Origin of the sequence: Streptomyces atratus (assembly GCF_040655115.1) — a bacterium.
Taxonomy (GTDB): Bacteria; Actinomycetota; Actinomycetes; order Streptomycetales; family Streptomycetaceae; genus Streptomyces; species Streptomyces atratus_D.
Map to the genome: position 1 here is coordinate 116658 of NZ_JBFAJH010000012.1, position 51053 is coordinate 167710.

The 51053-nt window shown below is 71.0% G+C and carries 49 protein-coding genes, 1 tRNA gene and 5 pseudogenes (1 of these 55 only partly in view); 34 read left to right on the top strand and 21 right to left on the bottom strand.

All coding sequences use genetic code 11. The features are described from left to right. Window positions 1–581, bottom strand: partial view of a homogentisate 1,2-dioxygenase gene (gene hmgA, locus AB0I23_RS16745; RefSeq protein WP_359109912.1) — the 5' portion only. 757 nt of this gene lie to the left of the window's left edge; 581 of the gene's 1338 nt are visible here — the first part of the coding sequence; it begins with the start codon at window positions 579–581; the stop codon falls past the left edge of the window. Between the two features lie 127 nt (window positions 582–708). Between hmgA and AB0I23_RS16750 the strand changes: the two are divergent. The 9 genes and pseudogenes from AB0I23_RS16750 to AB0I23_RS16790 form a co-directional block, all read left to right on the top strand. Then, window positions 709–900, top strand: a pseudogene (locus AB0I23_RS16750) (hypothetical protein); the annotation flags it as partial. 49 nt (window positions 901–949) lie between these two features. After that, window positions 950–1570, top strand: coding sequence for a TetR/AcrR family transcriptional regulator (locus AB0I23_RS16755; protein ID WP_359109913.1), 621 nt, complete (start codon window positions 950–952; stop codon window positions 1568–1570). Window positions 1571–1610: 40 nt separating this feature from the next. Next, window positions 1611–2897, top strand: a pseudogene (locus AB0I23_RS16760) (molybdopterin dinucleotide binding domain-containing protein); the annotation flags it as partial. Between the two features lie 121 nt (window positions 2898–3018). Next, a complete protein-coding gene (locus AB0I23_RS16765) occupies window positions 3019–4455 on the top strand; it encodes a CitMHS family transporter (RefSeq protein WP_359109914.1) in 1437 nt (478 codons plus the stop codon). A gap of 3 nt (window positions 4456–4458) precedes the next feature. Beyond that, window positions 4459–5700, top strand: coding sequence for an MFS transporter (locus tag AB0I23_RS16770; RefSeq protein WP_359109915.1), 1242 nt, complete (start codon window positions 4459–4461; stop codon window positions 5698–5700). A 152-nt stretch (window positions 5701–5852) separates the two neighbouring features. Continuing rightward, the gene (locus AB0I23_RS16775; protein WP_359109916.1) at window positions 5853–7223 is read left to right on the top strand and encodes an ABC transporter ATP-binding protein; all 1371 of its coding nucleotides are present in this window, start codon (window positions 5853–5855) and stop codon (window positions 7221–7223) included. 86 nt (window positions 7224–7309) lie between these two features. Continuing rightward, window positions 7310–9196: an ABC transporter ATP-binding protein gene (locus AB0I23_RS16780; protein ID WP_359109917.1), complete on the top strand. Its 1887-nt coding sequence runs from the start codon at window positions 7310–7312 to the stop codon at window positions 9194–9196. A 200-nt stretch (window positions 9197–9396) separates the two neighbouring features. Beyond that, window positions 9397–10791, top strand: a complete 1395-nt coding sequence (locus AB0I23_RS16785; RefSeq protein ID WP_359109918.1) for an aldehyde dehydrogenase family protein — start codon at window positions 9397–9399, stop codon at window positions 10789–10791. Between the two features lie 39 nt (window positions 10792–10830). Further along, window positions 10831–11910, top strand: a complete 1080-nt coding sequence (locus tag AB0I23_RS16790) for a Zn-dependent alcohol dehydrogenase (RefSeq protein WP_359109919.1) — start codon at window positions 10831–10833, stop codon at window positions 11908–11910. Between the two features lie 259 nt (window positions 11911–12169). On the opposite strand, the gene AB0I23_RS16795 is transcribed toward AB0I23_RS16790, so the two are convergent. The 3 genes from AB0I23_RS16795 to AB0I23_RS16805 are packed head-to-tail and all read right to left on the bottom strand — an operon-like array spanning window position 12170 to window position 14640. Next, window positions 12170–13198 (bottom strand): DMT family transporter, encoded by a 1029-nt coding sequence (locus AB0I23_RS16795; protein ID WP_359109920.1) that lies wholly within the window; start codon window positions 13196–13198, stop codon window positions 12170–12172. Window positions 13199–13231: 33 nt separating this feature from the next. Then, on the bottom strand, window positions 13232–13951 hold the full coding sequence (locus tag AB0I23_RS16800) for an ArsR/SmtB family transcription factor (protein ID WP_359109921.1): 720 nt from the start codon (window positions 13949–13951) through the stop codon (window positions 13232–13234). A gap of 14 nt (window positions 13952–13965) precedes the next feature. Continuing rightward, on the bottom strand, window positions 13966–14640 hold the full coding sequence (locus AB0I23_RS16805) for a TetR/AcrR family transcriptional regulator (protein WP_359109922.1): 675 nt from the start codon (window positions 14638–14640) through the stop codon (window positions 13966–13968). Between the two features lie 234 nt (window positions 14641–14874). Here AB0I23_RS16805 and AB0I23_RS16810 point away from each other — a divergent pair, with 234 nt between their 5' ends. Continuing rightward, on the top strand, window positions 14875–15165 hold the full coding sequence (locus tag AB0I23_RS16810; RefSeq protein WP_359109923.1) for a YiaA/YiaB family inner membrane protein: 291 nt from the start codon (window positions 14875–14877) through the stop codon (window positions 15163–15165). Window positions 15166–15248: 83 nt separating this feature from the next. Next, entirely contained in the window at window positions 15249–15902 is a 654-nt protein-coding gene (locus tag AB0I23_RS16815) for a TetR/AcrR family transcriptional regulator (RefSeq protein ID WP_359109968.1), read from the top strand. Here the strand turns inward: AB0I23_RS16815 and AB0I23_RS16820 are convergent. Next, window positions 15893–16354, bottom strand: coding sequence for a MaoC family dehydratase (locus tag AB0I23_RS16820; protein WP_266987489.1), 462 nt, complete (start codon window positions 16352–16354; stop codon window positions 15893–15895). The two genes, AB0I23_RS16815 and AB0I23_RS16820, sit on opposite strands and share 10 nt — an antisense overlap. A gap of 139 nt (window positions 16355–16493) precedes the next feature. Here AB0I23_RS16820 and soxR point away from each other — a divergent pair, with 139 nt between their 5' ends. Then, window positions 16494–16967, top strand: coding sequence for a redox-sensitive transcriptional activator SoxR (gene soxR, locus AB0I23_RS16825; protein ID WP_359109924.1), 474 nt, complete (start codon window positions 16494–16496; stop codon window positions 16965–16967). 50 nt (window positions 16968–17017) lie between these two features. On the opposite strand, the gene AB0I23_RS16830 is transcribed toward soxR, so the two are convergent. Next, window positions 17018–17629 carry a hypothetical protein gene (locus AB0I23_RS16830; RefSeq protein WP_359109925.1) on the bottom strand — a complete coding sequence of 204 codons (612 nt, stop codon included), beginning with the start codon at window positions 17627–17629 and terminating at the stop codon, window positions 17018–17020. Window positions 17630–17755: 126 nt separating this feature from the next. On the opposite strand from AB0I23_RS16830, the pseudogene AB0I23_RS16835 reads away from it, so the two are divergent. Beyond that, window positions 17756–18398, top strand: a pseudogene (locus AB0I23_RS16835) (penicillin acylase family protein); the annotation flags it as partial. Between the two features lie 89 nt (window positions 18399–18487). On the opposite strand, the gene AB0I23_RS16840 reads toward AB0I23_RS16835, so the two are convergent. Further along, window positions 18488–19765 carry an exo-beta-N-acetylmuramidase NamZ family protein gene (locus AB0I23_RS16840; RefSeq protein ID WP_359109926.1) on the bottom strand — a complete coding sequence of 426 codons (1278 nt, stop codon included), beginning with the start codon at window positions 19763–19765 and terminating at the stop codon, window positions 18488–18490. Between the two features lie 186 nt (window positions 19766–19951). On the opposite strand from AB0I23_RS16840, the gene AB0I23_RS16845 reads away from it, so the two are divergent. The 5 genes and pseudogenes from AB0I23_RS16845 (at window position 19952) to AB0I23_RS16865 (ending at window position 22391) form a co-directional block, all read left to right on the top strand. After that, window positions 19952–20716, top strand: coding sequence for an SDR family oxidoreductase (locus AB0I23_RS16845; protein ID WP_359109927.1), 765 nt, complete (start codon window positions 19952–19954; stop codon window positions 20714–20716). Next, window positions 20713–21148: pseudogene (locus AB0I23_RS16850) on the top strand (AMP-binding protein); the annotation flags it as partial. The gene AB0I23_RS16845 and the pseudogene AB0I23_RS16850, both read left to right, overlap by 4 nt. Before the next feature lie 22 nt (window positions 21149–21170). Then, the gene (locus AB0I23_RS16855; protein WP_359109969.1) at window positions 21171–21290 is read left to right on the top strand and encodes a hypothetical protein; all 120 of its coding nucleotides are present in this window, start codon (window positions 21171–21173) and stop codon (window positions 21288–21290) included. Between the two features lie 41 nt (window positions 21291–21331). Then, window positions 21332–21925: a TetR/AcrR family transcriptional regulator gene (locus tag AB0I23_RS16860; RefSeq protein WP_037701539.1), complete on the top strand. Its 594-nt coding sequence runs from the start codon at window positions 21332–21334 to the stop codon at window positions 21923–21925. A gap of 319 nt (window positions 21926–22244) precedes the next feature. Continuing rightward, the gene (locus AB0I23_RS16865; protein WP_345513537.1) at window positions 22245–22391 is read left to right on the top strand and encodes a hypothetical protein; all 147 of its coding nucleotides are present in this window, start codon (window positions 22245–22247) and stop codon (window positions 22389–22391) included. Between the two features lie 85 nt (window positions 22392–22476). On the opposite strand, the gene AB0I23_RS16870 is transcribed toward AB0I23_RS16865, so the two are convergent. Both AB0I23_RS16870 and AB0I23_RS16875 read right to left on the bottom strand, forming a co-directional pair. Then, entirely contained in the window at window positions 22477–23739 is a 1263-nt protein-coding gene (locus tag AB0I23_RS16870; protein WP_359109928.1) for an acyl-CoA dehydrogenase family protein, read from the bottom strand. A gap of 8 nt (window positions 23740–23747) precedes the next feature. Next, entirely contained in the window at window positions 23748–24770 is a 1023-nt protein-coding gene (locus AB0I23_RS16875; protein WP_359109929.1) for a phosphotransferase family protein, read from the bottom strand. Window positions 24771–25059: 289 nt separating this feature from the next. Here AB0I23_RS16875 and AB0I23_RS16880 point away from each other — a divergent pair, with 289 nt between their 5' ends. After that, window positions 25060–25995: an NADP-dependent oxidoreductase gene (locus AB0I23_RS16880; protein ID WP_359109971.1), complete on the top strand. Its 936-nt coding sequence runs from the start codon at window positions 25060–25062 to the stop codon at window positions 25993–25995. 14 nt (window positions 25996–26009) lie between these two features. Here the strand turns inward: AB0I23_RS16880 and AB0I23_RS16885 are convergent, their stop codons facing one another. The 4 genes from AB0I23_RS16885 to AB0I23_RS16900 all read right to left on the bottom strand — a co-directional run bounded on the left by AB0I23_RS16885 (window position 26010) and on the right by AB0I23_RS16900 (window position 28483). Then, window positions 26010–26321: a DUF202 domain-containing protein gene (locus tag AB0I23_RS16885; RefSeq protein WP_359109930.1), complete on the bottom strand. Its 312-nt coding sequence runs from the start codon at window positions 26319–26321 to the stop codon at window positions 26010–26012. Continuing rightward, complete coding sequence (locus tag AB0I23_RS16890; RefSeq protein WP_359109931.1) at window positions 26318–26713, bottom strand: YidH family protein; 396 nt, start codon at window positions 26711–26713, stop codon at window positions 26318–26320. The genes AB0I23_RS16885 and AB0I23_RS16890 overlap by 4 nt, the downstream gene beginning before the upstream one ends. A 9-nt stretch (window positions 26714–26722) precedes the next feature. Beyond that, window positions 26723–27268 (bottom strand): NUDIX hydrolase, encoded by a 546-nt coding sequence (locus AB0I23_RS16895; protein ID WP_359109932.1) that lies wholly within the window; start codon window positions 27266–27268, stop codon window positions 26723–26725. 321 nt (window positions 27269–27589) lie between these two features. Beyond that, the gene (locus AB0I23_RS16900; protein WP_359109973.1) at window positions 27590–28483 is read right to left on the bottom strand and encodes a DMT family transporter; all 894 of its coding nucleotides are present in this window, start codon (window positions 28481–28483) and stop codon (window positions 27590–27592) included. A gap of 182 nt (window positions 28484–28665) precedes the next feature. Between AB0I23_RS16900 and AB0I23_RS16905 the strand changes: the two genes are divergently transcribed. Beyond that, a complete protein-coding gene (locus AB0I23_RS16905) occupies window positions 28666–30324 on the top strand; it encodes an FAD-binding dehydrogenase (protein WP_359109933.1) in 1659 nt (552 codons plus the stop codon). Between the two features lie 11 nt (window positions 30325–30335). On the opposite strand, the gene AB0I23_RS16910 is transcribed toward AB0I23_RS16905, so the two are convergent. After that, on the bottom strand, window positions 30336–30776 hold the full coding sequence (locus tag AB0I23_RS16910; protein ID WP_359109934.1) for an ASCH domain-containing protein: 441 nt from the start codon (window positions 30774–30776) through the stop codon (window positions 30336–30338). A 223-nt stretch (window positions 30777–30999) separates the two neighbouring features. Between AB0I23_RS16910 and AB0I23_RS16915 the strand changes: the two genes are divergently transcribed. The 4 genes from AB0I23_RS16915 (at window position 31000) to AB0I23_RS16930 (ending at window position 35178) form a co-directional block, all read left to right on the top strand. Then, window positions 31000–31959: a hypothetical protein gene (locus AB0I23_RS16915; protein WP_359109935.1), complete on the top strand. Its 960-nt coding sequence runs from the start codon at window positions 31000–31002 to the stop codon at window positions 31957–31959. Between the two features lie 72 nt (window positions 31960–32031). Further along, window positions 32032–33603 (top strand): APC family permease, encoded by a 1572-nt coding sequence (locus AB0I23_RS16920; RefSeq protein WP_359109936.1) that lies wholly within the window; start codon window positions 32032–32034, stop codon window positions 33601–33603. Between the two features lie 287 nt (window positions 33604–33890). Continuing rightward, window positions 33891–34556, top strand: a complete 666-nt coding sequence (locus tag AB0I23_RS16925) for a molybdopterin-dependent oxidoreductase (protein ID WP_359109974.1) — start codon at window positions 33891–33893, stop codon at window positions 34554–34556. Continuing rightward, window positions 34540–35178, top strand: a complete 639-nt coding sequence (locus tag AB0I23_RS16930; protein WP_359109937.1) for a cytochrome b/b6 domain-containing protein — start codon at window positions 34540–34542, stop codon at window positions 35176–35178. Before AB0I23_RS16925 ends, AB0I23_RS16930 begins: the two co-directional genes overlap by 17 nt. On the opposite strand, the gene AB0I23_RS16935 is transcribed toward AB0I23_RS16930, so the two are convergent. Continuing rightward, window positions 35175–36572 carry a GntT/GntP/DsdX family permease gene (locus AB0I23_RS16935; RefSeq protein WP_359109938.1) on the bottom strand — a complete coding sequence of 466 codons (1398 nt, stop codon included), beginning with the start codon at window positions 36570–36572 and terminating at the stop codon, window positions 35175–35177. The two genes, AB0I23_RS16930 and AB0I23_RS16935, sit on opposite strands and share 4 nt — an antisense overlap. Window positions 36573–36583: 11 nt before the next feature. After that, the gene (locus tag AB0I23_RS16940) at window positions 36584–37093 is read right to left on the bottom strand and encodes a gluconokinase (protein WP_359109939.1); all 510 of its coding nucleotides are present in this window, start codon (window positions 37091–37093) and stop codon (window positions 36584–36586) included. Window positions 37094–37237: 144 nt separating this feature from the next. Between AB0I23_RS16940 and AB0I23_RS16945 the strand changes: the two genes are divergently transcribed. Next, on the top strand, window positions 37238–37939 hold the full coding sequence (locus AB0I23_RS16945; RefSeq protein ID WP_359109940.1) for a FadR/GntR family transcriptional regulator: 702 nt from the start codon (window positions 37238–37240) through the stop codon (window positions 37937–37939). A gap of 79 nt (window positions 37940–38018) precedes the next feature. Here AB0I23_RS16945 and AB0I23_RS16950 read toward each other — a convergent pair whose 3' ends face one another. Further along, on the bottom strand, window positions 38019–38738 hold the full coding sequence (locus AB0I23_RS16950; RefSeq protein WP_359109942.1) for a TetR/AcrR family transcriptional regulator: 720 nt from the start codon (window positions 38736–38738) through the stop codon (window positions 38019–38021). A gap of 99 nt (window positions 38739–38837) precedes the next feature. Here AB0I23_RS16950 and AB0I23_RS16955 point away from each other — a divergent pair, with 99 nt between their 5' ends. From AB0I23_RS16955 to AB0I23_RS16965, 3 genes are all read left to right on the top strand, one after another. Next, window positions 38838–40340, top strand: a complete 1503-nt coding sequence (locus AB0I23_RS16955; protein WP_359109943.1) for an APC family permease — start codon at window positions 38838–38840, stop codon at window positions 40338–40340. 333 nt (window positions 40341–40673) lie between these two features. After that, window positions 40674–41759, top strand: a complete 1086-nt coding sequence (locus AB0I23_RS16960) for an S-(hydroxymethyl)mycothiol dehydrogenase (RefSeq protein WP_359109944.1) — start codon at window positions 40674–40676, stop codon at window positions 41757–41759. Continuing rightward, a complete protein-coding gene (locus AB0I23_RS16965; RefSeq protein ID WP_359109945.1) occupies window positions 41759–42388 on the top strand; it encodes an MBL fold metallo-hydrolase in 630 nt (209 codons plus the stop codon). Before AB0I23_RS16960 ends, AB0I23_RS16965 begins: the two co-directional genes overlap by 1 nt. A 10-nt stretch (window positions 42389–42398) precedes the next feature. Here AB0I23_RS16965 and AB0I23_RS16970 read toward each other — a convergent pair whose 3' ends face one another. Both AB0I23_RS16970 and AB0I23_RS16975 read right to left on the bottom strand, forming a co-directional pair. Beyond that, window positions 42399–43334, bottom strand: coding sequence for a pseudouridine synthase (locus AB0I23_RS16970; RefSeq protein WP_359109947.1), 936 nt, complete (start codon window positions 43332–43334; stop codon window positions 42399–42401). 128 nt (window positions 43335–43462) lie between these two features. Further along, window positions 43463–43746: pseudogene (locus AB0I23_RS16975) on the bottom strand (IS5/IS1182 family transposase); the annotation flags it as partial. A 254-nt stretch (window positions 43747–44000) separates the two neighbouring features. Here AB0I23_RS16975 and AB0I23_RS16980 point away from each other — a divergent pair. Continuing rightward, window positions 44001–45113 (top strand): hypothetical protein, encoded by a 1113-nt coding sequence (locus tag AB0I23_RS16980; protein ID WP_359109948.1) that lies wholly within the window; start codon window positions 44001–44003, stop codon window positions 45111–45113. 617 nt (window positions 45114–45730) lie between these two features. After that, complete coding sequence (locus tag AB0I23_RS16985) at window positions 45731–46375, top strand: GAP family protein (protein ID WP_359109949.1); 645 nt, start codon at window positions 45731–45733, stop codon at window positions 46373–46375. Window positions 46376–47111: 736 nt separating this feature from the next. Here AB0I23_RS16985 and AB0I23_RS16990 read toward each other — a convergent pair. Further along, window positions 47112–47199 (bottom strand) — tRNA-Leu (locus tag AB0I23_RS16990). Between the two features lie 181 nt (window positions 47200–47380). Between AB0I23_RS16990 and AB0I23_RS16995 the strand changes: the two genes are divergently transcribed. From AB0I23_RS16995 to AB0I23_RS17005, 3 genes are all read left to right on the top strand, one after another. Next, window positions 47381–48706, top strand: coding sequence for a M20/M25/M40 family metallo-hydrolase (locus AB0I23_RS16995; protein ID WP_359109950.1), 1326 nt, complete (start codon window positions 47381–47383; stop codon window positions 48704–48706). A gap of 153 nt (window positions 48707–48859) precedes the next feature. Further along, window positions 48860–49093 (top strand): chaplin, encoded by a 234-nt coding sequence (locus tag AB0I23_RS17000; protein WP_359109951.1) that lies wholly within the window; start codon window positions 48860–48862, stop codon window positions 49091–49093. A 137-nt stretch (window positions 49094–49230) separates the two neighbouring features. Continuing rightward, window positions 49231–50013: a chaplin gene (locus AB0I23_RS17005; RefSeq protein ID WP_359109952.1), complete on the top strand. Its 783-nt coding sequence runs from the start codon at window positions 49231–49233 to the stop codon at window positions 50011–50013. A 71-nt stretch (window positions 50014–50084) separates the two neighbouring features. On the opposite strand, the gene AB0I23_RS17010 is transcribed toward AB0I23_RS17005, so the two are convergent. Continuing rightward, window positions 50085–50273, bottom strand: coding sequence for a DUF5703 family protein (locus AB0I23_RS17010; RefSeq protein WP_030918345.1), 189 nt, complete (start codon window positions 50271–50273; stop codon window positions 50085–50087). A 47-nt stretch (window positions 50274–50320) separates the two neighbouring features. Here AB0I23_RS17010 and AB0I23_RS17015 point away from each other — a divergent pair, with 47 nt between their 5' ends. Next, the gene (locus tag AB0I23_RS17015) at window positions 50321–50980 is read left to right on the top strand and encodes a hypothetical protein (protein WP_359109953.1); all 660 of its coding nucleotides are present in this window, start codon (window positions 50321–50323) and stop codon (window positions 50978–50980) included. Window positions 50981–51053: the final 73 nt, after the last annotated feature.

The window sequence follows — 51053 nt, forward strand, 5'->3', positions numbered from 1 at the left end:
CCGCGGGGGATCAGTGCGATGTGGCCGGGTTCGGCGCGCAGCAGGCCCAGTTCGGTACGGAGCAGCAGACCGCCGCGCTCCGGGACGATCAGCAGTTCGCCGTCGGAGTCGCTGAACACCCGGTCGGTCATGGCCGTGTTGGCGTGGTAGAGGTGCACGGCCATGCCGGTGCGCTGGGTGGCGTCGCCGTTGCCGCCGAGGGTCCACAGGCCTGCCAGGAAGTCCGTACCGGGGGCGGGGTCGGGGAGCGGGTCCCAGCGCAGCCGGTTCGGATCGGGGACGGACTCGGTGAACGGGGCGGTGCGCACCGCGCCGTTGTCGATCCGTACGAACGGCGGGTGGGCGGCCGAGGGTCGGATCCGGTAGAGCCAGGAACGGCGGTTGTGGGCGCGCGGTTCGGTGAAGGCCGAGCCGCTCAGCTGCTCGGCGTAGAGCCCGAGGGGTGCTCGCTGCGGCGAGTTGCGGCCGTGCGGCAGCGCCCCCGGGACCGCCTCGGAGCTGTGCTCGTTGCCGAAACCGGCGGAGTGCGCAAGCGCTTCCGCCGTCTTCCTCGCCTGCTCGATGCCGCTGGTGCCGCCCATGCCGCGCTCCCGGTGCCGAAGAAATCCTATGGGACACCGTAGGAATCAGATCGGGGCACGTCAACGGGGCGGGGCGGTGGCGCGTCGCGGATCCGGTGCGGGGTCGTGACAATCCGGTCCCCCGGCCGAACCGCCCCTGGCCCCCGGCGGCATCGCCATCCTCCAGGTCACCGCGATCGCCGTCGGGCACGTCCTCGTCGTCGCCGCCCCCGACCGGTCCGTGCGTCTCTTCCCGCCCGCCCGCGCCGTCGCGGGGCAACTCCCCCTGCTGGCCCTGATGATCGCGTACACCATCGGGGGGCTGACCCTGCTCCTCGCCTGGCCGCAGGTCCGCACCCGTCCGTCCCGCAGAGGAGAGTCACGGCATCATGGAGCCCGTGCCCCATGCGAATACGAACCTCCGCCGCGCCCCCGTGCAGCAGCGCAGCGCCGAACGCCTCGCCCGGATACTCGACGCCTGCGCCGAACTCCTCGACGAGACCGGTTACGAGCAGCTGTCCACCCGGGCCGTCGCCGCCCGCGCGGAAGTCCCGATCGGCTCCGTCTACCGGTTCTTCTCCAACAAGCGCGCCCTCGCCGACGCCCTGGCCCGGCGCAACCTGGACAGTTACGCGGAGCGCATCACCGGCCGCCTGGCCGCCATCCCGGCCACCGACTGGCGCAGCGCCATCGATGCCGTGCTCGACGAATACCTGGCGATGAAGCGCTCCGTCGCCGGCTTCGCCCTCGTCGACTTCGGCGCCCCGGCCCCCGTGGACGACCCGGCCTCCGACGCCAATCACCGCGTCGCGGACCGGCTCACCCCACTGCTCTCCGGCCATCTGGGGCGCGCCCCCGACGGGGATCTGCTCCGGACGATCCTGGTTTGCGTCGAAGCCGCCGACGCGCTCCTCCAACTCGCCTTCCGTGCCGATCCGTCGGGCGATCCGGCGATCGTCGCGGAGACCCGCGTGCTGATCCAGGCGTACCTGGCCCGGGTCCTGGACTGAATCCGGCACCGCACCTCACCGCGCGGGACGATCCGGGTCCGACCGCCCCGGCGGCGCCCTCTTCCCTTTTTCCGCCACCGCCACCGCCACCGCCACCGCCACCGCCCGCGCCCCGCGCCCCGCCGCCCCCGGCAAGGGCTTCACACTCGGACGCTGGGCGAGCCGGGTCTCCGGACACCCCGAGGCCAAGGGCGAACTGCCCATCGCCGCCCTGGCCGAGGAGATCGAGACCCCGGGGGAGGACCGGATCCGCGCCCTGATCGTCCTCGCCGCCAACCCCGTGCTCTCCGCCCCCGACGGCGACCGTCTGGACCGCGCCCTGGGCGGGCTCGACTTCATGATCAGCGTCGACCCGTACCTCAACGAGACCTCACGCCACGCACATGTGGTGCTGCCCCCGCCGCCGCCCTCGCAGAGCGCCCACTTCGACTTCGCGTTTTTCGCCCTCGCCGTACGCAACCAGGTCCGCTACACCCGCCCCGCCGTCCCGCTCGCCGACGGCCTGCTCGGCGAGAGCGAGATCCTCGCCCGGCTCGTCCTCGCCGTCTCCGGGATGCACGGAGCCGACCCGTCCGCCGTGGACGCCATGATCATCGACCGGGTGCTGGCCAGGACCGTCGCCGACCCGCACTCGCCCGTCCACGGGCGCACTCCCGCCGAACTCGCCGCCGCGCTCACCGGACGCACCGGACCGGAGCGCCGTCTCGATCTGATGCTCCGCCTCGGCCCGTACGGCGAAGGCTTCGGCGCCGACCCCGAGGGTCTCACCCTGGACCGGCTGCTCGCCCACCCGCACGGCATCGATCTCGGACCGCTCCGACCCCGCATCCCGGAGGTCCTGACCACTCGCAGCGGACGCATCGAACTTCTCCCCGCGCCGATCGCCGCCGATCTGCCCAGGCTCCGCAGCGCCCTGGCCACTGAGCGGGGAGCCGACTCGCTCGTTCTCGTCGGCCGCCGCCACCTGCGCTCCAACAACAGCTGGATGCACAACGTCGCCGCGCTGCGTGGCGGCTCGAACGTCTGCACCCTGCAGATGCACCCCGACGACGCGGCCCGGCTCGGACTGGCGGACGGCGCCTTGGCCACGATCACGGCGGACGGCGGTGCACTGACCGCACCCGTGGAGATCACGGAGAGCGTGCGGACCGGAGTGGTGAGTCTCCCGCACGGCTGGGGGCACGACCGCCCCGGCACCCGGATGTCCGTCGCGGCCGCCACCCCAGGAGTCAACGTCAACCAGCTCCTCGATGGCACCCTGCTCGACCGGCTGTCCGGCACCGCCGTGCTCAACGGCATCCCCGTCGCGGTGGCACCAAGCCGTTGACCTGGGGTTTTGCTCGTATTGCTCGCATGTCAACGTCTTGTTAAGACTGTGAGTCGCGCCCTAACGTCATCCGCACCACCGACTCCGGTGGGAGTTCAAGGGTGAACGATAGGTATCCCACATGCTGACAATCCTCGGCTTTGCCATGATTGCGACCTTCCTGGTCCTGATCATGATGAAGAAGATGTCGCCGATCGCGGCGCTGGTCCTGATCCCCGCACTCTTCTGTGTCGCCGTCGGGCAGGGCGCCAAGCTCGGTGACTACGTGATCGACGGCGTGGGCAACCTCGCCCCGACCGCCGCGATGCTGATGTTCGCCATCGTCTACTTCGGTGTGATGATCGACGTCGGCCTCTTCGATCCGATCGTCCGCGGCATTCTGCGCTTCTGCAAGGCCGACCCGATGCGGATCGTCGTCGGTACGGCGGTGCTCGCCGCGATCGTCTCGCTGGACGGCGACGGTTCCACCACCTTCATGATCACCGTCTCGGCGATGTATCCGCTCTACAAGCGCCTCAAGATGAGCCTGGTCGTGATGACCGGTGTCGCCGCCACGGCCAACGGCGTCATGAACACCCTGCCCTGGGGCGGTCCCACCGCCCGAGCCGCCACCGCCCTGAAGCTGGACGCGGGCGACATCTTCGTCCCGATGATTCCGGCCCTCGGCGTCGGACTGCTCGCGGTCATCCTCCTGGCCGTCGTCCTCGGCCGGCGCGAGCGCAAGCGGCTGGGCATCCTCACCCTCGACGAGGCCATCGTCCAGGAGCCCGAGACGGTTCTCGTCGGTGCAGGCGCCGGAGCCGGTGCAGGCGGCGGCAGCGACCGTACCCGCAAGAACCCCGGCGGAGCCGGTACGGGCACGGACGCCGAGCACGCGGCGGCAGCGGCGTACGACGGCGACGCGGACGACGAGGGCTTCAAGGGCCTCGACCCGAACCGCGCCACGCTGCGGCCCAAGCTCTACTGGTTCAACGCCGGTCTCACCGTCGCACTCCTCACCGCGATGATCATGGAGCTGATGCCGATCCCGGTGCTCTTCCTGCTCGGCGCGGCCCTCGCCCTCACCGTCAACTTCCCCCACATGCCCGACCAGCGGGCCCGCGTCGCGGCCCACGCCGACAACGTTCTCAACGTCTCCGGCATGGTCTTCGCCGCCGCCGTCTTCACCGGCGTGCTCTCCGGCACCGGCATGGTCAAGCACATGGCGGACTGGCTCGTCGGCGCGATCCCGGACGGCATGGGCCCGCACATGGCGATCGTCACCGGCGTCCTGAGCATCCCGCTCACCTACTTCATGTCCAACGACGGCTTCTACTTCGGCGTCCTCCCCGTGCTCGCCGAAGCCGGCGCCGCCCATGGTGTCTCCCCGCTGGAGATCGCCCGCGCCTCCCTGATCGGCCAGCCGCTCCACATGTCGTCCCCGCTGGTCCCCGCCGTCTACGTCCTCGTCGGCATGGCGAAGGTCGAGTTCGGCGACCACACCAGGTTCACCGTCAAGTGGGCCGCGCTCACTTCACTGGTGGTGCTCTGCGCCGGACTCCTCTTCGGGATCATGTGACCCATGGACCACACGGAAGGGCCCGGCAGGAGCTGGCTGCTGCGCCTCGTCATCGCCTTCGCCTTCGCGCAGGGGGCGGTCTCGATGGCGCGGCCCGCCGTCTCCTACCGGGCTCTTTCGCTCGGCGCGGACGAACGCGCCATCGGCGTGATCACCGGGGTGTACGCGCTCCTCCCGCTCTTCGCCGCCGTCCCGCTGGGGCGACGGACGGACCACGGCCGGTGCGCACCCCTGCTGCCCCTCGGCGTCGTCCTGATCGCCGGCGGCTGCGCCCTCAGCGGTACAGCGGGCTCCCTCCCGGCGATGGCGGCCTGGAGCGGCGTCATGGGACTCGGCCATCTCTGCTTCGTGATCGGCGCCCAGTCGATCGTCGCGCGTCAGTCCGCGCCCGCCGAACAGGACCGCAATTTCGGCCACTTCACCATCGGCGCCTCCCTCGGCCAGCTCATCGGGCCGGTTGCCGCCGGGTACGTGATCTCCGAACGTGACGGCCTCCTGGGCCGTACGAGCGCACTCGCGCTGGTCGTCTCGGCGGCCGTCGCCACCGCGTCGTTCGTCTCGCTCTGGCGCATCGAACACCGCACCGCCCCGGGTGACCGCGCCCCGGCGCCCGCGGCGAAGGTGCCGGTCGGCCGCATCCTGCGCACCCGGGGCGTCCCGGCGGGCATCGTCATCAGTCTCGCCGTGCTCTCCGCCACGGACATCCTCACCGCGTATCTGCCGGTCATCGGCGAGCACCGCGCCATCGCCCCGGCCACCATCGGTCTGCTGCTCAGCCTGCGCGCCGCCGCCACCATCGCCTGCCGCCTGGTCATGACACCGATGCTCCGTGTCCTCGGCCGCACGGCGCTGCTCACCACGACCTGCCTGCTGGCCGGACTGCTCTGCGCGGGCATCGCCCTGCCGGTCCCCGTCTGGGCGCTGGCCGCGATGCTCGCCGTGCTCGGCTTCTGTCTCGGGGTCGGCCAGCCGCTGTCGATGACCACAGTGGTCCAGGCGGCCCCGGCGGAGGCCCGTTCCACCGCCCTCGCCCTCCGGCTGACCGGAAACCGTCTCGGTCAGGTCGCCGCCCCCGCGTCCGCCGGTCTGATCGCCGGAGTGGCGGGCACCGCCGCGCCGTTCGTGATGCTGGGCGCGCTCCTGCTGGCGGCGGCGGGACTGGGGGTACGGGGAGGGCGCGCCCCCGGCCCCGCCGACGATGTGGTCCCTGCCCTGCCCGTGCCAGGCCCGAACAGACCTCGGTGAACCGGAACCTCACCTGACACTTCCGGCGCACAGGCACTCTTGCGCCGCAACCTGTGCGCGAGTCATTCCCACCACCCGGGGTGGTGGGCTAATTTCAGCCCACTGCAGCGCTCCCCCACCGCTCCACCTCATTTTCTCCCGGGCGGAACCACATGACTCGCGCGATCTCCCTGCACAACGTGAGCAAGACGTACGGACGGTCCCAGCGTGCTGTCGACCGCTTCTCACTCTCCATCGACCCGGGCGAGTTCGTCGTCCTGCTCGGCCCCTCGGGGTGCGGCAAATCGACCGTGCTCCGCATGATTGCCGGGCTGGAGGAGATCTCCGAGGGGGAGTTGCTGCTCGACGGCGAGCCGGCCAACGACGTGGCGTCCCGCGAACGCGGCATGGCCATGGTGTTCCAGAATTTCGCGCTCTACCCGAACATGACCAACCGGGCCAACATCGGCTTCCCGCTGAAGCTGCAGAACCCGCGCCAGGACAACACGGAGCACGTCGAGAACACGGCCAGGATGCTCGGCATCGAGAGCGTCCTGGACCGCTACCCCGGTCAGCTCTCCGGCGGCGAGCGCCAGCGGGTCGCCATGGGCAGGGCCATCTCGCGCCGGCCCTCCGCCTTCCTGATGGACGAGCCGCTCTCCAACCTCGACGCGAAGCTCCGTAACCATCTTCGGGCCGAAATATCACAGCTCACCAGGGAACTGGGCGTGACCACCGTCTATGTGACGCACGATCAGGCCGAAGCGATGTCGCTGGGCGACCGGGTCGCTGTGATGCGCGGCGGACGGCTCCAGCAGGTCAGCCCGCCCCGCGAGGTCTACGCCCTGCCGGAGAACGTCTTCGTCGCCGCGTTCATCGGCACCCCCCGCATCAACCTCCTCCAGGCCGTCGTCCACGCACCCCTCGAAGGGCGCATGTCGATCGACCTCGGCCGCCAGCGGCTGCCGCTGCCCGAACCGCTCAGCCCCGACCACCAGTTGCTCCGCATTCAGCAGGGCCGCCAGATCATCGTCGGACTCCGCTCCGAAGCGGCCAGGATCGCCCCGCCCAGCCAGGCCCGCCCCGGTGAGGTCGCGCTGAGCGGCATCGTCGAACACGTCGAGTACCAGGGCCACGAGGCGCTCGTCCATTTCAACACCGGGTCACGGCCCGCCGTGGTGCCCGATCTCGAATCGGCCCGCCCCGACAGAGCCGTCCCGCGCCGTCGCCGCCGCCGCGCCGCCGTCGGTGGTGGTGGGGTCGGCGTACTGGAACGGCTGAAGGAGCGCGCGACCGGCCACATCAGCGGCCCCGTCGTCGCCCTCGACGAACCCGGCCCCGACACCGATTTCCCCGCCCCCCGCGGTCCCGACCGCCCCGCGATCACCGCCGGCGACCTCGTCGTCCGCACCGGTCCCGACATGCGACTGCGCATCGGCGGGCAGGTCCCGCTCCTCATCGACCTCGCGCACCTGTACGTCTTCGACCACCACGGCCGCCGGATCTGCCCCCTGCCGAAGGAGATCCCGGGGCTCGACGTCTGAGCCGCACCGCTCCAGGGCCTTGCCTTCGGGAAGGCTCTGGAGCGGTACGTTGACCTCAAGCCGGGTCGAGGTCGTACGTTCATTCCATGAGCATGGAAGCCACCGCGTGGACGCAGCTCCACAACGTCATGAACGCGCAGCAGGACCGACGCCCCTTCGACCGAGCCACTCTGCGGCGCATCGCCGCGTTCGCCCGACCGCACCGGCGACGGGTCGCCCTGTTCCTGCTGCTGAGCGTCGCCACGGCGCTGCTCGCGGTCGCCACCCCGGTCCTCGCCGGCCGCGTGGTGAACGCGATCGTGAACGGCAAGGAGGGGGGCACCGTCACGCGGCTGGCCGTGCTCATCGCCGTGATCGCCGTCGCGGAGGCGGGGCTCGGGCTGGTCGGTCGCTGGCTCTCGGCCACCCTCGGCGAAGGGCTGATCCTCGACCTGCGCACCGCGGTCTTCGATCACGTCCAGCGCATGCCGATCGCTTTCTTCACCCGCACCCGCACCGGCGCGCTCGTCAGCCGCCTCAACAACGACGTCATCGGTGCCCAGCGCGCCTTCAGCAACACGCTGTCCGGCGTCGTCAGCAATGTCGTCACGCTGCTGCTCACCCTCGGCGTCATGCTCAGCATCTCCTGGCAGATCACCGTACTCGCGCTGGTGCTGCTGCCCGTGTTCGTGCTGCCCGCACGTCGGATGGGTACACGGATGGCGAGGCTCCAGCGCGAAGCCGCCGCCCACAACGCGGCGATGGGGACCCGGATGACCGAGCGCTTCTCCGCGCCCGGCGCCACGCTCATCAAGCTCTTCGGGCGGCCCGCCGACGAGTCCGCCGAATTCGCCGCCAGGGCGGGCAGGGTGCGCGACATCGGTGTCCGTACGGCCATGGCCCAGTCCGCGTTCATCACGGCACTCACCCTCGTATCGGCGCTGGCACTCGCCCTGGTCTACGGGCTCGGCGGGTTCTACGCGCTGCGCGGGCAGCTGGACGCGGGCGCCGTCGTCGCCCTGGCCCTGCTGCTGACCCGGCTGTACGCGCCGCTCACCGCACTCGCCGGGGCGCGCGTCGAGGTGATGAGCGCGCTCGTCAGCTTCGAGCGGGTCTTCGAGGTCCTCGACCTCAAGCCGCTGATCGAGGAGAAGCCCGATGCACGGACGGTCCCGGACGGTCCGGTCTCCGTGGAGTTCGACGACGTACGCTTCGGCTACCCGTCAGCCGACAAGGTCTCCCTCGCCTCGCTGGAGGACGTCGCCACTCTGGACACCCGCGGCGGCGCCGAGGTGCTGCGCGGGGTCTCGTTCCGCGCCGAACCGGGACGGACGGTGGCCCTCGTCGGATCGTCCGGCGCGGGCAAGTCGACCATCGCGCAGCTGCTGCCCCGGCTGTACGACACGGACGAGGGCGCCGTACGCATCGGCGGCATCGACGTACGCGACCTGTCGGCCGACACGCTCCGTGACACACTCGGCATGGTCACCCAGGACGGCCACCTCTTCCACGAGTCGGTCCGCGCCAACCTTCTCCTCGCCCGCCCCGAAGCCACCGAGGAGGACCTCTGGGACGCCCTGCGCCGCTCACGGCTGGACGGACTGGTCGCCTCGCTGCCCGACGGACTCGACACCGTCGTCGGTGAACGTGGCTACCGGCTCTCCGGCGGCGAACGCCAACGGCTGACCATCGCCCGGCTGCTGCTGGCCCGCCAGCGCGTCGTCATCCTCGACGAGGCCACCGCCCACCTGGACAACACCTCCGAAGCGGCCGTCCAGGAAGCTCTCGTGGAGGCGCTCGAAGGACGCACAGCGGTGGTGATCGCCCACCGGCTCTCCACCGTACGGGCGGCGGATCTCATCCTCGTCGTGGAGAACGGCCGGATCGTGGAACGCGGCACCCACCAGGAGCTGCTGGCGGCCGGCGGCCGGTACGAGGAGCTGTACCGCACCCAGTTCGAGCGCCCCGGCACCGAGCCCGCGGGTCTGGGCTGACCGGTTGGTGCGGGCAGGTCAGCCGGTTCCCAGTCCGTCCCACGGGCCTGCCTTCACCGCGAACAACCCCGCCGGACACCCCCTGACCCCGGGTGACTTGCCGGGCCGCACCTGACGGGCGTCTCTGGCGCCAAAAAACTAACGCCGCTAGTTTGAGGTGCGGACGACATCGCCCGTACGCCTGCCCGGGAGGAAATGCCATGAAGGCCCACGACGGTATGTACATCGGCGGGGAGTGGCGCCCCGCAGCGGGCGCGGACACGATCGCGGTCGTGAACCCGGCGGACGAGCAGGTCATCGCCCATGTCCCGGCGGGCACGGCCGAGGACGTCGACGCCGCGGTACGGGCCGCCCGCGCCGCGTTCCCCGGCTGGGCCGCCACCTTGCCGGCCGAGCGTGCCGCACGGATCGCCGCCCTGCGCGACGTCCTGGTGGCCCGTCAGGACGAGATCGCGGCCACGGTCACCGCGGAGCTGGGCGCACCACTCCAGCTGTCGCAGATGGTGCACGCGGGCGTGCCGATCCTGGTCGCCGGGTCCTACGCCGAGCTGGCCGCGTCGTACGCCTTCGAGGAGCAGCACGGCAACTCCACCGTGCTGCTGGAGCCCGTCGGCGTCGTCGGGGCGATCACCCCGTGGAACTACCCGCTGCACCAGATCGTCGCCAAGGTGGCTCCCGCACTCGCCGCGGGCTGCACGATCGTCCTCAAGCCCGCCGAGGACACCCCGCTGACCGCACAGCTCTTCGCCGAGGCGACCGAGGAGGCCGGCCTGCCCGCCGGTGTCTTCAACCTGGTCACCGGCCTCGGCCCGGTCGCCGGACAGGCCCTCGCCGCGCACGAGGACGTCGACCTGGTCTCGTTCACCGGTTCCACCGCCGTCGGGAAGCAGATCGGCGCCACCGCCGGCGGCGCGGTCAAGCGCGTCGCGCTGGAGCTCGGCGGCAAGTCCGCCAATGTCATCCTGCCCTCCGCCGATCTCGCCAAGGCGGTCAATGCCGGCGTCGCCAACGTGATGTCCAACTCCGGCCAGACGTGCAGCGCCTGGACCAGGATCCTCGTCGACGGCGAGCGGTACGAGGAGGCTGTCGCCCTCGCCGCCGCGGCCGTCGCGAAGTACGTGCCGGGGGAGCGGGTCGGTCCCGTCGTCAACGCGAAGCAGCAGGCCCGGGTGCGCGGATACATCGAGAAGGGCATCGAGGAGGGCGCCCGCGTCGTCGCCGGCGGCCCCGAGGCGCCGCTCGCGACGGGGTACTACGTGAGCCCCACCGTGTTCGCCGATGTCACCCCGGAGATGACCATTGCCCAGGAGGAGATCTTCGGTCCGGTCGTCTCGATCCTGAAGTACGAGGACGAGGACGACGCTCTCCGGATCGCCAACGGCACGGTGTACGGGCTCGCGGGCGCCGTCTGGGCCGCCGACGACGCGGAGGCCGTCGCCTTCGCCCGCCGGATGGACACCGGGCAGGTCGACATCAACGGCGGCCGGTTCAACCCGCTCGCGCCGTTCGGCGGCTACAAGCAGTCGGGCGTCGGCCGTGAGCTCGGTTCGCACGGCCTCGGCGAGTACCTCCAGACCAAGTCCCTCCAGTTCTGAACACCCCCCGATGCACCCCGATCAGCAAGGAGCCGGTCCGTGGTCCGCGCCGCCGTACTGCCCGCCGTCGGAGCTCCCCTGGAGGTCACCGACATCGAACTCCCGGAGCCCGGCCCCGGCCAGGTGCGGGTCCGTCTCGCCGCCGCCGGGGTCTGCCACTCCGATCTGTCCCTGTCCAACGGCACCATGCGGGTGCCCGTCCCCGCCGTCCTGGGTCATGAGGGAGCGGGCACCGTCCTCTCCGTCGGCGAGGGCGTCACGCATGTCGCGCCCGGCGACGGTGTCGTGCTCAACTGGGCGCCGTCCTGCGGCAGCTGCCACCATTGCGGGATCGGCGAGGTCTGGCTCTGCGCCAACGCCCTCACGGGTGCGGGCAACATCCACGCCCGTACCGCCGACGACACCGAACTCCATCCCGGCCTGAACGTCGCGGCGTTCGCCCAGGAGACGGTCGTCGCCGCGAATTGTGTGCTTCCCGCCCCGGACGGCGTCCCGCTGACCGACGCCGCCCTGCTCGGCTGCGCGGTCCTCACCGGATACGGCGCCGTCCACCACTGCGCCCGGGTCCGGGCGGGCGAGACGGTCGTCGTGTTCGGTATCGGTGGCGTCGGTCTCGCCGTGCTCCAGTCCGCCCGGATCGCCGGAGCCTCGAAGATCATCGCCGTCGATGTCTCCCCGGAGAAGGAGGAGCTGGCCCGCGCGGCGGGCGCCTCCGACTACGTCATCGCCTCCGGGACCACACCGCGCGCGATTCGCGAGCTCACCGGCGGACGGGGCGCGGACGTCGCCGTCGAGTGCGTCGGCCGGCCCGTCACCATCCGCGGCGCCTGGGACTCCACCCGCCGCGGCGGCCGCACCACGGTCGTCGGTATCGGAGGCAAGGACCAGCAGGTGACCTTCAACGCCCTGGAGATCTTCCACTGGGGCCGGTCGCTGACGGGCTGCGTGTACGGGAACAGCGACCCGGCCCGCGACCTGCCGGTCCTCGCCGAGCACATCCGGGCGGGCAGGTTCGACCTCTCCATGATGGTCACCGAACGGATCGCGCTGGACGGCATCCCGGCGGCCTTCGACAACATGGTCGCGGGCAAGGGGGGTCGCGCGCTCGTGGTGTTCTGAGGGGTGTGCCGTCAGGGACCACGGCCTCCTCACTCCCTGTCGCGGGGGAGGCCGTTACGGACAGCCCTCAGGCCGGCTCCTCCGGCGTGGTCTTCTCGTACGCCTTGCGGCCGAGCTTGCTGTCGTACGGGTGGTCCTCGCGCGCCCGGCCCTCCGAGGGGTCACCAGGACCGGGTCGCCGTCGCCGCGGTCGATCACCTCGAAGTCGTCGAGCTCGGCGCCGCCGTGGCGGGCCGCCCGGGCGAGGGCCTGCTCGTCGTCAGTCCTGCCGGACTGCTTCTTCCGCTTCTTCCCGGGACCGGTCGGTTTCCTGGCGCTCCGCGTCATCTCGGCGTCCCTCCACCGGCTGTGCCGGACTGTTCCGCGTCCGTCCGGTCCGCGGACGCGTGCGGGAGACCGCCACCCCGGCAAGACAGAGCAGGCCGCCGCCGACGGTGAGCAGCGCGGGCACCTCGTCCAGCAGCAGCCATGACATCAGCACCACCAGTGCGGGGACCGCATAGGTGGTGGCGCCCATCCGTCCGGCGGTGGTGCGGGCGAGGGCGTAGGCCCAGGTGGTGAAGGCGAGGGCGGTCGGGAAGACGCCCAGGTAGACCATGTTCAGGGTCGCGGAGAGCGGTGCGTCGGCCGCCTCGGAGACCAGCACACCGGAGAACGGCAGGCAGGCGACCGTACCGATCAGACAGCTGTACGTGGTGATCTGCAGGGCCGAGCCGTGCCGCAGCGCGGGCTTCTGGGTGACCACCCCGGCGGCGTACGCCACCGCCGCGAGCAGGCAGAGCGCCACCCCGAGCACCGACGAACCCCCGTGCCCCGACATGGAGAGACCGACCACGACGGCACCCGCGAACGACACGGCCATACCCATCACCAGCATGCGCGGCAGCCCCTCGCCGAGCAGCCGGGCGCCGAGCAGCGCGATCAGGATCGGGCCGATGTTCACGACCATGGCGGCCGTGCCCGCGTCGACCTGCTGCTCGCCCCAGTTGAGCACCACCATGTAGAGCCCGAACCAGAGCAGCCCGGACGCGAGGATGCCCGGCCAGGCACCCCTCGACGGCAACCCCTCGCGGCGTACGAGAAGGATCGAGCCGAGCATCAGCGAACCCGCGAGCAGCCGGCCGAGGGCGAGCGCACCGGGGGAGTACGAGTCGCCCGCGCTGCGGATGGAGACAAAGGCGGAGGCCCACAGGACCACGCTCGTGCACGCCGCGGCAATCGCCCGCCAGTCACGGTTTGCGGGCATGGTGGCCGTCGCCGCGGAGGCCGGTATGGGTGTCGTCGTCATGGACCCGACTCTAAGCGGGGAACGCTTCGGTCCTCACCGAATTGTTTCCGGCTCGATCCCGAGGTGCTCGTGCAGCGCCCGCTCCCCGTCCGCGGTCGCCTTCACGGCCCGCCCGGAGCCGATCCGTACGCACCAGCCGGTGTCCAGGGCGTGCCTGCACAGCGCGGCGCCCGCGATCCCCGCCAGGTGCGGTCGGCGCTCCGTCCAGTCCAGACAGCCGCGTACGAGCGGACGCCGCGTCCCGGTGTCCAGCCCGATGCCCAGCTCGCCGAACCAGTTCAGGCCCGCTTCGGTGAGCGCGAAGCCGGTGTCCTGCCGCAGCAGTCCCCGTGCGGTCATGGCGTCCGCGATCGCGATGCCGATCCGGCCCGCGAGATGGTCGTAGCAGGTGCGTCCGCGGGCCAGTGCGCTGCTGGTGCTCGCCGCCCGCAGGGTGCGCGGCCGTTCCCCGTCGCCGGGCGCGGCCTGGGCGGCGAGGTCCTCGACGAGGTGGGCGGCCCGTTCGTCGGTGAGCCGCAGATAGCGGTGGCGGCCCTGCCGCTCCTCGGTCAGCAGCCCGCCCGCGACGAGCTTTCCCAGGTGTTCGCTGGCGGTCGACGGCGCGACCGACGCGTACCGCGCCAGCTCACCCGCGGTCCAGGCGCGCCCGTCGAGCAGGGCCAGACAGAACGAGGCGCGGGTTTCGTCGGCGAGGAGCGCGGCCAGGGCGGCGAGGCGGGGCGCGGCCGGGTCGGGGGGTGCCATGAGTGCCATGTATCCAGAATGCGTCAGGAATGCTTCGGCACCGGCCGAACCGTGGCCGCGGGAGCCCGCCGCTCGTACTGCAGGGCGAGCCCGTCGAGGATCGCCCGCAGTCCGGTCTCGAACGCGCCCTCGTCGACTTTCTGGCGGCGGTCGGCCAGCAGATGGGCCTGACCGAGGTGCGGATAGTCGGCGGGGTCGTACGCCGTCTCGTCGTCCACGAAGCCGCGCGCGAACGAGCCCAGCGCCGAGCCCGTGACGAAGTACCGCATCAGGGCGCCGATGTACGTGGCCTGGGCGGGCGGCCAGCCCGCGCGGACCATGCCACCGAAGGCCGCGTCGGCGACCCGCAGCCCGGCCGGACGGCGACCGGGGCCCTGGGCCAGCACCGGGACGATGTGCGGGTGCGCGGCGAGCGCCGCACGATAGGAGACCGCCCAGTCGTGCAGGGCGGCGCGCCAGTCGCGGCCGTCGTCCTCGTCGAACATCGACAGATCGACCTGCGCGGAGACGGAGTCCGCGACCGCGTCCAGGATCTCGTCCTTGTTGCGGAAGTGGTTGTAGAGCGAGGGCCCGCTGACCCCCAGTTCGGCCGCGAGCCGCCGGGTGGAGACGGCTTCGAGTCCCTCGGCGTCCACGAGGGCGCTCGCCGCCTCGACGATGCGGTCTCTGCTGAGGAGGGGCTTGCGCGGTCGGGCCATGCGGCACATAGTAGGGCCTGCGAACAAAAAAACTAGCAGTGCTAATTAAAAACGGGAGTACCGAAGGGTGACGACGCTCTCCGAGGGCGCCGGCCGGATCCAGAAGCTGATCACCGGCCGCGCACTGACGGGGGTCTCCGCCTTCTGGGTCGTCTCACCCGAATGGGCGTCTGAGTACCGGACTGAGTACGGGAACCGATGTGGCGGGCGCCACGGCGGCCGATGCTGTCCACCATGAGTGAGACGACATCGGTCAAGCAGCAGAGCACCGCGGCCTTCTACGGACAGGCCGTCGCATCCTTCGGGGTGGCGATGGGTGCGGTGACCCTCGGCATCTACTTCCTCGACGCGAACGCCTGGGTGCGGGGCTTCCTCGCCGTCGGCGTCCTGTACCTCGTCACGTCCTGCTTCACCCTGGCCAAGGTCATCCGCGACCGTCAGGAGGCGGGGCAGATCATCAGCCGGGTCGACCAGGCCCGGCTGGAGAAGATCCTCGCGCAGCACGACCCCTTCCAGAAGCTCTGACGATCTCACCCGTCGGACCCCTAAGCGCTTGCTCAGCTTCGGGGTATGGTGTTCGTCCTGCTGAAAGGAAGGGGTCGGTGACGATGAGCACGGCGGAGGAGACCGGCGGCGAGAGCTCGCCGTGGGGCGAGGTGACGCCCGAGGCGGCCAGGAGGCTCCTCGTCGCGGCCGTCGACGCCTTCGCCGAGCGCGGGTACCACGCGACCACCACCCGTGACATCGCGGGCCGCGCCGGGATGAGTCCCGCCGCGCTCTACATCCATTACAAGACGAAGGAAGAGCTGCTCCACCGGATCAGCAGGATCGGTCACGACCGCGCCCTGCTGCTCCTGGAGGCGGCCGCCGACAGTGACGGCACGGCGTCCGAGCGGCTCGCCGGCGCCGTACGGTCCTTCGTCCGCTGGCATGCCGAGCAGCACACCACCGCCCGCGTGGTCCAGTACGAACTCGACGCCCTGGGTGAGGAACACCGCACCGAGATCGTCGCCCTGCGCAGGAAGAGCGACGCGGTGATCCGCCGGATCATCAGTGAGGGCGTGCGGGCGGGGGAGTTCGACGTTCCCGACATCCCGGGGACCACGCTCGCCGTGCTCTCGCTCTGCATCGACGTGGCGCGCTGGTTCAGTGCGCAGGGGAGCCGTACGCCGGATGAGGTCGGCGATCTCTACGCCGACCTCGTCCTGCGCATGGTCGCGGGCCGGGGGCGGGAACTGTCCGGTCTGCGGGCTCAGAAGTAGTAGCGCGACACCGACTCGGCGACGCAGACCGGCTTGTCGCCGCCCTCGCGCTCTACCGTGACGAGCGCGGTGACCTGGACGCCGCCGCCCGCCTCCTCGACGTCCTTGAGGACGGCCGTCGCGCGCAGCCGGGAGCCCACCGGCACCGTGGACGGGAAGCGGACCTTGTTGGTCCCGTAGTTGATGCCCATCTTCATGCCCTCGACCCGCATGACCTGCGGGACCAGCGCCGGAAGGAGGGAGAGTGTCAGGTAGCCGTGCGCGATCGTCGTGCCGAACGGCCCGGCCGCGGCCCGCTCCGGGTCCACATGGATCCACTGGTGGTCCCCGGTCGCCTCGGCGAACAGGTCGACCCTCTTCTGGTCGATCTCCAGCCACTCGCTGTGCCCGAGCTGCTCGCCCACCCCGTCGCGCAGCTCCTGCGCGGACGTGAAGATCCTCGGCTCTGCCATGTCCCTGGTCCTGCCTTCCCGCTCTCGACCGTCCGTCGTCATCCATCGCCTCCTGTCTAAGCGCTTGCTCAGCATGGTTGGGCGGTGCGTTCCTGTCAACGACGGCCCGGTGCGGAGGCGGCCGCGTAGGGTGGGAGGGGTGCCCCAGATCCCACAGACACTCCATGAACTCACGGTCGGCCAGCTCTCCGCGCGCAGCGGCGCCGCCGTGTCGGCCCTGCACTTCTACGAGGCCAAGGGCCTGATCAGCAGCCGCCGTACCAGCGGCAACCAGCGGCGCTACAGCAGGGACGCGCTGCGCAGGGTCGCCTTCGTCCGTGCGGCGCAGCGGGTCGGTATACCGCTGGCCACGATCCGGGACGCGCTGGCCGAACTTCCCGAGGAGCGCACCCCGAACCGCGACGACTGGGCGCGGCTGTCCGAGGCGTGGCGCTCCGAACTGGACGAACGGATCAAACAGCTGGGCCGGCTGCGTGACCATCTGACCGACTGCATCGGCTGCGGCTGCCTGTCGCTGGAGACGTGTGTGCTCTCCAACCCGAACGACATCTCCGGCGACACGATCAGCGGTTCGCGCCTGATGCCGGAGCGCCGCTTGCCGAGCTGTCCGTAGGGAGCGTCCGCACGGCCGGGGGCGCCGCCGTACCGTCGCCCCCGCTCCCCTCATGCCGCCGACGCCAGGTCCCTCGGCCCGATCCGCCGCGCTCTCGCCAGCGCTCCCGGCGTCAGAACGGGCCGCGGGACCACGATGCCGCAGCCCGTGCAGACCGGCCCCGACCACGGCTCGCAGCCGAGGTCCTGACACCAGACGATCCCGGTCTCCGCGCACACCGGGCACGCCGCGCCCGGCTGCGACTCCAGGGCGGAGATCAGCCGGCCCAGCACCTCGGCGAGCGGTGCGGACGGGTGGACCGCCGGATCCTCGCACCGCGCCACCCCGTTCCCGCCCCAGGTGCGGCGGTGCCAGTCGTCGAACGCGCCCGGCCGGCGCAGCCCCTCGCGCTTCTCCCGCCTGCGGCGCTCGGCGAACCCCGCCTCGTACCGGAGCCACGCGGCCCGCGCCTCCTCCAGTTCCTCCAACGCGCGCACCAGGCGGACGGGGTCGGGGGACCGATCCTCGGGCTCCATCGCGTGCCGGGTGCACAAGTGGTCCCAGGTCGCCCGGTGACCGTAGGGGGCGAATCGCTCCAGGCATTTGCGCAGCGAGTACCGCCGCAGCGCCAGGTCACCCCGCGGATCGCGGACCTGTCTCGCAAGACTCCGGAAACCGGCCATCGCACTGCCACCTCCGTCGCTCGTACTTCGGCGTCAAGGTATGGACGTACGACTGCCCGTTTCGGCTCCATCGAAAGGCGATGTGCGTCCATCGGCTGAGACGCCCCACGTCGGACGGTGCTCGGACGCGGCGAGCAGCTGCCCCCCGAACTGCTGAAGGTGCTCCGCTCCCAGCCGGTCACCGACCCGGAACCGAACGCGGTGGTACAGCAGTTGGAGTCCTGGCGCGCTTCGGGATCGCAGCGCAGGGAAACCGGCCCCGGCTCGCACACCTACACCCACGCCGACGCGGTACGGCGTCATGGACGCGTGGTGGCCGAAGCTGGTCGAGGCCGAGTTCAGGCCGGGCCTCGGCGACGGTCTGTACGGGGCGCTGACCACCAACCTCGCCACCGACGAGTCCCCTGCGGCCGGCCACGGGCCCAGCGGTGCGCACAGCGGTTCGGCGTTCCAGTACGGCTGGTGGGGCTTCGTCGACAAGGACCTGCGCCAGGTACTCGGCCGGCCGGTCACGGGCCCGCCGGCGAAGACGTACTGCGGCAACGGTGACCTGAGCAGCTGCCGCGACGCGCTGCTCGCCACCCTGAAGCAGGCTGCGGCCGGACCGGCGGCCGAGGTCTACCCCGGTGACGACAGCTGCAGCGCGGGCGAGCAGTGGTGTACGGACTCGATCGTCCACCGTGCGCCGGGCGGGATCAGCCAGAAGGCGATCCACTGGCAGAACCGCCCGGCCTGTCAGCAGGTGGTGGAGTTCCCCGCCCACCGGTAGGGCATTCGATCCAGCCCGTCCGGCGTTCGAGGACGGAACCGGTTCGCCGGGCGGGCCCGAATCCTCGGCCCCGTCCGGCCCGGCTCACCTCACCGGTACTGCAGGTACTTCGTCCGCACGGCCCGGAACGCGGCAAGATCCGCATCCCACGCCCCCACGACCTCGTCCGTGTCCGCCCCCGCGTCGATCATCGTGCGGACCCGGGTATTGCCGGTGAGCTTGTCGATCCAGTTGTCCGAGCGCCAGGCGAACCCGCTCCAGGTCCGCTTCGCCGTCACCAGCAGCGCGATCCCCGTGCGCACCGGATCGAACACTTCCCGGTCCTGGACATGCAGCTGCACCCCGCCGACCGTCTTCCCCTGGAACTTGGAGAACGTCGGAGCGAAGTACGCCTCGCGGAAAGCGACTCCGGGCAGGTCGAGCGCGTTCGCGGCCGCCGCCCACCGGTGGTCGATCCCCTCCGCGCCGAGGAGTTCGAACGGCCGGGTCGTCCCCCGCCCCTCGGAGAGGTTCGTACCCTCGAACAGACAGGTGCCCGAGTACACCAGCGCCGTGTCGGGCGTCGGCATGTTGGGGCTCGGCGGCACCCACGGCAGCCCGGTCCCGTCGAAGAAGTCCGCGCGCCGCCATCCCGACATCTTCACGATGTCCAGTTCGACCGGCCGCGCGGCCAGGAACTCCGCGTTGAAGAGCAGCGCCAGTTCCGTGACCGTCATGCCGTGCGCCTGCGCGATCTCCCGGCGCCCCACGAAGGTCGAGAACGCCGGGTCGAGGACCGGCCCCAGCGCGGCCCGCCCGGTCACCGGGTTCGGCCGGTCCAGGACGACGAACCGCTTGCCCGCGAGCGCCGCCGCCTCCATGCAGTCGTAGAGCGTCCAGATGTACGTGTAGAAGCGGGCGCCCGCGTCCTGGATGTCGAAGACGATCGTGTCCACACCGGACGCGGTGAAGACGTCGGCGAGCGGCTGTCCGCTCTTCAGGTACGTGTCGTAGACGGGGAGTCCGGTCGCCGGGTCGTCGTACCGCCCCTCCGAGCCGCCCGCCTGCGCGGTGCCGCGGAAGCCGTGCTCGGGGCCGAAGACCGCGACCAGGTTCACGCGCTCGTCCGGATGCATCACATCGACGATGTGGCGCACGTCGGACGTGATCCCGGTCGGGTTGGTGACGATCCCGACCTTCTGCCCCTTCAGCGGCGCATAGCCGTCCGCCGCCAGCCGGTCGAAGCCGGTACGGACCCGATTGCGCCCGGAGCCCTGCCCCGTGCCGGGAAGGGGGCCGGCGGCCGCGCTCCCGGTTCCGGCAGCCGTCGCCGCGAGGGCTCCCACTGCACCGCCGGCGGCCAGCAAACCACGCCTGGACAGGCTCATTCGGCTACCTCCATGATCGCTGCGACTGTCATGGTCACGCACGCTAGCGCGCACAAGGGCCGCGCGGAATGAGGCGGACGAGAGTGGTGGGACGGGAGGGGCGACAACCTCCCGGTCAGACCCTTCCCCGATGACATACCGACTGGTTAGTCTGCCGGGGAAGTCGGCTGAGAGAGGCGGAACCCGATGAGTACGGTGCAGAGCGCGGGCGTAGTGGTCACGGGGGCCGGGGGCGGCATCGGCGCCGCTCTGGCCCGCAGGTTCGCCGCGGAAGGCGCCAGGGTCGTCGTCAACGACCTCGACGGGAGCCGCATCGAGGCGCTCGCCGAGGAGATCGGCGGCACCGCCGTCGCCGGAGACGCCTCGCAGATCGTGGACGCCGCCCGGGACGCGCTGGACGGCACCGTCGACATCTACTGTGCCAATGCCGGTCTCGCCTCGCCCGGTGACGTCTTCGCCGACGAGGAGGTCTGGGCCGCGGCCTGGGACGTCAACGTGATGGCGCATGTCCGCGCGGCCGGGGCGCTGCTCCCGGACTGGCTGGAGCGCGGCAGTGGCCGGTTCGTCACCACCGCGTCCGCCGCCGGACTGCTGACGATGATCGGAGCCGCGCCGTACAGCGTCACCAAACACGGCGCCGTCGCCTTCGCCGAATGGCTCTCGCTGACCTACCGCCACCGGGGCGTCAAGGTCCACGCGATCTGCCCGCAGGGCGTGCGTACGGACATGCTCACCGCCGCCGGTTCGGCCGGCGAGCTGGTCCTCGCCCCCAGCGCCATCGAGCCCGAGGATGTCGCCGACGCCCTCTTCGACGCCATGGCCGAGGACCGCTTCCTCGTCCTGCCGCATCCCGAGGTCGCCGGGTACTACCAGGCCCGTACCGCCGACACCGACCGCTGGCTCACCCGGATGAACCACCTCCAGCAGAGGTGGGAGGAGACCGGCGCATGACCGAGTCCAGCTACGCGGCGAAGCCCTGGATCTCCCGCTCAGCGAGGCCCGGCGCGCCCCTTGTGAGCCCCGCCGAGACCCTGCTGCACGCCTTTCGCGCCTCCGTCGCCCGCACCCCCGAGCACCCGGCGCTCGCCTGCTTCGACGGGCGCCTCAGCTACCGGGAGACCGACGCGCTCTCCGACTCCGTGGCCGGACATCTCGCCGCGCAGGGTCTGGAGCGCGGTTGACCGGGTCGCGATCATGCTGCAGAACTCCCCGCAGTTCGTGCTCGCGCTGCTCGGCGCCTGGAAGGCCGGGGCCACCGTCGTCCCGATCGACCCGATGTACAAGTCCGGGGAGGTCGGCCACGTACTGAAGGGCGCCGACGACCCGGTGGCGGTCGCCCGCCGGGGGCTCGCCGCCCCCGAGGGGCGTGAACCGGCCGCCGCCGGTCGAACCCGACGAACTGGGTGTGTACTGCAAGGAGCGGCTCGCCGCGTACAAGTACCCGCGCGAGGTCCAGATCCTGACCGAACGACCCAAGACGGCAAGTGGGAAGATCCTCAGGCGGGAACTGCGTTCCCAGCAGTAGACCTTGTGTACGACTTCACTACGGAAAGGCAGGTGGCGGCCATGGCCAGAACGACGGACGGGAACGACGCCCCCGTCCCTCAGCGGCTGCTGGCCGCCGCCACCCGGCTCTTCGCCGAGCAGGGCTACGACCGGACGTCGGTCCAGGAGATCGTCGAGGCGGCAGGCGTCACGAAGGGCGCGCTCTACCACTACTTCGGCTCCAAGGAGGATCTCCTCCAGGAGGTCTACTCCCGGGTGCTGCGGCTCCAGCAGGAGCGCCTCGACGCGTTCGCTGACGCGGAGGCGCCGGTCGAGCAACGGCTGCGGGACGCGGCGGCGGACGTGGTCGTGACGACGATCGAGAACCTCGACGACGCGGCGATCTTCTTCCGCTCGATGCACCATCTGAGCCCGGAGAAGAACAAGCAGGTACGGGTGGAGCGGCGCCGCTACCACGAGCGGTTCCGGGCGCTGGTCGAAGAGGGGCAGCGGAGCGGGGTGTTCTCCACGGCGACGCCGGCGGATCTGGTGGTGGACTACCACTTCGGATCGGTGCACCACCTTTCGACGTGGTACCGCCCGGACGGTCCGCTGAGCCAGCAGGAGGTCGCGGACCACTTGGCGGATCTGCTGCTGCGCGCGCTGCGCCCCTGACGTCGGGTCAGAGGCGGGGGAGCGGCATCCGTCGGGCCGGCTCCGGGTTCCCGAGTGTGGTCCGAGGCCCCGAGGTCCCGAGGCCCCGAGGTCACCGAGCGCGGGCGCTCGTGATCCCTCCGCCCAGGGCCTCTCCTTCGGAACGTGCCGGACGCCGCCGTGCCCGCCCTTCCGGCGGACGACGGGAGTGTGACGACAGGGCCGAGCACCGCCCCGCACGCCCCGAACGGTCTTGGGCGCACTGGTCCTCCGCTTTCGCGTCCCGGTCGGCGACGCATATCAGAGTGTCGCGCCGAGCGGGGCCGGGACAACCTCCGGGATGCTCGGCTACATGTTCTGGGCCGCCGAGCGGCCCTCCACGCGCGGCACCGGCACCCAGCCGCCCAACACCTGCGAGGGCGGCGTGGGCGTCGGCGCCACCACGTACGGCATCGCGGTGCCTATGCCCGCGCTGCGCCAGAACTGAACGACTCCGTCCACGGCCCGGACGGGCAGACTCTCAGCCCGTCCGGCTTCGGAGACACGGCGCGGCTGCAGCCCGTGCCGCCCCGCTACACGTACCGCTTGATCTCGCGCCGCGCCAGCGACCGCTGATGCACCTCGTCCGGCCCGTCCGCCAGCCTCAGCGTCCGCGCCCCCGCCCAGAGTTCCGCCAGCGGGAAGTCCTGGCTCACGCCGCCCGCGCCGTGCAGCTGCACCGCCCGGTCGAGGATGTCGACCACCGCGCGCGGGGTGGCGATCTTGATGGCCTGGATCTCTGTGTGCGCCCCCCGGTTGCCCACCGTGTCCATCAGCCATGCCGTCTTCAGCACCAGCAGCCGCAGCTGCTCCACCGTGACCCGCGCGTCCGCGATCCAGTTCTGGACGACGCCCTGCTGCGCGAGCGGCCTTCCGAAGGCCGTACGGGACACCGCCCGCCTGCACATCAGCTCGATGGCCCGCTCGGCCATCCCGATCAGCCGCATGCAGTGGTGGATCCGGCCGGGCCCCAGGCGCGCCTGCGCGATGCCGAAGCCGCCGCCCTCCTCGCCGATCAGGTTCGTGGCGGGCACCCGCACATCGGTGAACACGACCTCCGCGTGACCGCCGTGGTAGTGGTCCTCGTACCCGTACACCTGCATGGCGCGCCGCACTTCGAGGCCGGGCGTGTCGCGCGGGACGAGGATCATCGACTGCTGGCGGCGGATGTCGGCGCCGTCGGGGCCATCGGCAGTCGCCGTCTTGCCCATCACGATGAAGATCCGGCAGTCCGGGTTCATCGCCCCGGAGATGTACCACTTGCGGCCGTTGATGACGTAGTTTCCCCCACTCCCGGCTTCGCTCGAGCGGGAGGTGCCCCCTCCATCGCGCGTGATCCTGGTCTCGATGTTGGTCGCGTCCGACGAGGCCACCTCGGGCTCCGTCATGGCGAACGCCGACCGGATCTCCCCGGCGAGCAGCGGCTCCAGCCACTGCTTCTTCTGCTCGTCCGTGGCGAACTGGAAGAGCACCTCCATGTTGCCCGTGTCCGGCGCCGCGCAGTTGAGCGCGGTCGGCGCCAACTGCGGGGAACGGCCGGTGATTTCGGCGAGCGGTGCGTACTGGAGGTTGGTCAGCCCGGCACCGTACTCCGCGTCCGGCAGGAAGAGGTTCCACAGACCCTGCCTGCGCGCCTCGGCCTTGAGGTCCTCGACGATCTGCGGGGTGTCCCACGGGGAGGCGAGCAGCGCGCGCTGCTCGTGCGCGATCGTCTCGGCCGGGTACACGTGCTCGTCCATGAAGGTGAGCAGCCTGGTGCGCAGCTCTTCCGTGCGGGCGTCGAATGCGAAGTCCATGGGGGTGATCAGCCTTCCTGGAGGGTCGTGAGGCCGTGCTCGATGAAGACGGGGACGAGATCGCCGATGCGGTCGAAGCCGTCGCCGACGGTCCGACCGAGGGTGTAGCGGTAGTGGATGCCCTCCAGGATCACGGCGAGCTTGAACCACGCGAACGCCGTGTACCAGGAGATGACGGAGGTGTCGCGGCCGGAGCGGGCCGCGTAGCGCTCGATCAGTTCGGCGGGGGTGGGGTGGCCGGCCGCCCCGCTGGTGGTGGAGACCGGGGACGTGGCCAGACCCAGGTCGGAGCTGTACATGACCAGCAGGCCGAGGTCGGTCAGCGGGTCGCCGAGCGTCGACATCTCCCAGTCCAGCACGGCCTTGATCCGGTCGTCGGAGCCGATCAGCACGTTGTCCAGGCGGTAGTCGCCGTGGATGACGGTGGACGCGGGGGAGGCGGGCAGCTCGCGCCCGAGTGCGGCGTGCAGCTCGTCGATGCCGGGCAGTTCGCGGTTGCGGGAGGCGTCCAGCTGCTTGCCCCAGCGGCGCAGCTGCCGGTCGAGGAACCCCTCGGGGCGCCCGAAGTCGCCGAGTCCCACCGACTCCGGGGCCACGGTGTGCAGTTCCACCAGGGTGTCGACCAGACCGAGGACGACTTCGCGGGTGCGCTCGGCACCGAGCGGGGCGAGCTGCTCGGCGGTGCGGTACGGGGTCCCCTCGACGTACTCCATGACGTAGAAGGGCGATCCGATGACGGAGTCGTCCTCGCAGAGCAGCAGCGGCTCGGGCACCGGCACGGCCGTCGGGTGCAGTGCGCTGATGACCCGGTGCTCACGCTTCATGTCGTGCGCGGTGGCGAGGACATGGCCGAGCGGAGGCCGGCGGACGACCCAGTGGCCCGTGCCGTCCGTGACGACGTACGTCAGGTTGGACCGGCCGCCCTCGACGAGCCGGGCTTCGAGCGGTCCGTTCACCAGACCCGGCTGCTCGCGGTCGAGATGTCCGCGGAGCCGGTCCAGGTCGAGACCTGGCGGATGGACTGAGCTCATCGTGCGCACCTCCTGGGTGAAAAGATGTCGGTGCTCATGATGCCGACCAGTCGGTATGTCGTCCAGTGAACTCCCGGAATCCGGTGTGTGGACTCCGTGCCGAGGGGGTCAGGGTCCTGGCACCAGGTTCCCCGAGCTCTCGGCTTCGCTCGAGCAGGGGAGCCCCCCCATTCGCCCGGCTCGATCCTCCGCCTTGCGATGCACGCACCCCGGCCCCGCTCCTTCACCCACCCCCAATTGCCGGTCGGTCTGAGTTGCGGGCAGCCTGAGCAGCCCGGATGGTCGGATGATGAAGGCGATCAGCTACAGCAGGTACGGCGGGGCCGACGTCCTGGAGTACGGGGAGCGGCCCGACCCCAAGGTCGGCCCGGACAGCGTTCTGGTGAAGGTGCGGGCCGCTGCCGTCAACCCGGTCGACTGGAAGGCCAGGGAGGGCTACCTCCAGGCCGGACTGGAGGCCGTCTTTCCGGTGATCCCCGGCTGGGACGTCTCCGGAGTCGTCGTGCAGCCCGGAATCGCCGTCGACGAGTTCGCCGTCGGCGACGAGGTCATCGGCTATGTGCGGGAGGACTTCCTGTCCCGCGGCACCTTCGCCGAGTACGTCGCCGCCCCCGTGCGCACCCTCGCCCGCAAGCCGCTGAGCCTGGGCTTCGAGGCCGCGGCGGGGCTGCCGCTGGCCGGCCTCACGGCGTACCAGGTGCTGCACCGAACACTGCGGATCCAGGACGGCGACACCGTGCTGGTCCACGCGGCCGCCGGCGGCGTGGGCTCACTGGCCGTCCAGCTCGCCCGGCACGCGGGCGCCCGCGTCATCGGTACCGCCAGCGAACGCAACCATGAGCACATCCGGCAGCTCGGCGGCGAACCGGTGGAGTACGGCGAAGGGCTCGCCGGCCGGATCCGGGCCCTGTCCCCGGACGGGGTCGACGCCGCCTTCGACACCGTGGGCGGCGAGGCCCTCCGCGTCTCCGCGGACGTGCTGAAGCCCGAGGGCCGGCTGGCGTCCATCGCGGACACCGAGGTCTTCTCGTACGGCGGGCGCTACGCCTTCGTACGGCCCGACGCGGCGGATCTCACCCAGCTCGCGGGACTGGCCGAGCAGGGCATCGTCTCGGTCCATGTCGACCGGGTCTTCCCGTTGGAGCAGGCCGCCGACGCCCAGCGGCTCAACGAGGAGGGGCGCACCCGCGGAAAGATCGTCGTCACTGTCCCCTGGGACGCCTGACCGGCGCGCAACCCTCAGAAGATCACCGCCGCGGCGAACACCGCGAGCGCGATCGTGCACGCCGCCGCTGTCAGGGCGCCGCGCGGTGCCAGTGGCTGAGGCCGCGCGGTTTCCATCCCGAGCACCCGCCGGTGCGCCACCCGCAGAAACGCAAGCCAGGCCAGCATGCTCAGCGACACGGCGACGATGCCGGCCGGGGTCGTACCGCCGTGCAGCGCCGCCTTGCCCGCCAGCAGTGCCACCACCGTGCAGGACAGGGTGGTGCGCCGCCACGCCAGCCGGGTCCGCTCGGGCTGCAGTCCGGGGTCCCGCTCCCCGTCGGTCACCTGCCCTCCCAGCCGAAGAGGACCACCACCACCATCGCGACGGCGACGACGGCGACAGCGACACCGAGCAGCGTCGGGAACCGGGAGACCGGCAGGTCCTCGCCGCGCCGCATCGCCCGCTCGCACCGCACCCAGTGGTTGACCGCCCGCAGGGAACAGAGCACGCCGGCGGCGAGCAGTGCGAGCGCCAGCCCCGCCCTGACCCCCCAGGCCAGTTCCGGCAGGAACTGGTCGACGGCGAAACCGCCGCCGATGAGCGCAAGGGCCGTCCGGATCCAGGCGAGGAAGGTGCGCTCGTTGGCGAGCGAGAAGCGGTAGTCGGGGGTGTCGCCCTCTTCACGGATCCGCTGCGGCGCGAACCACAGCTTCACGCTCTGTACGAACTCGTTCACACCCGAACCTTATCGATCGCTCGGTCGCCGGCTGCCCGTCGGAGCGCGGCCTGCCCGGTACTCCCGCAACCGGTGGTACGTCTCCAGGCCGTCCGGCACCCACTCCCAGTCGCCGAGCCGTTCCGCCAGTTCGCCCTCGGTGAGGAATGTGTGCCAGGCGACCTCCTCCACCTGCGGGTTCACCGGGAGCTCGCACCGCACCTGGTAGACGTACGACCACCAGGTGTGCTTTTCGCCCGTGTAGAGGAACTTGAAGAGCGGTTCTGGACGGGGGAGTCCGGAGACCCCGAGCTCCTCCTCGGCCTCCCGCAGCGCCGCCTCGTCGTACGACTCGCCCGCGCCGACCACCCCGCCGACGAACATGTCGTAGTGCGAGGGGAAGACGAGCTTGGTCGCGGTCCTGCGGTGTACGAAGAGGCGGCCCTCGGCGTCCCGGGCCTCGATGAAGACGCAGCGATGGCGCAGGCCCCGCGCGGTCGCCTCACCGCGCGGGGCCTGCCCCACGACCTCGTCGTTCTCGTCGACGATGTCCAGAATCTCGTCAGCAGCAGTCATGCCGCCCATCCAACCTCAGAGCCTGTCGGGTGACCTATGATCGGGCGGCCACGCCCTGGCACGCACGCTTCCGGCGTTGCCGAAATGGCCTGGTAGCTCCTTCCCCAAGCTCTCAGCTTCGTTCGAGCAGGGGAGACCCCACCCGAGGCCATCCCGGCGCCTTGGAATCGCACGCACCATGCCGCGTCCGCTCTCCGATCGAAGGTCACCCGACAGGCTCTCAGGCCGGGGTCCGGGACCCGGCCGGGGATCACCGGACGGAGTTCACCCGCACCTTCGCCGTGCTCAGCTCCACCGCGGAGCAGTCCGCCCAGCTGCCCGTCAGCGCGGCTGGAGACTGCGCTTGCGGTGATGGTGGCCACGCCCCTCCGGCATCGCCGGATGCAGCCCCAGCAGCATGATCCCGACGACGATCGCCGTCAGACCCGTCGCCTGCCAGGCCAGCGCGGCCGGGTCGGTGCGCAGCTGGTCGCCGAGGAATCCGACCCCGCAGGCGATCCCGGCCAGCGGCTGGGCGGCGGTCAGCGCGGGCAGCGACATCCGCAGCGGCGCCGTCTCGAAGGCGCTCTGCACCAGGATCAGACCCGTCACGCCCAGCACCACCACCGCATACGGCTGCCAGCCCGTCACCAGTGCCGTCCACCCCCCGTCCGACAGTCGCCCTCCGCTCACCCGGGTCAGCGCGTCCTGGAGGCCGTACAGCAGCCCGGCCGCCACCGCGAGCAGAGCGGGGGCCGCTCCGTGCCGCGAGCGCTTCGCGAACGTGGTCAGCACCAGTGCGATGCCCACGACCACGCCGATCACCAGCCAGTGCCGCAGCTCGTTCGTGACCACCTCGCCACCCTGCGGCCGGCCTCCCAGCAGGAAAGCGGTGACCCCACCGGCCAGCAGCCAGAGCCCCGCCCAGCCCTGCCGGCCCAGCCGCTGCCCGGTGCGATGGCGCGACAGAGCCATCGCGAAGAGCAGATTGGTCGCCAGCAGCGGCTCGACGACCGACACCTCGCCCTTGCCCAGGGCCAGCGCCCCCAGCACCATGCCGCAGACCATCAGCCCGATCCCGGCCAGCCAGCTCGGCACCTGCATCAGGTCGAGCAGCAGTCGGGGGGAGAGGAAGTCGCTCCTCGGGGCGTGCTCGGCAGCGGCCTGCTGCAGGACAAAGCCGAATCCCAGACAGCAGGCGGCGCTCACGGCGAGTACGAGCACCAGCACCGACACGCTCATCTTCCTCAAGTCCGGCCAGGAGAGGGTGATTTGTTTCGACGATAGCGCCTAGGCGGCAGGGGTGCGGCCGGAGCGCCGCCGACCGGGCGGTTGACGCCGCACCGGCCGGTGCCCAAGATCTGGACGCACGAGTAACTTCCGGCTCGCTCCGGCCCGCCCCGACAAGGATGGAACCCATGGCGTACGACGCTGATGTGATCGTGATCGGGGCGGGGCTCGCGGGTCTCGTGGCCACTGCCGAGCTCGTCGACGCGGGCCGCACGGTGATCCTGCTCGACCAGGAGCCCGAGCAGTCGATCGGCGGTCAGGCGCACTGGTCCTTCGGGGGTCTCTTTCTCGTCGGCTCGCCCGAGCAGCGCCGCATGCGGATCAAGGACAGCCAGGAGCTGGCCCTTCAGGACTGGCTCGGCACGGCGGGGTTCGACCGCAAGGAGGACCACTGGCCGCGGAAGTGGGCCGAGGCGTACGTCGATTTCGCGGCCGGGGAGAAGCGGTCCTGGCTGCATGCCCAGGGGCTGCGGATCTTCCCCGTCGTCGGCTGGGCCGAACGCGGCGGTTACGACGCGACCGGCCACGGAAACTCCGTACCGCGATTCCACATCACGTGGGGCACCGGCCCCGGCGTCGTCGCCCCCTTCGAACGCCGGGTCCGCGAGGGCGTCGCCAGAGGGCTCGTGCGGCTGAGGTTCCGCCACCGGGTCACCGGTCTCGGCCGCACCGCGGGCGCTGTCGACACCGTGACCGGCGACGTCCTCGAACCGAGCGGCGCCGAGCGCGGCACCGCGAGCAGCCGCGAGGTGTCGGGCACCTTCGAGCTGAAGGCGCAGGCGGTGATCGTCACCTCCGGCGGCATCGGCGGCAACCATGACCTCGTCCGGGCCCAGTGGCCCGAGCGGCTCGGCACCCCGCCCGCGAAGATGCTCTCCGGGGTGCCCGCCCATGTCGACGGGCTGATGCTCGGGATCACCGAGGAGGCGGGTGCCCACCACATCAACCGTGACCGGATGTGGCACTACACCGAGGGCATCGAGAACTGGAACCCGATCTGGGCCAAGCACGGCATCCGGATCCTGCCGGGACCCTCCTCACTCTGGCTGGACGCCCGCGGCAAGCGGCTGCCGGTCCCGCTCTTCCCGGGCTTCGACACGCTCGGCACCCTCGAACACATCATGAGGTCCGGCCACGACTACACCTGGTTCGTTCTCGACCAGAAGATCATCGGGAAGGAGTTCGCGCTCTCCGGCTCCGAGCAGAACCCCGACCTGACCGGGAAGTCGGTCCGTGACGTGATCGGCCGGGCGCGCGCCGACGTGCCGGGCCCGGTCAAGGCGTTCATGGACAACGGCGTGGACTTCGTCGTCGAGAAGGACCTCGACGCCCTGGTCCGCGGCATGAACGCGCTCACCGGTGAGCAGTTGATCGACGCGGACGCGCTGCGCCGCGAGATCACCGCCCGGGACCGCGAGATCGCCAACCCGTTCACCAAGGATCTCCAGATCACGGCGATCCGCGGGGCCCGCGCCTATCTGGGCGACAGGCTGATCCGTACGGCGGCACCGCACCGCATCCTCGACCCGAAGGCCGGCCCGCTGATTGCCGTGCGGCTGAACATCCTCACCCGCAAGTCGCTCGGCGGACTGGAGACGGACCTCTCGTCGCGGGTGCTGACGGAGGACGGCACGCCGCTCGCCGGTGTGTACGCGGCGGGGGAGGCGGCCGGATTCGGCGGCGGCGGGGTGCACGGCTACCGCTCGCTCGAAGGGACGTTCCTCGGCGGCTGCATCTTCTCCGGCCGGGTGGCGGGGCGCGCCGCGGCAGAGGCGGTCGGCGCGTAGCCGCAGAGGCGTTATCCCCCGACGACGGGATCGAGCAGCTCGATGACCCGGAACCGTTCGGCGACGATCAGTGTGTCGTCGTCGACCGTGAACTCCGGGTCGCCGAGTGCCTCCCGCATCTCCTCCCCGTGCCAGAACCGCTCGTGGCCCGCGCGCCACTGCGCGACCGACGTGTCGCCCTCGCCCTCGTCGAGCACATGTTGGAGACCGACGTCACCGAGCCGCATGACTCGTACCTCCGTCACCTCGACGACCGCGATCTCCCGGCCGTCCGAGTCGATCAGCGCCGACCGTTCGCCCACCGCGGGCGGCTCCTCCTGCTCCGCCGCGTACTCCGCGAGCAGTCCCGTCGTCGATACCTTCACGCCGGCGAGCACCGCCCCCACCAGCTGATCGCGCAGCGGCCCGGGGAAGGCGAGGAGGAACGGTTTGAGAGCTTCACGGTTCGACATGACACAAGTCTCACATGTCCCGGCACCTCCCGAAGGAGAGGGGACGAACACCTGAGTTCCGGCCAACCCAGCTGAAAATGAGCGCAGTTGATCGATTCAGCTCTTGACGTGGAGCCCCGCCTACCGCTTTGCTGTGGCGCGTTCGAAATGTCTGTACCTGCCTCGTACGTGTTTGCGCCAGACCCGTACTGTGCTCGTACCCGTGTCGTAAAGGAAGCCAGCGGTGTCGCCGCCCCCGCCTCCCCTGGGCCGCTCCCGAAGACGGGGCGGGCGCTCCGGGCACCCCTTCGACCCGGCACTCGACGACACCGAACTCATCGACGTACGAGGGCAGTTCGCTCAGGGCAGATGGGCCAGGGCCCGCTCCCTGCTGGTCGCCACCGGCCATGACTGGGACCGCCGCGGCCACCGCGTCGTCTCCCTCGCCGAGACCCCGTCCGCCGTCGGATGGGCCCGGGACTGGCTACTCGCCGAACCCGAGAGCGCCGATGCCGCGACCCTGCTGGCCTGCGCCACCGTGGTCCGCGCCCTGCACGGCAAGGACACCCCGGAAGCGGCCCGCGACGCCTGTCTGCGCGCCGCCGGGCTGGCCCCCGACGACCCCACGCCCTGGCTGGGGCAGCTGATGCTGGCCCGTGGCCACGGCGCCCAGGAGGAGGCGGGGAAACACTTCGACGAAGTGCGCCTCCGCCACCCCGACCACCACCACGCGCACCATCTGATGACGGCTCTGCTCGCCGAGAATCATCCCGACAGTGGCCAGGACCCGCTGCACGAGGTCTATGACTTCGCCGCCTGGGCCGCCGAACAGGCACCCGCCGACTCGCCGCTCGCCGTCCTCCCGGTCGTCGCGCACGCCGAGCGATACCGCGTCCTGGTCGCCGCCGGCAGCGAGTCCGACGACCCGGTGGGCTCCGGGCACTGGTCGGGACGGCGGGCCCGGCAGGTGATGAAGGCCGCCTTCGACTGGTGGCTGGAGTGGGAACGCGAGGACCATCCGCGCAACCGTGCCGACCTCAACTTCCTGGCCCACGCCAAGGTGTGCGAGGGCCGGTCCGCGGAGGCCGCCGCCCTCTTCCAGCGCATCGGCGGCCATGCCACGGCCGCGCCCTGGTCCTACTCCGGCCGGGACCCGTACCAGGCCTTCCTCATGGCACGCGGCGCCACACTCGGAACCCCGTGACCCCCCGCCGCCGCGCCACCCCCCGTTGTGCACCTCCCAGCAATTCTCCTCAACGAAGGGACCACCCCCGCCATGTCGACGGGCAGTTCAAGAACGAGCGAGACCGGCACCACCGGCGTGACGAGCGATACGGGCGGCATCAGCACCTACAAGGGTGAGGAGCGGGCCCTGCGTGCGGACCGGCTCGGCACCCCGGGACTGCTGCTCTCGGTCCTCGCCGCCAGCGCCCCCCTGATGGTCGTCGCCGGGGTGATGCCCACCGTCTTCGGCGTGATGGGCATCGTCGGCCAGCCGCTGCTGTACGTCATCCTCGGCATCGTCCTGATGCTGTTCAGCGTCGGTTACGCGGAGATGAGCCGACACGTCCACAACGCCGGTGCCTTCTACGCGTACATCGCCCGAGGACTCGGCCCGACCGCGGGCGCCGGCGCGTCACTCGTCGCGCTGGTCGCGTACAGCGCCATGCAGGTCGGCATCTACGGCATCCTCGGCTTCGAGGTCTCCGGCCTGTTCTCCACCTACCTGGAGATCGAACTCGCCTGGTGGATACCGGCAGTGGTCGCCGTCGCGATCGTCGGTGTGCTCGGCTGGCTGAAGATCGACCTCAACGCCAAGGTCCTCGGCGTGCTGCTGGTCGTCGAGTGTGCCCTCGTCGTGATCTTCGACATCGCCGCCGTCTCGAAGCCGGGGCCGGAGGGGCTGTCGCTGCACGCCTTCAACCCCGACACCCTCGCCGGTGCCGGACTCGGCACCGCGCTCTGCTTCTGCATCGCCGCGTTCGTCGGGTTCGAGCAGGCGCCGGTGTACGCCGAGGAGACCAGCCGCCCGCAGATCGTCGTCTCCCGGGTGATGTTCCTGGCCGTCGGCTACGCCGCCCTGTTCCTCGCGATCAGCTCCTGGGCGCTGACGGTCGCCGCGGGCCCCGGCTTCATCGCCGACACCTCACTGAAGGAGGGCCCGGGGATGCTGTTCGGTCTCACCGAGGACCGACTCGGCACCACCTTCACCGACGTGCTGCACGTCCTCTTCGTCACTGGCATGTTCGCGGCGCTGCTCAGCTTCCACAACGTCGTGGCCCGGTACGCGTTCGCGATGGGCCGCGAGAACCTGCTGCCCGCCGCGTTCGGCCGGACCAACAAGTCCAGCGGCGCCCCGGCAACGGGCTCGCTGCTCCAGTCCGTCGTCTCCCTGGTCATCGTGCTGGCCTTCGCGTTCACGGACGACAAGGCGGTGGGCGACCCGACCGCCCCGGTGCTGCACCTGTTCACCTGGATGGGCAACGTCGGCGCGCTCGGCGTCATCGTGCTGATGGCCGCCGCGTCCTTCGCCGTGATCGCCTTCTTCGTCAAGCGCGGCGCCGGCCGGGCGCAGCTGTGGCGGCTGATCGCCTCCGGTCTGGCCGGTGCGGCGCTGGTGGCCATCGCCGTCTTCACGGTCCGGGACTTCGACGTACTCGTCGGATCCGGTCCCGGCTCGGTGCTCAACTGGCTGCTGCCCGGAGTCGTCGTCGCCTCGCTCGTCATCGGCCTGGTGTACGGGGCGGTGCTGCGCTCGACGAAGCCGGCGGTGCACGCCAGGATCGGCCTGGGCAATGAGGCGTTCCAGTTGGAGAAGGCGTCGGAGGGCGGTGCGGCCCACCGCTGAGCCCCGTCGCCCTGGACCGACCGGCAATTGGGGGGCGGCGTCACGGGGCTGGGGCACGCACCTCGCGGCGTTGTCGTCAATCACCATGGCTCAATCCTCCGCCTTGCGATGCACGCACCCCAGCCCCGCTCCTTCACCCACCCCCCAATTGCCGGTCGGCCTTACCGAAGTGTGACGGACACCCGCGGCCCCTGGTGGCACGCGGCCGCGGGTGCTCGAATGGGCGGGTGAACAGTCGCCCTCCCGATGCCGAAGGCACACCCGTGGGCCGCCGTCTGGTCCTGGCCATGCTGGGGCTCGGCGCCGCCGGAGTCGTGGCGGCGCCCGCCCTGCAGCGCGTCCTGGAGTCCGGGCTCGGCGCGGTCGCCGACAAGGACCCCACCGGCCTGACCGGACTGCTGCCCAACGGGGGCGGATTCCGCTACTACTCCGTCGCCTCGTCCGTACCGAGGAAGAGCGCCACGGACTACCGGCTGAGGATCGACGGCCTGGTCGACCGGCCCGCCACCTACACCCTCGACCGGCTCCGTGTGCTGCCGCAGACCCGGCTGGTCCGCGACGTCCAGTGCGTCACCGGCTGGCGGGTCCCCGAGACCCCGTTCGAGGGCGTACGGCTCTCCACGCTGCTGGACGCGGCCGGGGTGCGGCCCGGGGCGAAGGCGGTCCGCTTCACCTGCTTCGACGGCACGTACAGCGAGAGCCTCACCCTCGACCAGGCCCGGCGCCCCGACGTGCTGGTCGCCCTGCGCATGCAGGACAAGCCGGTGGCCCACTCCCACGGCGGTCCGGTCCGCCTCTACGTGGCCCCGATGTACTTCTACAAGTCGGCGAAATGGCTCTCCGGGATCACCGTCACCGACTCCGTGAAACCCGGTTACTGGGAGGAGCTGGGCTATGACGTCGACGCCTGGGTCGGGCGGTCCAACGGCCGCGGCGATGCCCCCACCGGCTGACCCCACCGGTCGGGTGCGGCGCTTCAGCAGGGTGGAGCGCCGGGTGCACCGCACCACGGCCTGGCTGATGCTGCTGTGCGTGGCGACCGCCGCCTGCCTGTACGTGCCCCAGCTGGCCGAACTCGTCGGCCGCCGTCATCTCGTGGTCACCGTGCACCAGTGGTCCGGGCTGCTGATCCCCGTACCGCTGCTGGCCGGTCTCGTCTCCCGGGCGCTGCGCGCCGACCTGTGCCGGCTGGGCCGGTTCGGTCCGCACGACCGTCAGTGGCTGCGGGCGGTGCGCCGCCGTGACCGGAGGCCCGGGTCCCGGCCCGCCGGCAAGTTCAACGCGGGACAGAAGCTGTACGCCGCCTGGATCGCGGGCGCCGTGCTCGTCATGACCGGCACCGGACTGCTGATGTGGTTCACCGGCCTGGCCCCGCTGGTGTGGCGGACCGGCGCCACGTTCGTCCACGACTGGCTGGCGCTGGCCATCGGGATCGTGCTGGCCGGGCACATGGCAATGGCGCTCGCCGACCCGGAGGCACGCCGTGGCATGCGCACCGGGTCGGTCGAGCGCCATTGGGCCCGGACCGAACACTCGCTGTGGGGGGAGTCCCCCGAGAAGCCGGACCTGCCCTAGAGGATCAGCGACAGCAGCAGGATGAAGCCGAGCGAGACCACGGAGATGATGGTCTCCATCACCGACCAGGTCTTCACCGTCTGGCCGACACTCATCCCGAAGTACTCCTTCACCAGCCAGAAACCGGCGTCGTTGACGTGGCTGAAGAAGAGCGAGCCCGCACCGACGGCGAGGACCAGCAGCGCCGCGTGCGACGTCGACATGTCGGCGGCGAGCGGGGCGACCAGACCGGCCGCCGAGATCGTGGCCACGGTCGCCGAGCCGGTCGCGAGCCGGATCGCGACGGCGATCAGCCAGCCCAGCAGCAGCGCCGGGATCGACCAGTCCTTGGAGAAGTCCAGGATCATGTGGCCCACACCGGCATCGATGAGGGTCTGCTTGAAGCCACCGCCCGCACCGACGATCAGCAGCACGCCCGCGATCGGGGCGAGGGACTTCTCGACGGTGGTGGAGAGCCGGCCCTTGCTGAAACCGGCTGCCCGGCCCAGCGTGAACATCCCGACTATGACGGCCGCGAGGAGCGCGATCAGCGGCGAGCCGATCACATCGGTGACCCGCTGGACGTGGTTCTCCGGGTTGTCCACGACGATGTCGACGAGGGCCTTGGCCAGCATCAGCACGACGGGCAGCAGGATGGTCGCCAGCGTGGCGCCGAAGCTGGGGCGACGCTCCAGGTCCTCCGACGGACGCTGCGGGATCATCTTCTCGGGCGCCTTGATGTCCACCCAGCGGGCGGCGTAGCGGGAGAAGACGGGCCCCGCGATGATCACGGTCGGGATGGCGACCAGGACACCGAGCGCCAGCGTGACACCGAGGTTGGCGCCGAGGGCGTCGATCGCCACCAGCGGGCCGGGGTGCGGGGGGATCAGCCCGTGCATCACGGAGAGACCGGCCAGCGCCGGGATACCGATCCGCATCAGGGAGTAGTTGCCGCGCTTGGCGACGAGCAGCACGACCGGGATCAGCAGCACGATGCCGACCTCGAAGAAGAGCGGCAGCCCGATGATCGAGGCGATGAGGACCATCGCCCACGGCATGGCGCGCCCGCTCGCCTTGGCGAGAATCGTGTCGACGATCTGGTCCGCGCCGCCGGAGTCGGCGAGCAGCTTGCCCAGGATGGCGCCGAGCGCGATCAGGACACCGACGCCCGCGACGGTCGAGCCGAGACCGGTGGTGAAGCTGGCGATCGTCTTGGCGGGCGCGGCACCGGCGAAGGAGCCGAGGGCCAGCGAGCCGATGGTCAGCGCGAGGAACGCGTGCAACTTGAACTTGGTGATCAGCAGAACGATGACGGCGATGCCGGCCAGGACGGCAATGCCCAACTGCGCGTTGCCTGCCGAAGTGATCGGTTCGACGGCGTCCGCTGCCAACATCTCGACGCTGAGACTGGTCACGGTGGGGATCCTTAGTCTTCGAGCCGGCGCAGCGCGGCGACGGCTCGCTGGGTGATTTCTTCGGGGGTGCCGGACACATCGACGGAGACGCCGACCTCGTCCTCCTGCAGCGGCTGCAGGGTGGCGAACTGCGAGTCGAGCAGCGCGGTCGGCATGAAGTGGCCCTTGCGGTCCGCCATGCGCTCCTCGATGAGGGCCCGGTCGCCGGTCAGGTGGAGGAAGACGGCACCGGGGGCCTCGGCGCGCAGCCGGTCGCGGTAGACCCGCTTGAGCGCCGAGCTGCTGACAACGCCGCCGAGTCCGGCCCGGTTGTGCGCCCACTGCCCGATCGCATCGAGCCAGGGCCACCGGTCGGTGTCGTCCAGCGGGGTGCCGGCCGACATCTTGGCGATGTTCGCCGCGGGATGGAAGTCGTCGCCCTCGGCGTACGGAACGCCGAGTTCGGTGGCGAGCAGGGGACCGATCGTGGTCTTGCCGGTCCCTGCTACGCCCATCACCACGACGACGTGGGGGGTGCTCATTGGTGGTGCCTCGCTGTCTCCGTCGATGTCTTCCTCGACACCGGTCCGTCGCGCTACTGAAACCCATACGTACGACTTATTCAAGATGCTGTGACATAAAAGTCGTACTTTTTGTTCCCGGTATGTGACCCGTAGGCTTTGCCCATGACCACACAGGGCCCTGGGCTGCATACACACGTGCTGGACACCCTGGGTCTGGAGATCGCCGCGGGGGACTGCCCGCCGGGCCGGGTGCTGCGCACCGACGAGCTGGCCCAGCGCTTCGACGTCTCGCGCACGGTCGTCCGCGAAGTGGTCCGTGTCCTCGAATCCATGCACCTGGTCGAGTCCCGGCGCCGGGTCGGCGTGACCGTACAGCCGACCGAGGCGTGGAACGTCTACGATCCGCAGGTCATCCGGTGGCGACTGGCCGGCACCGACCGGTCGCGCCAGCTGCGCTCCCTGACCGTCCTGCGCTCGGCGATCGAACCGGTCGCGGCCGGACTCGCCGCCCGGCACGCCACGCCGGAACAGTGCGCCGCCCTCACCGAATGCGCCCTCGGCATGGTCGCGACCTCACGCGGCCAGCAGCTGGAGGGATACCTGGAGCACGACATCGCGTTCCACCGGATCGTGCTCAACGCCTCCGGCAACGAGATGTTCGCGCGGCTCGGGGACGTCGTCGCCGAGGTACTGGCGGGACGCACCCACCACCAGGTGATGTTCGAGGACCCGGACCCTGCGGCGGTCACGCTCCACGTGCGGCTGGCGGAAGCGGTGCGGGAGGGCGACGTGGCGGAGGCGGAGCGGCTGACGAAGGAGATCGCGGTGGGCGCCCTGCACGAACTGGACGTGCTCGCACCCTGAGTCCGCAGGGCACGCGCCGCGCGGGGCCCCGGGACGCGGGTCGGGGTCCGGATCCGGAGGGCAGGGCCGCGCGCGTCGGTCAGCGCCCGGACTTCACATGCTGGAGCCGGCCGGCGGCTGCAGCGAGCACCATCTCCAGCGCCGCCGGATACCCGCTGCGGCTCATCTCCGCCACCAGGACCGGTGCGATCGCCGCGATGTTCGGATGCTCGGCGGCCGGCAGTCGTGCGTACGTCTCCTGCCACGCCTGGACCTCCAGCGCGCGGGCCCGCTCCGACAGCACCAGCGTCGACGCGTCCACCGCGGCGAACGACAGTGTCTGGTCCACGAACACGTGGTAGATCCGCGCCGCCTCCCCGTCCGGGAATCCCGCCCCGCGCAGAATCCCGAGGATGGTCTCCACGGCCTGGATCTCGTGCGTACGACCGGTGACTCGCGTACACGTCAGCATCGCCGCCTGCGGATGCGCCAGATAGTTGGCGTGCATGCGGAGCCCCAGGTCACGCAGGTCGGCCCGCCAGTCCCCGGTGGCCCGCCAGTCGCGCAGCGTGTGGCCGATCAGCTCGTCGGCCACCGCCAGCAGCAGCTCGTCCGTGTCCCGGAAGTACCGGTAGACCGCGCTCGGGTCGCAGCCCAGCGCCGCGCCCAGCCGGCGCACGGTGAGCGCCGCCGCCCCGTGCTCGCCGATCAGCCGCAGCACCGTCTCGATGATCAGCTCCTCCGACAGCACCGTGCCCTGTTTGGTGGGGCGCCTGCGGCGCCGCCCGTCCTCCGGCACCACCCGGTCGCTCGTGCCCATGGGGGAAGCTTATGACAACAGCATTGACGTGCGGAACCCCCGAGGGATTCGATATGCCGCCATCGGGGCCGAAAAGCGCCCCTCGGCGAAGGAGCCTGCGTGACGGCCTCACCCACCCCCTACGGCAGCGACCCACCAGCGGCCACGACCCTCAGGAAGAGCCTCGGCGTCGTCGACGGAATCGCCATCGCCGCCTCCTCCACCGCAGCGACCACCAGCATCGGCATCGGCCTCGGCGTCACCGCGGGCGCCGTCGGCCTGCACCTGCCGGTCATCATGCTGCTGGGCTTCCTGCCCGTCCTCGGCATCGCGAGCGCCTACTCCCGGCTCAACCGGGTCGAGCCCAACATGGGCAGCGGCTATGTCTGGGTCGGCCGCTCCCTCAGTCCCTGGCTCGGCTTCCTCGTCGGCTGGATCGGTATCGTCTCCACGGTCGTCTTTCTCTCGTACACCACGACCGTCACCGGCTCCGCACTGCTCCAACTCGCCGACGAGGGCGGGCTGCACAGCCTCGCCGGGCTCCGCCTCGACCCGGACTCCACCGCCCAGTCGACCGTTCTCGGCATCGTCGTCCTCGTCGCCGTCACCTTCACCGCGATCATCGGCACCCGGACCGCCGCCAACCTGCAGAAGTACCTCCTCGTCTTCGAGTACGCCGTGCTGCTCGGGTTCTGCGGATACGGACTGGCCGTCGGCCCGCACCCGTTCAGCCTGGACTGGATCAACCCGTTCACCATCCCCTCCGGACAGCAGCTCGCCCAGGGCCTTCTCCTCTCGGTCTTCTGCTACTGGGGGTTCGAGTCGTCGTTCAGCGTCAACGAGGAGGTCCGCGACCCGCAGGACGCCTCCAGAGCCGGACTCATCACTCTGGTCACCATGCTCGGCCTCTTCCTCCTCGGCTCCTTCGCCTTCCAGCGCGTCCTCTCGCTGGACGAGTTGACCGGACACGGAGCCCAGGGACTCACCTACTTCGGCGACCGGCTCGCCGACCAGCCGCTCGCCGCACTCCCGTTGACCGCCCTCACCTTCTCCGCCGTCGCCTCGCTCCAGTCCGGCGTGATCCCGACCGTGCGCGGCATGTTCGCGATGAGCCGGGACCGCACCCTCGGACCGCTCTGGACCAAGGTCAGCCCGCGGTACGGCACACCGGCGGCCGGAACCGTCGTGATCGGCTGCGCCGCCGCCGCCATCGCCGTCCTGTCCCTGGTCATTCCGAAGGTCGGCGACCTCATCCTGGCCTCCGTCAACGCGATCGGTGTCGTCGTCTCGCTGTACTACGCGCTCACCGCACTGGCCGCTGCCGCCCGCTTCCGCGGGGCGCTGCGCGAGAGCCGGTCCGAGGCCCTGCGGGCCGTGGTGCTCCCGGTGCTCAGCGCCACCGCGCTGCTCGGCCTCGGCGGCTACCTCTGCTGGTCCTTCTACACCTCCGCCGACCACTTCGAGATCAGCCCGGACAACGGCTGGTTCATGCTGTTCTGCCCGGCGGTCATGCTTTTGACCGGTGTGGGTGCGGCTGCCTGGGCCAAGTGGGTAAGGAAGTCCCCGTACTTCACCACCGGCCGCTCCCTCGCCGCCGGTCCGGCGGTCGCCGAAGCGGCCTGACCCCCCGTACTCCTGCCACCCTCGCGTCCCGCACGGCAGGCCCTCGCCGACCTGGTGGTCCTGGACCGCGACCCGTACGCGGGCCCGCCCGAGGAGACAGGCGCCACCCACGTCCTCCAGACGTACGTCGGCGGACTCCGGGTCCACGACATGGAGGCCTGACCCGCCGGCAGGCGGCCCCCGCGGAACCTCCGGTGGGGGCCGCCTCCCGCGCGCCACCGTGCCGCCGATGCCGGGACACCCACGCACCGCGTACGGTTGTTCGTGTTCGATCTTCGGATGTCGGTCGAACGTCAGAGAAGCCGGGACCGTCACGAAAAGGGAGACCACGGTATGGCGCAGCAGGTGCAAGGGGTCATCGCACCGGGAAAGAACGAGCCGGTACGGGTCGAGACGATCGTGATCCCGGATCCCGGTCCCGGTGAGGCCGTGGTGAAGATCCAGACGTGCGGCGTCTGCCACACCGACCTGCACTACAAGCAGGGCGGCATCAACGACGACTTCCCGTTCCTGCTCGGCCACGAGGCCGCGGGCATCGTGGAGTCCGTCGGCGAGGGGGTCACGGACGTCGAGCCCGGCGACTTCGTCGTCCTCAACTGGCGTGCGGTCTGCGGGCAGTGCCGGGCGTGTCGGCGCGGCCGCCCCTGGTACTGCTTCAACACGCACAACGCCAAGCAGAAGATGACGCTGCTGGACGGTACCGAGCTGTCGCCCGCGCTCGGTATCGGCGCGTTCGCGGAGAAGACGCTGGTCGCCGCGGGCCAGTGCACCAAGGTCGACCCCGAGGTCTCCCCGGCCGCTGCCGGGCTGCTCGGCTGCGGCGTCATGGCGGGCATCGGGGCCGCGATCAACACCGGAGAGGTCGGCCGCGGCGACTCGGTCGCCGTCATCGGCTGCGGCGGTGTCGGCGACGCGGCCGTCATGGGCGCCCGGCTGGCCGGCGCCGCGAGGATCATCGCGGTGGACATCGACGACCGCAAGCTGGAGACGGCGAAGAAGATGGGTGCCACGCACACCGTCAACTCCCGCACCACCGACCCGGTCGAGGCGATCCGCGCCCTGACCGGCGGCAACGGCGCCGATGTCGTCATCGAGGCGGTCGGCCGCCCGGAGACGTACAAGCAGGCGTTCTACGCCCGGGACCTCGCCGGCACGGTCGTCCTGGTCGGCGTCCCCACCCCGGAGATGCGGCTCGAACTGCCGCTGATCGACGTGTTCGGCCGCGGCGGCTCCCTCAAGTCGTCCTGGTACGGGGACTGCCTGCCCTCGCGCGACTTCCCGATGCTCATCGACCTGCACCAGCAGGGCCGGATCGACCTCGGTGCGTTCGTCACGGAGACCATCGGCCTCGGCGACGTCGAGCAGGCATTCACCCGGATGCACGAAGGCGACGTGCTGCGCTCGGTGGTGGTCTTCTGATGACGGCCCGCATCGACCACCTCGTCACCTCCGGCACCTTCGCCCTCGACGGCGGCGAGTGGGACGTCGACAACAACGTCTGGATCATCGGCGACGACACCGAGGCGATCGTCATCGACGCCTCCCACGATCCGGTCGCCATCGAGGACGCGCTCGGCGGACGTACGCTGCGCGCCATCGTCTGCACACACGCCCACAACGACCACGTCGACGCGGCCCCGGCCCTCGCCGACGCCACGGGTGCACCCATCCTGCTGCACCCCGACGACCTGCCGCTGTGGAAGCAGACCCATCCGGACCGCACGCCCGACGCCGAACTGGCGGAGGGCCAGGAGCTGCAGATCGCCGGGACCACGCTCCAGGTCCTGCACACCCCCGGCCACGCCCCGGGAGCGGTCTGCCTGTACGCCCCCGAGCTGTCCACCGTCTTCACCGGGGACACACTCTTCCAGGGCGGGCCCGGCGCCACCGGGCGGTCGTTCTCGCACTTCCCGACGATCGTCGCGTCGATCAGGGACCGGCTGCTCGCGCTGCCGGCGGAGACCACCGTCCGTACCGGACACGGCGACTCCACCACGATCGGCGCCGAGGCGCCGCACCTCGACGAGTGGATCGCCCGCGGGCACTGACGTCAGGGGATCACCGGTCCGGCCACGCGGAGAGCCGCAGCCCGCTCTCGAAGCGGCGCGTCCCGCCCGTGACCGGATCGGTGAACTCCAGTACCCGGGCAAGGAGTTGCAGCGGACGCGTCCAGTCGTCCGCCGCCCCCTCCGGTTCGACCACCGGATAGACCGGATCATGGACGAGCGGCAGCCCCAGACTGTTCATATGAACCCGCAGCTGGTGGGTGCGCCCGGTGGCGGGCAGCAACCGGTAGCGGCCCAGCCCCGCCCGGTGCTCCAGCAGCTCGATCCGGCTCTCGCTGTTCGCCTCGCCCGGCTCCTCCCGGGCGGCGATCACCCCGCGCTCCTTGACGATCCGGCTGCGTACGGTGCGCGGGAAGGCCAGTTCCGGGTCGTACGGTGCCACCGCCTCGTACTCCTTGCGCACCCGCTTGTCGCGGAACAGCGTCTGGTACGCGCCCCGCTCCTCGGGCCGTACGACGAAGAGCACCAGGCCTGCCGTCAGTCGGTCCAGCCGGTGGGCGGGCTGCAACGACGGCAGAGCCAGCTCGCGGCGGAGCCGGGCCACGGCTGTCTCGGTGATGTGCCGGCCGCGCGGTGTCGTGGCGAGGAAGTGCGGCTTGTCGGCGACGACGAGATGCGCGTCGCGGTACACGACACCGACGGGGAACGGCACCGGCTCCTCGGGCGCGAAGTCCCGGTGGAACCAGAGATACCGGCCCGCCGTGTACGGCTCGTCGGGGGCCACGGGTCCCTGCACCGAGACGAACCTGCCCCCGGCGAGCAGGGCGTCCACCCGGTCCGCCCCGATCGCAGCGCCGAACCGCGCCACCAGATGGTCACGGACTGTCGCCCACTCCCCGCCCGGATCCTCGGGGAGCCGCACCCGCACCGGATCGATCCCGTCCCGCTGCGACAGGGGCGCCGACGGAGGCTTCGTACGGCCCCTCATCACGAGGTCCCGGCCGGTGCGTCTGCGCCTGGGGCACGGCAGCTGATGACGGTGCTGATGGTCATGGTGCCGGTCATCCTGTCACAGCGTCGGCGCAGCTCACCGACGGTGTCGGAGCGGTGACGGCCCCCGCGTCGCAGTTGGCGTGCGACCCGGTCGGCCGGCTGTGGGATGACGCCACGGATCCCGCGCGGACGCAGATGCCCGCGGATCGCGCGGCACGGGTACGCGCGATCCGCGAGGACAACCGCCGCCGGGTCCAGGGACTTCCGGGTCCGGTGCACGGGACCCGGATCTTGGCCATGCCGGCCTCGAAGGCCGCTGCGTCACCGGCCCGACCTGCGGTGACGTGAAGGGCCAGGGGCTGTGCCCGGTTGTCGCCGGCCAGGTGGACCTTGGCGCTCCACGGGCCCGCCCCCGGCGGCCTACGCCGACTGACGCGCCGTACCGCCACACGTCACGGCCACCTCTCACGCCCACCCGGTCACCACCGCCTGCCGTGCGTCGTCCCGCCCGCCCCGGGCCGCGGCCCATTACCTGCCAGGTAATCGATCTTCGGAGCGGACGCGGGCAGGGTTGCCGTCACAGGCCGGGGAGCGCGGGACACGCACTCCACCAGGGCCTGGGGTCACGGTTGTTCCCCCTACGACGGGTGAGAGGTCGACGATGCGTGGTACGAAGATGCTGGGGCGTGCGGGAGCCGTCACGGTCGCGATGGTGTCCGGGATGGCGTTCGGCACGGCACACCCGCACACGAATGCGAACAGGGACGCGGGAGCCGCGCTGCACGCGACGGCCGCCGAAGCCGCACCGGCCTCCCTCGCGTGCGCGGAGGTCCGTGACAGGGTCGGCACACTGGAGGGGCGCATCACCCCCAACGCCTGCGCGTTCATGAAGCGGCAGATCACCTTCGGTGAGACCCCCACCGGGACGCCACCGCAGCCGGGCGAGGTCGGACACCCGCGGGTCGCCGCCTATCTCGACATCTTCGACCCCGAGGCCACCCTCTGGGAGGCCGGGGGCGATCCGCAGCGCGGGCACGCCGTCATCGGGAACTCCATCGTCGGCTCGCTGCGTCTCGTACCGGACCTGCGCTACCGGGGCACCGAAGTCGTCGCGGACGGTGCGGTGGTGATGTTCGGCCAGTGGAACGAGGTCACCATCAAGGGCCACAAGGTCGGCTATCCGCAGATCGCCCGCAACGTCCTCTCCGACGACGGCAAGACGATCCAGGCCCGGCGCTACTACGACCGGTACACCGTGTTCCGCTCGGCCGCCCCGGAGCTGCGCAACCTGTTCGAGGGTGTCGCGGACACGGCTCCGGACGACATGGGCCAGGACGTGTCCACGGGCCCGACGGCCGATGCCGGCCGGGGCCCCGGGCCGCGCCCCTTCCGCGCCGGGGACGTCACAGCGCGGCTCGCGGCCTGGAACACCGAGGACGTCGACACTCTCGTCGACGGCACCGGACACGGCCGCCTGACCGCGCCCGGCCTCGCCGCGCCCCTCAAGACCGCCGACGGCAAGGCGGCCTATCTCCGCCGGCTCTTCGACCACGCCGACGTCCAACTGAAGCCCGGTCAGGTCGCGTTCGGCCGCACGAACACCTTCGTGGAGTGGCACGGCACCGTCACCAGCCCCAAGGGCGCGAAGGTCCCCTTCGGGATCGTGGAGCGCTTCGGTCCGGCGGGCGAGTGGGAGCTGTCCTTCGACACCCTGCCCCTGATCGCCAAGCAGGCCGAGATCGACGCCATGTTCCGGCGTCTGGCCCAGCCCTGACAGCGACACGGTCGGTCGCGGGCCCGGGGCGTGCGGGCTTGCCGGCCGCCCCGGGCCTGGGGTTCCCTCGACGTCGACACAGATACCGAAGACCCGGTCGGTCGTGCGACACGCCCCGTAGTCGAACTGATGTTGACCAGGTCCACCACTCGGCGGGGAGGGTTCTCCGCGGCGCGGAGCAGGTGCGGCAGCGACGCCGGCCGGGCTGCCCGGGGCAGCGACAGGACAGGGCCCGCGCCGCGCCCCTGCGCGGGCACCGGGGTGCAGGGACACCGGCGCGGCGTATGGGCGACGACCCGCGGTCCCGGTGGACCTGCGCCGGTAACCGCGCGGAACCACCGGAAACGCATTCGGCCCATCCGGGCCGTGGCCGGCTTGACGCGGTGACGCCCGGCCAACACAGTCGAGATGCGGTGCGATCGACGTCCCCACCACGACCCGCGCCCGTGCACACGCGGTCCGGTCTCCGGCCGACGGCAGACACGACGGGAAGGCAGCGATGGCCGAGAACCGGGGCGAGACGGCGCCGTGGCCGGCCGACGCGTCCGAGACCCCCGGCCTCGGAAAGCCGCGCGGACACGGGGCTCAGGACGGGACCGGCTACGCGGCCGGCAGCGATGGTCCTTGACCTCGTCGTCATCGGCACGGCCATCACGCTCGGGCCCATTCACAACAGCGCCTTCATCCTGCTGCTCTCCGCCGACGGAGGTGTACGCAAGGGGCTGGCGTTCATCCTGTCGTGGCTCGGCGGCCTCGTGCTGGTGATCGCTGCCGTGATCCTTCTGGCCGGCGGCACGCCCCCGGCGCGCCAGAGTGTTCCGTCGACGGCGGCGCTCGCGGCCAAGCTGGCCCTGGGCGTGGGGCTCGTCGCGTACGGCGAACACAAGCGGCGCAGTCCGCCTCGCCCCCGTCGCTCACCCAAGTGGATGGCGGGACTGGACCGCGCGTCCGGATGGACGGCGGCCGGACTGGCGGTCCTGCTGCAGCCCTGGGCCATGGTCGGTGCCGGAGCCGCCACGGCAGTGAGCGCGGATCTCTCCTCGGTGGCGTCCACGCTGGCCCTCACAGGGTTCTGTGTGCTGGCCACGTCCAGCCTGCTGGCGATGGAGCTGTACACCACCTTTTCGCCCGTTTCGGCAGGGGTGAAGCTACGAGAGTTGCTCAGCTGGCTCGACAGCCATCAGGACCAGGCGATCGTGTCGCTGTCACTTCTGCTGGGGCTGTGGCTGGTCGCCAACAGCATCTACCAGCTCGTCAAGTGAGGGCGGCGGGCCCGGACCGACCGCCGCCTCCGCCTCCACCGACGCGGGCCGGAGCGCCGGGACCGGTCGCGGCCTCCCTGGCCCGGTCGCGTGAGATTCCCTTCCCACCGCGAGCGTAGACCCAGGGCGTGGACACCCAGCACATGGACGGGGAAGCCGACGTCCTCAATCGTGCTGGGAGCACTGTCGTTGTTGCCGTCGCTGCCGAGCAGTGCGACCTTCCGGTCCGCCAGGAACTCCATGGCCGTGGAGTGGAGTGCGGCCCGGACCTCCTCCGTGTCCCACGGCCCGAGTTCGTCGCGCCGACGAGCCCGTGCTCGGGGACCGTCGGACAGCGGTCGTCCATGGTGGCTCCGGAGGTGTGGAAACCCCCCGACCCCACCCACTGTCCGGCAGAACGGATCTCCGCGCCTGGGCCGGAGGAGGGAGACAGACGGACCCCTCCGCCTGCCGGTGTCACGGCGTAACCACTCGCCCGCGCCCCGGCCCCTGCACAGGCGGGGACGGACGAGCCTTTCTGTCCACACGTGTGCCCCCGCCGGGCGAACCTGCCGCCGCATTCCCGCTCCTGGTCGGCGGTGAGCAGTGGGTGGTGGATCTCGTCCGGCCGCGCCTCCGGCCGCGCCTCCGGCTCCGGCCGGAGTGTGACGGCGCCGGGCACCGCACCAAAAAGCAGATGCGGGCCGAGGTGATCCTCGACCCGCATCTGCTCCATCTCCCATGGAGGGAGACCATCTGGTGTCCGAGGGGGGACTTGAACCCCCACGCCCGATAAAGGGCACTAGCACCTCAAGCTAGCGCGTCTGCCATTCCGCCACCCGGACAAGGTGTCTGTCTTGCGGGCCGTGCCCGCTCCGACGTGGAAAACAATAGCAAACAATCGGGGGTGCTCGATCACGCCACTGGCCGTGTGAACGGCGCGTGACGGGGCAGGCGCCCTTGGGTGTGCGGGCCGGGCGCGGGAGGATGTGGGGGAGCACCAGGGTGAGAGTGGAAGGAAGCAGCGTGAGCGAGACGAACAAGGCCGGCGGCCTCTCCGGCGAGGACGAGGTCGTGGACCTCTGTCGTGAGCTGATCCGGATCGACACCAGCAACTACGGAGACCACTCCGGCCCGGGCGAGCGCGCGGCCGCCGAGTACGTCGCGGAGAAGCTCGCCGAGGTCGGGCTCGAACCGAAGATCTTCGAATCCCACAGGGGCCGTGCCTCGACCGTGGCCCGGATCGAGGGCGAGGACCCGTCGAGGCCCGCGCTGCTCATCCACGGGCACACCGACGTCGTCCCGGCCAACGCCCACGACTGGACGCACCACCCGTTCTCGGGCGAGGTCGCGGACGGTTGTGTGTGGGGGCGCGGCGCCGTCGACATGAAGGACATGGACGCGATGACCCTCGCGGTCGTCCGTGACCGGATGCGCAGCGGTCGCAAGCCCCCGCGCGACATCGTGCTGGCCTTTCTCGCCGACGAGGAGGCCGGTGGTACGTACGGCGCGCGGTATCTCGTCGACAAGCACCCGGACCTCTTCGAGGGCGTGACCGAGGCGATCGGCGAGGTCGGCGGTTTCTCCTTCACGGTCAACGAGAAGCTGCGGCTCTATCTCGTCGAGACGGCCGAGAAGGGCATGCACTGGATGCGGCTCACCGTGGACGGCACCGCCGGGCACGGCTCGATGACCAACGGCGACAACGCGATCACCGAGCTCTGCGAGGCGGTCGGGCGGCTCGGCCGGCACAAGTGGCCGGTGAGGGTCACCAAGACCGTACGGTCCTTCCTCGACGAACTGTCCGACGCGCTCGGCACCCCCCTCGACCCGGAGGACATGGACGCCACGCTCGCCAAGCTGGGCGGCATCGCCAAGATGATCGGCGCCACCCTCCGCAACTCCGCCGCCCCCACCATGCTCGGCGCCGGCTACAAGGTGAACGTGATCCCCGGCCAGGCCGTCGCCCACGTCGACGGCCGTTTCCTGCCCGGCTTCGAGGACGAGTTCCTGGCCGACCTGGACCGGATCCTCGGCCCGCGGGTCAAGCGCGAGGACGTGCACAGTGACAAGGCGCTGGAGACCGGCTTCGACGGCTCCCTGGTCGACGCGATGCAGGTCGCGCTGAGGGCGGAGGACCCGATCGCCCGCGCCGTCCCGTACATGCTCTCCGGTGGCACGGATGCCAAGTCCTTCGCCGACCTCGGAATCCGCTGTTTCGGGTTCGCGCCGCTGAAACTGCCGCCGGAGCTCGACTTCGCGGGCATGTTCCACGGTGTTGACGAGCGGGTGCCGGTGGACGGTCTGCAGTTCGGTGCCCGGGTACTCGACCGATTCATCGACAACTGCTGAATTGCCGCGCTCTGTTCCGCAGGTAATCGTCAGTGTGTACGTACGTGACCGGAACGAGTGAAAGGGGTCATCGCCTCGTAGCCCGACTACTTATTCCTCGTTACAGGTGATGCGGTCCGCGGCTGGGACCGCATTGGCAACTAGGAGGAAATAATGATCAAGAAGATCGCCGCCGCTGCGGCAGTTACCGGTGGTCTGGTGCTCGCGGGTGCGGGTATGGCCGTCGCCGACTCGGGCGCCCAGGGTGCCGCGGTCGGCAGCGCCGGTGTGGTCTCGGGCAACACCATCCAGGTTCCCGTGCACGTGCCGGTGAACCTGTGCGGCAACACGGTCTCCGTGGTCGGGCTGCTGAACCCCGCTTCCGGCAACTACTGCGCCAACTCCTGACGTTGGGCGTCAACCCGTAAGGGTTTGAGCCCGGTCGGCCCCGGAGCGCACGCCATGCGCTCCGGGGCCGCTGGGCGCTCCACCCCCGCACGGTCACGTCCGGGGGTATTCCGGAAGGTAGAAGGCAGGGAAAACCTATGCGACAGGTCACGCGTAAAGGCCTGATGACCATGGCGGCAGCGGGCGGAGTGCTCGCGCTGAGTGGCGGATACGCACACGCCGACGCGGGAGCGGCCGACGACGTGTCGAATTCCCCGGGGGTGCTGTCGGGGAATTCGGTGGAGATCCCGATCGACGTCCCGGTCAACGTATGCGGTAACTCCGTGAGTGTTGTCGGACTGCTCAATCCGGCGGCCGGAAACGCTTGCGGGAACGGTTCGGGAAACAGTGCCTCGGGGCGGCACGGCTCGGGCGCCCAGGCGTCGGGTGCGCAGGCATCGGGCCGCCACGCAGCGGCAGGCCGCGGCATGGGCGACCTGACCCGCGAGTACCGCGCCGGAACGGGCAAGCACCGGGCCGGAGGCAACGAGAGCGTCAGCGGCGCCACGGCCGAGGGGCACGCGAAAGGGTCGCCCGGCGTCCTCTCGGGCAACACCATCCAGGTCCCCGTCGACGTCCCCGTGAACGCCTGCGGGAACAGTGTCACCGTCGGCGGACTGCTCAGCCACGCGACCGGCACCACGTGCGAGAACGACGCCGACGTGAGCACGCCCCCGGTGGACGTTCCGGTCACCCCGCTCACCCCGCTCACCCCCGAGAAGCCCGGAGTACCCGCACCGCGAGCCGTGCCGAACACGCCCGCGCCCCAGCTCGCCCACACCGGAGCGGACGGGCTCGACCCGCTGGTCCCGGCGGGCGCGGGTCTGCTGCTGGCGGGCGCGGGTACGGTGCTGTACCGCCGCTCCCGTATGTCCGCATAACAGCGGCTGCTCCGTCGGAAACAGGCAGGACGAAGACGAGCGGGCCCCCGCGGATGCGGGGCCCGCTCGTCTCACCAGGTGGCGCGCAGCTGGCGAATGATCCGCCGGCGCAGCCGCACCCTGCGGCTGCCGTCACGGCGCAGCGTCAATCGGTCCAACTCCCAGTGCCCGTACTCGGCATGGTCGGTCAGCAGGCGGGCGGTTTCCTTCCGGGAGACCCCGCGCGGCACGTACACATCGACAAATTCGTATTCCGGCATCGCATCTATTGTGCGGGCAGAGGCCGTGTACGGATAGCGTCTGCACCATGTCTGATGCTGCGCAGCCCACCGCTGCCGAGGTACGCGCCGCCGCCGATGCGGTCAAAGCCGCGCTCGACCATCACCTCGCGGCGGTCGAGCGCCGGTCCGGGGACGACGACCCCGCCGTCTATGAGGCGTTCAACGCATTGGCCGCCGCGGCCGAGGTCTACGACGAACTCCTCTACGACCGCTACGACGAGGTGACTCCCTTCGAGATCCCCGGCGTCGACGACTCCCTGCCGCCGTACGGCGGCCCCGAGGAGCCGAAGGCGCTCAGTGTGCTGATCCGCCGTGACTACGCGGTGGTGGAGCCGCCGCGGCTGCTCGCCCAGGCACAGCGGGTCGCCGACCTGGACCCGGACGGCCGCGCCAACGGGACCGCCGCCGTGGTCGGCGCCAGTGTCCATGCGGCGCTCGGCGTCCTTTTCGGTGAGTACGAACCGGACGAGATCGCCTCCCGGCACCAGGAGTTCGGCCTGGAGGAGGGCGACTCCACGCTCTGGGTCTCCGCGGCGGAAGAGCTTCCCGAACCGGGGGAGTGGCTCAATGCCCCGTTCGACGAGGCCGACCCTCAACTGGTGGTGTGCCGCTTCGACGTCAGCTCCGTCTTCGACGAGGACGAGCTCGACGAGGAGTTGGACGACCTGGCGACCGACAGCTCCTGACCGTGCGCTGTCGGTGACATGGACCCTCCGGCCCCTCCCGTGAGCCACGCGCCACGAAGAGCGTCGCTGATCG

Excerpts from the sequence above, each read along its gene's own strand:
- AB0I23_RS16775 (WP_359109916.1), top strand. The coding sequence starts at position 5,853 with ATGACTCGCGCGATCTCCCTGCACAACGTGAGCAAGACGTACGGACGG.
- AB0I23_RS16830 (WP_359109925.1), bottom strand. The coding sequence starts at position 17,629 with ATGGCCGGTTTCCGGAGTCTTGCGAGACAGGTCCGCGATCCGCGGGGT.
- AB0I23_RS17000 (WP_359109951.1), top strand. The coding sequence starts at position 48,860 with ATGATCAAGAAGATCGCCGCCGCTGCGGCAGTTACCGGTGGTCTGGTG.
- AB0I23_RS16950 (WP_359109942.1), bottom strand. The coding sequence starts at position 38,738 with ATGGGCACGAGCGACCGGGTGGTGCCGGAGGACGGGCGGCGCCGCAGG.
- AB0I23_RS16970 (WP_359109947.1), bottom strand. The coding sequence starts at position 43,334 with ATGAGGGGCCGTACGAAGCCTCCGTCGGCGCCCCTGTCGCAGCGGGAC.
- AB0I23_RS16815 (WP_359109968.1), top strand. The coding sequence starts at position 15,249 with ATGAGCACGGCGGAGGAGACCGGCGGCGAGAGCTCGCCGTGGGGCGAG.
- AB0I23_RS16845 (WP_359109927.1), top strand. The coding sequence starts at position 19,952 with ATGAGTACGGTGCAGAGCGCGGGCGTAGTGGTCACGGGGGCCGGGGGC.
- AB0I23_RS16865 (WP_345513537.1), top strand. The coding sequence starts at position 22,245 with ATGCTCGGCTACATGTTCTGGGCCGCCGAGCGGCCCTCCACGCGCGGC.
- AB0I23_RS16895 (WP_359109932.1), bottom strand. The coding sequence starts at position 27,268 with ATGACTGCTGCTGACGAGATTCTGGACATCGTCGACGAGAACGACGAG.
- AB0I23_RS16940 (WP_359109939.1), bottom strand. The coding sequence starts at position 37,093 with ATGAGCACCCCCCACGTCGTCGTGGTGATGGGCGTAGCAGGGACCGGC.
- AB0I23_RS16795 (WP_359109920.1), bottom strand. The coding sequence starts at position 13,198 with ATGACGACGACACCCATACCGGCCTCCGCGGCGACGGCCACCATGCCC.
- AB0I23_RS16880 (WP_359109971.1), top strand. The coding sequence starts at position 25,060 with ATGAAGGCGATCAGCTACAGCAGGTACGGCGGGGCCGACGTCCTGGAG.
- AB0I23_RS17015 (WP_359109953.1), top strand. The coding sequence starts at position 50,321 with ATGTCTGATGCTGCGCAGCCCACCGCTGCCGAGGTACGCGCCGCCGCC.
- AB0I23_RS16810 (WP_359109923.1), top strand. The coding sequence starts at position 14,875 with ATGAGTGAGACGACATCGGTCAAGCAGCAGAGCACCGCGGCCTTCTAC.
- AB0I23_RS16805 (WP_359109922.1), bottom strand. The coding sequence starts at position 14,640 with ATGGCCCGACCGCGCAAGCCCCTCCTCAGCAGAGACCGCATCGTCGAG.
- AB0I23_RS16770 (WP_359109915.1), top strand. The coding sequence starts at position 4,459 with ATGGACCACACGGAAGGGCCCGGCAGGAGCTGGCTGCTGCGCCTCGTC.
- AB0I23_RS16780 (WP_359109917.1), top strand. The coding sequence starts at position 7,310 with ATGAGCATGGAAGCCACCGCGTGGACGCAGCTCCACAACGTCATGAAC.
- AB0I23_RS16755 (WP_359109913.1), top strand. The coding sequence starts at position 950 with ATGGAGCCCGTGCCCCATGCGAATACGAACCTCCGCCGCGCCCCCGTG.
- AB0I23_RS16800 (WP_359109921.1), bottom strand. The coding sequence starts at position 13,951 with ATGGCACTCATGGCACCCCCCGACCCGGCCGCGCCCCGCCTCGCCGCC.
- AB0I23_RS16860 (WP_037701539.1), top strand. The coding sequence starts at position 21,332 with ATGGCCAGAACGACGGACGGGAACGACGCCCCCGTCCCTCAGCGGCTG.
- AB0I23_RS16980 (WP_359109948.1), top strand. The coding sequence starts at position 44,001 with ATGCGTGGTACGAAGATGCTGGGGCGTGCGGGAGCCGTCACGGTCGCG.
- AB0I23_RS16960 (WP_359109944.1), top strand. The coding sequence starts at position 40,674 with ATGGCGCAGCAGGTGCAAGGGGTCATCGCACCGGGAAAGAACGAGCCG.
- AB0I23_RS16785 (WP_359109918.1), top strand. The coding sequence starts at position 9,397 with ATGAAGGCCCACGACGGTATGTACATCGGCGGGGAGTGGCGCCCCGCA.
- AB0I23_RS17010 (WP_030918345.1), bottom strand. The coding sequence starts at position 50,273 with ATGCCGGAATACGAATTTGTCGATGTGTACGTGCCGCGCGGGGTCTCC.
- AB0I23_RS16875 (WP_359109929.1), bottom strand. The coding sequence starts at position 24,770 with ATGAGCTCAGTCCATCCGCCAGGTCTCGACCTGGACCGGCTCCGCGGA.
- AB0I23_RS16945 (WP_359109940.1), top strand. The coding sequence starts at position 37,238 with ATGACCACACAGGGCCCTGGGCTGCATACACACGTGCTGGACACCCTG.
- AB0I23_RS16920 (WP_359109936.1), top strand. The coding sequence starts at position 32,032 with ATGTCGACGGGCAGTTCAAGAACGAGCGAGACCGGCACCACCGGCGTG.
- AB0I23_RS16925 (WP_359109974.1), top strand. The coding sequence starts at position 33,891 with ATGCTGGGGCTCGGCGCCGCCGGAGTCGTGGCGGCGCCCGCCCTGCAG.
- AB0I23_RS16905 (WP_359109933.1), top strand. The coding sequence starts at position 28,666 with ATGGCGTACGACGCTGATGTGATCGTGATCGGGGCGGGGCTCGCGGGT.
- AB0I23_RS16840 (WP_359109926.1), bottom strand. The coding sequence starts at position 19,765 with ATGAGCCTGTCCAGGCGTGGTTTGCTGGCCGCCGGCGGTGCAGTGGGA.
- AB0I23_RS16930 (WP_359109937.1), top strand. The coding sequence starts at position 34,540 with ATGCCCCCACCGGCTGACCCCACCGGTCGGGTGCGGCGCTTCAGCAGG.
- AB0I23_RS16965 (WP_359109945.1), top strand. The coding sequence starts at position 41,759 with ATGACGGCCCGCATCGACCACCTCGTCACCTCCGGCACCTTCGCCCTC.
- AB0I23_RS16910 (WP_359109934.1), bottom strand. The coding sequence starts at position 30,776 with ATGTCGAACCGTGAAGCTCTCAAACCGTTCCTCCTCGCCTTCCCCGGG.
- AB0I23_RS16765 (WP_359109914.1), top strand. The coding sequence starts at position 3,019 with ATGCTGACAATCCTCGGCTTTGCCATGATTGCGACCTTCCTGGTCCTG.
- AB0I23_RS17005 (WP_359109952.1), top strand. The coding sequence starts at position 49,231 with ATGCGACAGGTCACGCGTAAAGGCCTGATGACCATGGCGGCAGCGGGC.
- AB0I23_RS16820 (WP_266987489.1), bottom strand. The coding sequence starts at position 16,354 with ATGGCAGAGCCGAGGATCTTCACGTCCGCGCAGGAGCTGCGCGACGGG.
- AB0I23_RS16985 (WP_359109949.1), top strand. The coding sequence starts at position 45,731 with ATGGTCCTTGACCTCGTCGTCATCGGCACGGCCATCACGCTCGGGCCC.
- AB0I23_RS16870 (WP_359109928.1), bottom strand. The coding sequence starts at position 23,739 with ATGGACTTCGCATTCGACGCCCGCACGGAAGAGCTGCGCACCAGGCTG.